The organism is Cognatundibacterium crateris (assembly GCF_010078235.1).
GTDB classification, from domain to species: Bacteria; Pseudomonadota; Gammaproteobacteria; order Burkholderiales; family Burkholderiaceae_D; genus Undibacterium; species Undibacterium crateris.
In genome coordinates, this window is record NZ_JAABOS010000015.1 from 1 (window position 1) to 49,046 (window position 49,046).

Genomic DNA, 49,046 nt, shown 5'->3' on the forward strand with positions numbered 1-49,046 from the left:
TTGCCTGGCTCTTGCTGGCGATCTGAAAAATCCATTAATACTCCTCCAAAACCACAAGGTCAACTATCTGACACAAGTCAAAACTTCTCACACAAAAAAAGATTATAAGTGCTGCAGTCAGCTTCCAAATCGAAAGCTACAAAAACCACTTAACAACTTACTGGCAACGAGGAATTCAAAATTAAACACAATGCCAAAAACTAATCAGCACATAAAATTTTGTTCACTGTGTCACTCTCTCACAAAACCTCGCAGAGTTCACCTATTTGCACAAAATATGCAGCACGGGGAAGTATCTGCCTTCTTCCGTGTCCCATAGGAAACCATGTGAATAAAATTGAGCAAACAACGTGCCAGGAAATGAAAATCAAACAGCAAAAAGACGTAAGCAAATGTAAATAAAGTTACATATTGCCTAGGATTTGTAAATTAATGCTCCAAAATTTTCAGACCGCGCATAGAAACATTTCTGCACTACACCTGTCAATAGACTAGTCGCTCAGTTTCCCGAAAAAACAACAGCGCGCATTTTGCCAAAAAAAAAAACTGGAAAAGGAAACGCATATTTTTGTGCTTTGCAGCAATTTTTTGGTGCAAAAATAATGCCCTCTGGCAGCCTAAGTGAGAAATTCGCTGAAACAGCACTCGCACTGAATAAAATTTCATTTCAGCTACATCTTAAGCCTTCAAAATCGAAAAAATTGTGTAAATCAAAAACAAGTGTTTTACGCATGACAGCAATTCTTTTTGTAAATCACGATACTTTCCGTATTTTCACCACAGTTACAACAAAAACCTTGCACTCAATTTGTGCAGATTTCTTTCTTTAGCCTGTTTTTTTTATTCTATCCATAGCAAGGAACTTGCTATAAGGTGACGACGCTTGGATTTCATCCCAGCCCTGATCAGTGTGATATCCCAAAAATAGTAAGCCGCGGCATCACCAGCCCGCATCACGCTGTATTTGTTTTGACGTAATTGCCGGAGACGAGTGCATGGAATTGACCTACTTTCGCCAGAAGATAATTCAAACACTACAACGCCGAGCTGGCACAGCCCTGCTCTGCAGTTTCATGCTGCCATCAGGCGCATGGGCTGACAATAGCAAGCCCAGCTTTGCCGATCCCGACAAAGTACTGAGGACTATCTTTCCCGTCGCTGAAACTGGCTTCGATCCGGCCGCAGCCAGAGACTTGTATTCCAACGCGATCGTCGAAGCCGTGTTCGAGCGTCTGTATAGCTATGACTACATGGCAAGCCCGGCCAAAATCATTCCGGAAGCCGCCGACGGCTTACCGCAGATTTCTGAGGATGGAAAAACCTACACCATACGTCTCAAGAAAGGCATCGTATTCACACCCGATCCTGCGTTCGGGGGCAAGAAGCGCGAATTAACGGTACAGGATTTTGTCTATTCCTGGATGCGATTGATGGACCCCAAAATCGCCTCTTCCCACCGCTGGCTGTTAGAAGGAAAGATTGTAGGACTGGATGAACTGCACACACAGGCCAGGAAAAGCGGCAACTTTAACTACGACGCACGGATAGCGGGCCTGGAGATGCCGGATCGCTATACTCTGCGCATCCACCTGACCCGGCCCGACTTTAATCTGCCCATGATTTTGACGTATGCAGCGACCTCTGCTGTCGCACGCGAAGTGGTGGAAAAATACCGCGACCTGCAAGGTCAGGTGATGGCCAATCCGGTCGGCAGCGGCCCGTTCAAACTGGTGGAATGGGTACGCGGCTCCAAGATGGTATTAGATGCCAATCCCGATTACCGCCCGGTGTACTGGAATTTCGCCGCCAATCAGTCTGCAGAAGATCAGCGCATCGCTACAGCCATGCAGGGTAAGCGCCTGCCACAAATAGGCCGCGTGATCGTCAATGTGATACTGGAAGATCAGTCACGCCTGCTGGCATTTCAAAAGGATGAAACCGATTTATTCCAACTGTATGGCGGCCTCGCTCCGCAGGTGTTGAAAGATGGCAAACTCAAACCGGAATTCCAGAAAAAAGGCGTGCAGTTATCGCGCATCGTAGATCCCGAACTCGCGATTTACTATTGGAATATGCAAGACCCTGTGTTTGGCGGACTCAGCAAAGAAAAAATCGCATTGCGCCGTGCAATTGCGATGGCACACAGAGTCGAAGATGAAATCCGTATCGTCGATAATGGCGAAGCCATTCCACTGCAATTTCCTATTCCGCCTGGCGTGGTCGGTCATGATCCGCAATACCGCAGCATGATTCAATACAACCCGGCTGCCGCTAATGCCTTACTGGATAAATTTGGCTACAAAAAAGGGAAAGACGGTTACCGTACCCTGCCCGATGGAAAACCATTGGAAATTGTACATACCGCACAAACTGAATCGCGCGGACATTTGCAAGCTGAAGTCTGGAAAAAAACCTACGACAGCATAGGCATACGGATGAAAGCAGAGTTCCGCCCATTTGCCGAAATCCTGAAAGCTGAAAAACAATGTCAGCTGACCCAGAGGATATCGCCCTGGATAGCAGATTATCCGGATGGCGATAATTTTATGCAGCTGTTTTACGGCAAAAACATCCATCTGAATAATAATGGCTGCGTCGCGATTCCTGAATATGATGCGCTGTATGAACAATCGCAAAAACTGCCCGCCGGTCCTGAGCGTGATCGTCTGTATCACAAGATGGCACGTATCATGGAAGTGTATTCTGCCCAGCGCTTAGGCTTTGCGCGTTACCGCAATATGCTGGCTCAGGAAAGAGTGATTGGCTATCGCAAACATCCGGTAATGCGCACCGAATGGCTGTATATCGATATCGACCAAAATAAAGCGCATGCTTCACCATGATGCAGCGCTGATCGGCCCCGTTTTTTTGTATAAGCCCAACCCACACTGGAACAGATATGATCGCTTATATTGTGCGCAGACTCTGGCAGATGCTACCTACTTTGCTGGGTGTCATCCTGCTGGTTTTTTTCCTCTTTAACTGGGTAGGCGGTGATCCGGCCTATATCCTGGCTGGCAAAATGTCGAGTCAGGAGCAGATCGCCAATATCCGCACCCAGTTGGGCATCGATCAGCCTTATTATGTGCAGCTCTGGATATTCATCAAGCAAATCCTGACTTTCAATTTCGGACATAGCTGGAGTACCGGCGAAGCGGTCTCTTCAATTATCGGCAGCCGCCTGGGGCCATCGCTGACGGTGCTGATCCCGCTGACTATCATAGAAACCCTGATCGCGATTGCACTGGCCCTGGTGATCGCATTCCGGCGCGGCTCGCTGACTGACCGCGCGGTGATGATCGCCTGTACCGTCGGCATGTCGGTCAGTATTCTGGTCTACATCATCGTCGGCCAATATGTGTTTGCCTACCAGCTCAGCCTGTTCCCGGTACAGGGCTGGGGCAATAGCTTCGCTGAAAACCTGTTCCGTTATTCCGCCCTGCCTATCCTGATTGCGCTGGCAGTCGGTGTCGCGCCGAATCTGCGTCTGTTCCGCACCTTTATTCTGGATGAAGTGAATCAGGATTATGTACGTACTGCACGCGCCAAAGGCCTGTCTGAAGCCAGAGTCAAATGGGTGCATGTCTTACGCAATGCCGCGATCCCTATCATCACCCATGTAATGTCGAATTTGCCTGCCCTGCTGATCGGTGCGTTTCTGATCGAAAGATTTTTTTCCATACCGGGCATAGGGCGCGAAGTCATCCTGGCGGTGGAACGCAGCGACTTTCCCGTGATTAAAGCAATCACGGTCTATGTCGCCGCTGCCACCATGGCTTTTAATCTCTTAGCTGACCTGATGTATCAGGCAGTCGATCCACGTGTTCAATTGAAATGAGTCAGGCCATGATGAATCAAGTCAACTCACCCGGACTGTGGGCGCTGGCATGGCGCCGTCTGAAGGCAGACACAGTCGCCATGATCTCGCTCGCCGTCGTCAGTCTGTTTATGCTGTTATTGCTGCTGTCTTACAGCGGCCTGATCGCGGCCGACTGGGATACTGAGGCCGGCGTCAGCTATGCGCCACCGGGCTTCCTGCATACAGCGAGTCAGCAGCTCACTCAGCAACTTAGCAAGCCAGAAGCAGCACCTGTCGTCACCGACAATCCGCTGGACCCGCTGCGCGATGTGATACGCGAATTGAACCAGGCGCAGGGCAATAAGGACGCGGCAGCAACGCCCAGCAGCCAGCCAGTGAATACAGATGGCAGCGAAGTGGACGATCCTATTGCTCAGGAGCTGGCTGAGATTCAGGCTGAACTGGCAAAAAAACAGCAGACACAAATACAGGAACGCGCTGACAGCCTGCCTTTCGGCGCCGATAAATGGGGCCACGACATCATCAAAAAAACTATAAAAGGCGCGGAAACTTCGATTTTAGTTGGCATTGTTGCCGCCTTGCTCGCAACGCTGCTCGGCACACTGTTTGGTGCCACCGCCGGTTATTTCGGCGGACGGGTCGATGATTTTTTTAACTGGTTCTACAGCATTTTCACATCTATCCCCTATTTGCTGTTGATACTCTCAGTCGCTGCCGTGTTACAGCAAAAAGGCGTAGGCACTATCATCCTGATTCTGGCGCTGACTGGCTGGACCGGCCCATTCCGCCTGATACGCGCCGAGTACATGAAGCACAAGGCCAGGGAATATGTGTGGGCCGCCGATGCGATCGGCGCCTCCCATCTGCGCAAAATGTTTATTCATATTTTTCCGAATATCAGCCATGTGGCGCTGGTTCAGGTCTCAATACTGGTGGTGGGTTTTATTAAGTCCGAAGTAATCCTGAGTTTCCTTGGCTTTGGGGTACCGGTAGGAACGGTGTCCTGGGGCAGTATGCTCAATGAAGCGCAAAATGAACTGATACTTGGCAAATGGTGGCAACTGACTGCAGCTACAGCGGCCATGGCGCTGCTGGTCACGGCATTCTCATTATTCACCGATGCGCTGCGCGATGCGCTCGATCCGAAACTGAAATAAGGACAGACCATGACGACAATTTCATCTTCGGCCACGGACACCAGCGCAGCGCCACTGCTGCAAGTCGAGAATCTGCGCGTGTCTTTCCGCGTCAATAAAAAGGACAGCGTAGAGACCGTCAAAGGAATCTCGTTTCAAATTCCTCACAATGCCACAGTCGCGCTGGTCGGTGAATCCGGCAGTGGCAAATCAGTCAGCTCACTCGCGATTATGGGTTTGCTGCCAGCGGATACCTCATCCATCGCCAGTGACAGCCGCATCCTGTTTGCGGGAAAAAATTTGCTGGAATTAGATCGCGAGCAGCGCCGCCAATTGTGCGGCAAAGAGATATCCATGATCTTCCAGGAGCCGATGACTTCGCTCAATCCGGTGTTCACCGTAGGCTTCCAGATTGCGGAAGTGCTGCGCCTGCATAAGGGCATGGACGCCGCACAGGCCAGACTGCGCACGCTGGCCTTGCTGGAAGAAGTTGGCATACCTGATCCGGCACGCAAAATCGATGCCTATCCCAGTCAGTTATCTGGCGGTCAGCAACAACGCGTAATGATCGCGATGGCGATTGCCTGCGAACCTCAATTACTGATTGCCGATGAACCGACCACCGCACTCGATGTCACCATACAAAAGCAGATTATCGACCTGATCAATGCGCTGCGTATCAAGCATCAGATGTCGGTGCTGTTCATCACGCATGACCTCGCGCTGGTGGGTGAAATTGCGGATCATGTGATCGTGATGCGGCATGGTGAAATCCGCGAAACCGGTACAGTGCGTCAGATTTTTGATGCGCCTCAGGATAGCTATACACAGGCGCTGCTGCATTGTCGCCCTAGCCTGGACACACGTCCGTGGCGGCTGCCTGTGATTGCCGATTTCATGCAGCATGGGGGCCATTTACCGGAACAAAAACAACGTAGCCGTGGTCTGGACGGGCAGGAAGACATCGTGCTGGATGTGCGTAATCTGAGCAAAAGTTTTTATACCCGGGAAGGCTTATTTGCTAAAAAAGAGTTCAAGGCGGTTGATCAGGTCAGCTTCCGTCTCGCACGTGGCAAAACGCTGGGCGTGGTCGGAGAATCCGGCTCAGGCAAAACCACAGTCGGTCTGACGCTGATGCGCATCCATCAGGCCAGCAGCGGTCAGGCCTTGTTTGATGGTGAAGATATTCTGGCGCTGTCCAATAAAGCCTTCCTGCCCTATAAACGACGCATACAAATCATTTTCCAGAATCCGTATGCCTCGCTCAATCCGCGCTTTACCATCGGCCAGATCCTGATGGAGCCTATGCATATCCATCAGATCGGAGCCAATGAACAGGAGCGCATACGACTGGCTTACCAGTTGCTGGATAAAGTTGGTTTGCCACAGACTGCGTTCTACCGCTATCCGCATGAATTTTCCGGCGGCCAGCGGCAAAGGATAGCGATTGCACGCTGTCTGAGTATGAAGCCGGAAGTGCTGATCTGTGATGAATCGGTATCTGCGCTGGATGTGTCAGTGCAGGCACAGGTGCTGAACCTGCTGCAGGATTTGCAGGATGAATTTGGCCTGTCCTACATCTTTATCTCGCATGACCTGGCAGTGGTGAAATACATCGCCGATCAGGTCATGGTGATGCATCACGGTAAAGTGGTGGAGCTGGCAAATTCGGATACCTTGTATCAGGCGCCGCAACAAGCCTATACCCGCAGCCTGCTGAACGCGATACCACGCGGCTTGCAGCCGCTGGCGCACCAGACCTAGCCTTAGCTTCAGCAAAGGCACGGTGCGGTATCTCAACAGATCATAAAACAGACGACCGTGCCTTTTTAAGCCGGGCTAAGCTGGATCACGCGCAGCACAAACAGAAAATTTGCCCGAATCCCGCTTAGCACTTACAATTCCGACCTGTTGCCGCGGCGCGGCCTTATCCGCCACCGCATTTCAGCCCCCTGAAAAGGGCGGCTGAGCAAATCATGAATAACACCATCCCAGTATTCATGCGGCTTTTCAGGCATTTTCGTGCGCTAAGCCGCATCAATACTGGGATACAATCTGGAGTCAACATGGCATTTCTGCAAGGCAAAAAAATTCTGATCACCGGTTTGCTGTCTAACCGTTCTATCGCTTACGGTATTGCACAAGCCTGCAAACGCGAAGGTGCGGAACTGGCTTTCACCTATGTCGGTGAGCGTTTCAAAGACAGAATTACAGACTTCGCTGCAGAATTTGACAGCAAGCTGGTATTCGATTGCGACGTCGCCAGCGATGAACAAATCGAAGCTGTATTCAAAGATCTGGGCCAGCACTGGGACCAACTCGATGGTCTGGTCCACGCGATTGGCTTTGCACCACGTGAAGCGATTGCGGGCGAATTCCTCGATGGTTTTTCGCGTGAAGCCTTCCGCATTGCACACGATATTTCCGCTTACAGCTTCCCGGCAATGGCAAAAGCTGCATTGCCTATGCTGCGTCAGGATTCGGCTTTGCTGACCCTGTCCTATCTGGGCGCTATCCGTGCCATCCCACACTACAACACCATGGGTATGGCGAAAGCCGCACTGGAAGCATCGGTTCGTTATCTGGCCGAAGATCTGGGCAAAAAAGGCATACGCGTCAACGGCATTTCCGCTGGTCCGATCAAAACTCTGGCGGCCTCCGGCATTAAAGATTTCGGCAAACTGCTGGGCTTCGTTGCGGATCATGCACCGTTGCGCCGTAACGTGACCATCGAAGACGTGGGCAATACCGCCGCCTTCCTGCTGTCCAATCTGGCGAATGGTATTACCGGCGAAATCACCTATGTTGATGGCGGTTTCTCGCACGTGATGGGTCTGAACGCTGACACTTACGATCGCTGATACAGCGTCATCGCATACAGTCCGTCTGTCTGGTAAAAAAGCTGCAGTGAAAACTGCAGCTTTTTTTATGTCTGGCACTGATACAGTGTAGATTAGCCTGCACTAACTAAGCAAAAATCAAAGGACTGAATGCCTTGGTTGAAATGGTGATGTGCGCGCCTGTTTGTAGCTGCGCCACTTCGCTCGCCGACGCCATGATTTCTATGATGTCTTGCCCGACCAGCAGTGAGACAATAAAAATCACTTCTTCCTGACGGATCGCCAGTACCTGCGCGCGCAACTGCAACTGACCCTGCATTTTTTGCTGCAAAAACACCTCAGCCGGGGTACCGCAACGCTGAATACGGCCACGCTCCAGCACGAATACCGTCTGCGCGAGTTTGAAAATTTCTCCCAGATCGTGACTGACCAGCAGCGTGGTCAGCCCCAGCTCGGCATGCAGGCTGGCCAGACTATCCTGCAACTGTGCGCGCAAACTGAGGTCAAGTGCAGACAGTGGCTCATCCAGTAATAACAAGCGCGCCGGACTGCCGATCACGCGCGCCAGGGCGCGTGCCAGCGCGACTCTCTGCTTTTGCCCACCCGATAAACTGCCGGGCAAACGCTGACTCAAGGCCGTCAAATCATTCAGCGCCAGCAAGCGCTGCAAACTGTCTTGCTGATCACGCGCCAAGGCATAGGCGACGTTCTGTGCTACGGTCAGATTCGGGAACAGCGCATAGTCCTGGAACACCATGCCCACCGCGCGTTGCTGCGGCTGACGACACACCGACCGCGCGGTATCGAGCCAGACTTCACCATTGACCACGATGCGGCCAGACTGCGGTATGGCCAAGCCTGCCAGCATACGCAGCAAGGTAGTTTTTCCTGCACCGGAACTGCCAGACAGCGCGCAGAAAGCCTGATTCGGAATAGACAAATCCAGCTCCAGCCATTCCGCTCCGCTGGCGGTTTGCATGGGATGACGCAGACTGATTTCTATCATCGCCCCCCCTGCCCGTGCGCGTGACGCCGGTTCACGATATACACCGTCAACAGGATAGAAAAACTCATCACCAGTAACACTGCCGCATAGGCATGGGCCGCGGCATAATTCAGGCTTTCGACTTCATCATAAATCGCTATCGAAGCGACTTTGGAGACACCGGGGATATTCCCGCCTATCATCAGCACCACACCGAATTCGCCGACGGTATGCGCGAAACTCAAGACGATGCCGCTTAATAAAGCGGGACGGATATTCGGTAATAAAATGCGCAGCAAGGTGTACCAGTCAGGCTTACCCAGCGTGCGCGACGCTTCCAGCAATGATGGCGGCAAATTTTGTAAAGCCGACTGCAAAGGCTGCACCATAAACGGCAGACTGAAAATCACAGAACCAATGAGTAAACCGGCAAAACTGAACACCAGTTTCAGATGCAGATACTGCTCCAGCCAGGCGCCGAATGCATGCTGAGGACTGAAGGCGAGCAGCAAATAAAAGCCAAGTACCGAAGGTGGTAAAACCAGCGGCATACTGACCAGAGTTTCCCACAGCGGCTTCAAACGGCTGCGGGAAAATGCGATGCGATAAGCGATGGGTATCCCGCACAGTATCAGCAGCAGCGTGGTGGCTGTTGCCAGCTTCAGGGTTAACCATAAGGGCTGCCAGTCGATGCCGCTCATGCTGGCTCCTGCGCTGCGCCGCCGTGCTGAATCTGCGGCATCATACTCATTTCATTCGACTTCACCAGCGCTTCCAGCTGATCGCCGATGGCCAGTTGCATCGCCTGTGCCGAGCGCGTGGTGATCACCGATTCTATGCAAACGCCAGGCACATCCTGCAGCGCCAGCCTGACCCGCGTCAGCAAACGGCCCTGCTCCAGCATGACCACCTGACCAGGCATACGGTTACGCAGGCTGATCTGGCCACTGAGTTGTCTGGCTAATGCGACTTCTGATTCTTTGAATTGCATTGTCACCGGCTGCCCGGCACGCCATGTGGTGGCAGGATGCGCAGCACCCAGCACCATCGCTGTCAGGATCAGTGTGTCATGCTCACCGACTGCGACATCAGCGATACTGACGCTGCCGTGGGTGTCTATCGCCAGCAAGCGGCCGCTGAGCTGATTCATGGCAGGATATAGCCGTAACGTTCAAAGATAGCGCGGGCTTTAGCTGAGTAGATAAAGTCATAGAATTGCTGCGACACCGCCGCATGCTGTTCTCTGCCATGCTTCAAAATGACGGCTCCCTGTGCAATCGGCTGATACACATCGCGTGGCAACTCCAGCCATTTTCCCTGCCCCTTCATTTCAGGTGACAGCACCACGGATTTAGCAGTAAATCCGAGGTCAGCGACGCCCGAATGGATGTACTGATTGGTCTGCGCTATGCTCTCGGCAAATACCAGCCTGGGCTGTAAAGTCTGCTCCAGTTTATGTGCGTTCAGCACGCGCATAGTTTCGCGGCCATACGGCGCCGTCTTAGGATTCGCGATGGCGATTTTACTTACCTTGGCCTGCTGCAAAGCAGCTTGCCACTGCTGTAAATCCAGGTCTTTCATGGTCCACAACACCAGTGCGCCATAGGCATACACTTTAGGTGCCTGCATCGCGTAACCATCTTTATGCAGCTTCTCAGGAAATTCCATATCCGCCGATAAGAACACATCGAATGGCGCACCATTGCTAATTTGCGCCACGAACTTGCCGGAAGAGTTGAAACTGGCCTGCAGCTCATGACCGGTTTCTTGTTTAAACGCAGCCTTCAAATCATCAAACACAAATTGCACATTGGCCGCGACCGCGACAGAGATGGTTTCAGCCTGCGCGGCTACCGAAAAAAACATAGCGCAGCACAAACTGCTACGCATCAGGCTGCGGAAAAATTTCATACTACCTATCCTAAATTCATTAATTTGTGGCTTAGAGTTCAGTACAATGCGGCATTCGTTTGAGTATCACAGCCAGGATCACAAGCGCTCAGCACAGGGTAGCTCAGCCTGACATGGCAGACATACTAACAGTCCAAATCACTTTGCTCAATTTGCCAGCTTCATCCTGCTTCATTTTCCTGAACTGACATGCGCCTATCCTTACGTTCGCTGCTAAAACCCAGCATCCGCATCTGCATCGCTACCGCAACACTCAGTCTGAGCGGACTCAGCTTCGCTGCCACGGCGGGCAGTTGTACATCATGGCCAGCCTGGGAGCATTTCCGTCAGCAATTCATCACTAAAGACGGACGCGTCGTAGACCATAGCGGCAGCATCAAACCGACGGTATCCGAAGGCCAGGCCTATGCCATGTTTTTTGCGATGGCAGCCAATGATCAGCCCAGTTTCAAACAACTGCTGCACTGGACCAGCAATAATCTGGCCGGTGGTGATCTGACGGTACGGCTACCCGCCTGGCAATGGGGGCAACGTGCCGATCAAAGCTGGGGCGTGATCGATAATAATTCAGCATCCGACGCGGATGTGTGGATGGCTTACTCTCTCCTGCTGGCTGGTGATATCTGGGGTAATGCATCTTACTCAGCACTGGGCAGTTTATTGGCACAACGCGTGCTCCGGGAAGAGAGTCTGGATTTACCCGGTTTGGGCTTCAGCTTGCTGCCGGCGCCGCATGGTTTTGATCTGGGCGAAAAACGCTGGAAACTCAATCCCAGTTATGTGCCTTTGCAATTGCTGCGCTGGCTGGCCGTCAAAGAACGCGACCAGCGCTGGCAGCACATGGCGCAAGCCTCATTCCGTTTGCTGATCCAATCAGCGCCTAAGGGTTTTAGTCCAGACTGGACCATTTACCAGACTACTCCCAGCGGCCGCGCCAGCTTTTCGCCGGATCTGAACGGCGCGGAAAAAGGCGATGGTGGCTACAATGCGATCCGGGTTTATTTGTGGGCCGGTATGCTGCATGCGCAGGACCCGGAACGCTCACGCCTGCTGCGGCACTTTGCCCCGATGGCAGCCTTGACTGAACAACTGGGCTATCCGCCTGAGTTCGTGAACATACAAACCGGTGAAGCGAAAAATTCTGGCACCACCGGATTTTCTGCCGCGCTGCTGCCCTTTCTGAGCAGCGGCCAACACAGCAAAGCCCTGCAACAGCAAACTTTGCGCATACAAGCCAATGGCATACGGCCAGATGCCTATTATGATCAGGTGCTGGCTCTGTTCGGACTCGGCTGGCAGGAAAAGCGTTTTGCCTTTTTGCCGGATGGCCGCGCCGAATTTGCATGGCAAGCTGCGGCCTGTCATTAAGACCAGCCGCATGACTTTAGCCGGGATAACATAACTGCATGCATCTCTCCTGCAAACTCGGGCTTTCTATGCGATTTACAAAAAAAACTGCGGAATCTCACAAAATCATGTATCATTCCGTTTTTGCACTGCAATATAACGATTCGTTCAGCGACTCCTTAAGCGCAGTGAGAAACTGAGTAGCATCGCAAGCCTGTGCCCATAAGCCTTATGGTGCACGTAAAAGCCCTCCCGCCCTGCATGTCTGGTAACTAGATAGACATCATCCCGGCGCAAAGCTTTTGTGCCGAAATTTCATTGTCGTCCGTTTTTGGATTTTCTGTGTTCATTTCGTTTGCTTGACGCTGCATTTTTGCGCGCATTGGTTTTGTGGCGCGCTCCATTTTTACGAAAGAATTTCATGAGTTTTGAAGCACTTGGCCTCCACGTTAACATCATCCGCGCCCTGACCGATTCTGGCTACACTAAGCCTACACCAGTTCAGGAACAGGCTATCCCTGCCGCGATTGAAGGACGTGATCTTATGGTCTCGTCCCAAACTGGCTCCGGTAAAACCGCAGCCTTTATGTTGCCAGCATTACACAAACTGGCTACTGCTGAAGTCGTCTCTTATACAAACGGTAAAACACCAAATCAGGAACGCCAGGCTGCGCGTTCACGTGGTGACCGTCCACGTTTCGTCGCTGCGAAACCAAAAATGCTGGTACTGACACCAACCCGCGAACTGGCATTGCAAGTTACTACCGCAACCGACAAATACAGCGCTTACACACGCCGCCTGAAAGCCGTATCTATTTTGGGTGGTATGCCTTACCCTAAACAGATGCAACTCTTGTCACGCAATCCGGAAATTCTGGTTGCGACTCCAGGTCGTCTGATCGACCACATGGAATCCGGCAAAATCGATTTCTCTGAATTGCAGATGCTGGTTCTGGACGAAGCTGACCGCATGCTGGACATGGGCTTTATCGACGACATCGAAAAAATCGTTGCTGCGACTCCACCTACCCGTCAAACCATGCTGTTCTCCGCAACCCTGGATGGCGTTGTCGGTAATATGGCAAAACGCATCACGACTGAACCTCTGGTGATTCAGATTGCAGGCTCAGCCAGCAAGCATGAAAACATCCAGCAAAAAGTCCATTTCGTTGATGATCTGTCTCACAAAAACCGTATGCTGGATCACCTGCTGCGCGACGTTTCCGTCGATCAGGCTGTGGTGTTTACCGCGACTAAACGTGATGCAGACAGCATCGCTGACCGTCTGAATATCGCTGGCTTTGCCGCAGCCGCACTGCATGGCGACATGCATCAGGGCGCACGTAACCGTACACTGGACGCGCTGCGCCGTGGTCAGGTGCGTGTTCTGGTAGCAACCGACGTTGCTGCGCGTGGTATCGACGTACCGGGCATCACGCACGTGTTCAACTATGACTTGCCAAAATTCCCGGAAGACTACGTACACCGTATCGGCCGTACCGGTCGTGCTGGCCGTAAAGGTATCGCAGTATCGCTGGTGAATCACGCTGAAGGCATGCACGTTAAACGTATCGAGCGCTTCACCAAGCAATTGATACCGGTCGATGTGATCGAAGGTTTTGAACCTAAGAAATCGGCTGCGCCAGCACGCTCTGCAGCCCGCAAACCTAGCGGCTGGAAACCAGGTGACACACGCAAGTCCGGCAACAACTTCGGCAACAGCCGTCCAGGTGGTCAGCGCTCTTTCAGCAAACCAGCTGGTCCACGTAAAGAAGGCAGCGGCAGCGGTAATGGCGGCGGCTATCGTGGCAACCGTTCCAGCGAAGGTGGCGCACGTCGTTCTTTCGGCGAATGAGTCAGTCTGATCTGATCATTTGATCTGATCATCATATGGCGCAGATCAAATAAGCAATATCAAAAAAAAGCGATCCCATCCGGGGTCGCTTTTTTTATACTCTGCAGCTCAGCGTATAATCAAAGCCTTGACTAACGCATACAGCACGCAAACATGAGCTCAACTTCCGATCAGCCCGTCCGCCTGACCTCGTTCTCCCACGGAGGTGGCTGCGGCTGCAAAATTGCCCCCGGCGTTCTGTCCGAAATTCTTAAAAAATCCACGGGCTTTCCGGTTCCGCCACAATTATTAGTCGGCATAGAAACCTCGGATGATGCGGCCGTCTATCAACTCAATGAACATCAGGCACTGATCGCGACCACAGATTTTTTCATGCCTATCGTGGATGATGCATTTGATTTTGGCCGCATTGCGGCGACCAATGCGATTTCCGATATTTATGCCATGGGTGGCACCCCCATCATGGCGCTGGCACTGGTCGGTATGCCGGTCAATCAGATTCCACTCGAAGTCATCGGCGAAGTGATACGCGGTGGCGAATCTATCTGTGCAGAAGCCGGCATCCCGATTGCAGGCGGCCACACCATTGATTCGGTCGAGCCGATTTATGGCCTTGTGGTGATGGGCCTGATCCATCCGTCCAAGGTCAAACGCAATGCCGGTGCGCGTGCAGGCGACCAGCTGATACTGGGCAAACCGCTGGGTGTAGGCATTCTGTCTGCTGCACTGAAAAAACAGGCGCTGGATCAGGATGGCTATGCCAGCATGATCGCCAGCACTACTCAACTCAATCGTCCCGGACAAGTACTGTCGGAACTGGACGGTGTGCATGCGATGACGGATGTGACTGGCTTTGGCTTGCTGGGGCACTTACTGGAAGTCTGTCGCGGCTCTGGTGCGGCTGCGCATCTGCGCATGAACGACATCCCGCTATTGAACGGCGTGGAAGCATTAGCTGAAGCCGGCATGATTACCGGCGCCTCGGGCCGTAACTGGGCGGCCTACGGACATGAAGTGCGCCTGTCAGCACAACTGAGCGCAGCACAACAAGCCCTGCTGACCGACCCACAGACTTCGGGCGGTTTGCTGATCGCCTGTGACCCCGCCGTCACAGAGCAGGTTTTATCTGTTTTCCGCAGCAGCGGATTTTTGCATGCTGCTGTGATTGGTGATATGGTGAGTGGCTCACCTATCGTTGAAGTTAACCCCTGATCTTTGAAACTGTACTAACCATGAATCAATTAGAACAACTGAAACAGTACACCACCGTGGTTGCCGATACCGGCGATTTCCAGGCGATCAAAGCCTACACGCCACGCGATGCGACCACCAATCCCTCACTGATACTGAAGGCAGTTCAAAAACCGGAATACCGCCATTTGCTGGAAAAAGCCGTGGCCGAAACAGCGGGTCAGTCGATTGATGCCACGATAGATCATTTGCTGATTTCCTTTGGCTTGCAAATCCTGAACGAAATCCCTGGCCGTGTTTCAACTGAAACCGATGCACGTCTGTCGTTTGACACTGCAGCGACTGTCGCCAAAGGACGCCAGCTGATCGCCCTATACGAAGCTGCCGGTGTGCCACGCGAACGCGTACTGATCAAGATTGCATCCACCTGGGAAGGCATACGTGCCGCTGAAATCCTGGAAAAAGAAGGCATACGCTGCAATATGACGCTGTTGTTCTGCCTGGCTCAGGCGGTTGCCTGCGCTGAAGCCGGTGCCCAGCTGATTTCGCCTTTCGTGGGTCGTATTTATGACTGGTTTAAAGCTAAAACCGGTCAGGAAATCTTTGGTGCTGATGATCCTGGTGTATTGTCAGTCAAATCCATCTACACCTATTACCGCAAGTTTGGCTACAAAACGGAAGTCATGGGTGCGAGCTTCCGCAATACCTCGCAGATTCTGGAGCTGGCTGGGTGTGATTTACTGACGATCAGCCCTGATCTGCTGCAAAAACTGGCGGATTCCAATAATGCAGTGACTGCGAAGCTGAGTACTGAGCTGGCGGCGCAAGCTGATATCAGCAAAATCGAAGTCAGCGAAAGCGCCTTCCGCTTCCAGCTCAATGAAGATGCAATGGCGACAGAAAAACTCGCCGAAGGTATACGCGCCTTCTGCGCAGATACAGTCAAGCTGGAGCAAATGATCGCAGCAATGCGCTGATGCCGGACGCACTGGAGCCTACCCAGGTTCGTGTGCAAGCAGACTGAACCGAACTCACAGGGCGCTGATGCGCCCTGTTTTTATACACCACTCCCTCAATCACCAAGCATACACAGCAAAGAAAAATGAAAACCCTGATCGATATCAGCAGCTGGAAACGGCGCGAACATTTTGCGTTTTTCTCGGGCCTGCATGAACCTTTTCATGGCATCGTGGCAGACATCCCCTGCACCCAGGCACGTCAATTCTGCCGGGACAATCAGATCTCATTTTTCCTGTTTTATCTGCATCGCTGCCTGGCAGCAATCAACCAGATACCTGAACTGCGCTATCGCGTGCAACAGGATCAGGTGGTGCTGTATCAGCAAATCCACGCCAATGCCACCATAGGCCGCGCAGATCACAGCTTTGGCTTCTGCCCTATCGACTATCAGCCTGCATTCAGTGCTTTTTGTGAACAGGCTGAGCTCAGCATGGCGCGCGTCAAAAACAGCGAGGGATTATGCTTTACGGAGGAATGCCAGCGCGATGATGTGATACATTTTTCTGCCATGCCCTGGATCGCCTTCAATGGCATCACGCATGCACGCCATCATGATGGCAAAGACAGCGCCCCTAAAGTCTCTATCGGCAAATGCGTGGAAAAAAATGGCGAGCTGGTGTTTCCGGTGGCGGTGTTCGCCCATCACGGACTGGCAGATGCCTACCACATACATCAGTTTTTCGACGCCTTCACGGAACAACTCAGGCAGCATCCTTGATACGAACTGACGACAAAAACACAACATACGTATTTCCCCTGATCGGCAAACGGATTTTTTTATCCGACACTGTGCAGCAGGGAAGCGCAGTCTTCCCACCCCGATAACAACAAGAAAGGATACGCCTCCATGTTAGAAAATCTGAAGTCCAGCCTCAGTCACTACCGCGCGCAACGCATCATGAAGCGCTCAGCACTCAGGGATATCCTGACTGATATTCCTCCCGGTCTTTTCCTTTACTGGCAACAGACCGCGCAACAAGAATTCCCCGGCATCCCTCAGGATGCCGTTTTTTTTGCCTCAGCGGCAGAGGGCCTGTGTATGTTTTTCGAATGCGTCAGACGCAGTGATTACCCTTGCGCCCTGCCTTCGAAAGCTGCCGACTCGGTCTGGCATGCCTGGCTGCGCTACTCCAGCATAAGCCTGGAGCAGTTCTGCGATAAACACTATGAGCGTCAGATTCCCCACCTGAGTGCCAGCGAAATGTCTGCAGATCTTGAGCTCGCACTGGCCGCCACCCTGATCCAGGCCAGACGGTTTGAACGTCAGTGTGAAACTGATCCCACCCTGCCCGCACTGTTCACACTGGATAAGCGTCTGCGCATGCCGGAAGGCTATGCTTACCACATCAGTGCAGATAAGCCAGGCTACCGCGCCATGAACCGTGATGGCCAGGCTTACGGCGCCAGCTATTATCCCGAGCTTTTACAAGCCTACGGCATGCTGACAGCTGGCATGATCAGCACCACCATGTATGAGAACTACAAACGCAGGGAAGCAGAGCGACAACAGAGCAGCTACATAGATGCCGGCAGCTCTGGTAGCTACGCATCAGATAGCGGCAGCAGTAGCGGCGATTGCAGTGACGGTGGCAACAGTAGCGCGGGAAGTAGTTGCGGCAGCAGTTGTGGCAGTAGCTGCGGCGGTGGTGGCGGGGATTGAAGCAAGGCCGACGCAGGAGACGATCAACAGCCTTAGTGGAGAGGCCGCATTAAGAATATGCGGGAAAATCGAAAAAAAATCCGACGAAAATCCGAAAGAAGAGTCTGCTGTAAAACAGACGAAAAAAAACCCGCTGATTTTCATCAGCAGGTTTTTTAACCTGGCGTCCCCAAGGGGATTCGAACCCCTGTACTCACCGTGAAAGGGTGATGTCCTAGGCCTCTAGACGATGGGGACATATACTGTCCACTTACTGACCTACGCTGCGCTGATTTACTCAGCTCAACGGCTTACAACCTGGCGTCCCCAAGGGGATTCGAACCCCTGTACTCACCGTGAAAGGGTGATGTCCTAGGCCTCTAGACGATGGGGACAGATTCTGTCCAAACTACTGACCTTAATTTTAATTTGCTGTCCGCAATCAAATATTTGATTGGCGTCCCCAAGGGGATTCGAACCCCTGTACTCACCGTGAAAGGGTGATGTCCTAGGCCTCTAGACGATGGGGACAGATACTGTCCAAACTACTGACCTTAATTTTAATTTGCTGTCCGCAATCAAATATTTGATTGGCGTCCCCAAGGGGATTCGAACCCCTGTACTCACCGTGAAAGGGTGATGTCCTAGGCCTCTAGACGATGGGGACAGATACTGTCCAAACTACTGACCTTAATTTTAATTTGCTGTCCGCAATCAAATATTTGATTGGCGTCCCCAAGGGGATTCGAACCCCTGTACTCACCGTGAAAGGGTGATGTCCTAGGCCTCTAGACGATGGGGACAGATAATTAATCTATTCTGATTGTCACGCATTTTTGGTGGAGGTAAGCGGGATCGAACCGCTGACCTCTTGCATGCCATGCAAGCGCTCTCCCAGCTGAGCTATACCCCCTTAGGTGCAATGCAGAACAGAAGAAAGATTATAGGGGATGAAGTAACTCTTGTAAAGCCCTCACCCCCAATATCTGGCGTATCAGGCAAACGCAACGGCCAGACGTGCAGCGACCGTTTCACGGCCAAATAAGTCAATCACTGCATCGATCGATGGCGTTTGCAATTGGCCCGTCAACAGCAGGCGCAAAGGCATCGCGAGCTGCGGCATTTTCAAGCCATGTTCGGCCAACACGGTTTTTAAGGCAGCCGAGATCGCCGCTTTGTCCCACGCCACGGTTTTCAGCAATTCTGCATATTGCTGCAAGGCCGGACGCACTGCATCTGTCAGATGTTGCTGCAGCAGAGCCGCCTCAGGCGCTGGCTGGCGATAGAACAGCATGGCAGACTCCGCCAGCATCACCGTGGTATTTGCACGCTCCTTAAACAAAGCGATCACGGCAGCCAGATCCGGCGCGCCAGCAAATTCTGCGCCGGCAGCCAGCATGGATGGGCGTATCAGCTCAGCCAGACGTGCGTTATCGGCTGCCTTGATGTAGTGATTATTAATCCAGTCCAGCTTTTCAGGATTGAATTGCGCCGCCGATCCCGATAAGTGCGTGAGATCAAACCAGCTGCACATCTGCTCCATAGAGAAAATCTCGTCATCGCCATGACTCCAGCCCAGACGTGCCAGATAGTTCAGCATAGACTCAGGCAGATAACCTTTGTCTGCATAATCAGTCACGCTGACCGCATTGCGACGCTTGGACAGTTTTTGCCCGTCCGGCCCCAAAATCATAGGCACGTGACCATACTGTGGCAGGCTGGCACCCACAGCATTGAGAATATTGATCTGACGCGGCGTGTTATTCACATGGTCATCGCCACGGATCACATGGGTAATCTGCATATCCCAGTCATCAATGGCCACGCAGAAGTTGTATGTAGGCGTGCCATCCGGACGCGCAATCACCAGATCGTCCAGCTCTTTATTACTGATCGTAATGCTGCCTTTGACCACGTCGTTCCAGCTAACGTCGCCATCGAGCGGATTTTTAAAACGGATCACTGGCTTACGGTCTGCCGGCACTGCAGGCAAAGTCTTGCCTGCTTCCGGACGCCAGGTGCCGTCATAACGTGGCTTGTCGCCCGCAGCACGCTGACGCTCACGCATCGCTTCCACTTCTTCCGGCGAGGAATAACAGTAGTACGCCGTCCCTTGCGCCAGCATATCTGCCAGCACTGCACGATAGCGCTCCATTCTTTGCATTTGATAAAACGGACCTTCATCATGCGCCAGGCCCAGCCAGCTCATGCCATCTAAAATCGCCTGCACCGCTTCAGGTGTAGAGCGCTCCAGATCCGTGTCTTCTATTCGCAATACAAAAGTGCCGCCATGGTGGCGGGCAAATGCCCAGCTGAATAAAGCGGTACGGGCACCGCCTATGTGTAAATAACCAGTAGGGCTGGGAGCAAATCGGGTACGGACTGTCATGGAGAGGATTGCACCGCATGCCATCAGAAAATCTGAGGGCATCAGGTCGCGGAAAAGTTAAAAACAGCATTTTACCGCGTTCGCCCTTAGCCGCCTACCCGCGACCAGGCGGGCGAACCGGCTGTGCGCCGTGTTAGTATGCAGCACCTGTTTCCGTCATGATGAATGAGTATGCAAGCCCCCCTCCCCGTGCGCGATGGCATCGCAGCGAGTTATTGCTGGATACCGGAAGGCATAGCGCCGACCCCGCTGCTTAGTTTTTTGAGCCTGCAGTTTCCTGACATTCCAGAAGCGATATGGCTGCAGCGCATCAGCCAGTCTGAAGTGCGCGATCAATATGGCGGCGTATTACAGGCTGACAGCACAGTGCGACGCGGCATGTGCCTATACTATTACCGTGAAATCGAGCACGAGACACGCATACCTTTCGACGAAAAAATCCTATATCAGGATGCACATTTGCTGGTCGCCGATAAACCGCATTTTTTACCCGTCACACCAGGCGGCCGCTTTTTACGTGAAACCCTGCTGACCCGGCTGCGTCAAACCACAGGACTGGAACATCTGACCCCCATACACAGACTGGACCGGGAAACCGCGGGCGTCATTCTGTTCTCACACAACCCTGAAACACGCGGCGCCTATCAGTCCATGTTTCAGAAAAAAACCATCAGCAAAATCTATCACGCGCTGGCGCCTGCGATGCCCGAGCGCAGTTACCCATTTGTATATCAAAGCAGAATGGAAGAAGGCGAACAATTCTTTACTATGCGCGAAACGCCAGGCGCCCCCAATACGGAAACCCTGATCGAGCTCGAACAGCAGCGCGGCGCGCATAACCTGTACCGCTTATCACCCGTCACAGGACGCAAACACCAGTTACGCGTGCACATGGCCAGCCTGGGCGCCCCCATCGTCAATGACAGTTTTTACCCGGTCGCGCTGCCCTGCAAAGGAGATGATTTCAGCCAGCCACTGCAACTGCTGGCAAAACAAATCAGTTTTCACGATCCGCTCAGCGGGGAATGGAGAGAATTTCAAAGTATGCAAGCGCTATAAAATCTCAACAATTCAGCCTCGACTGTTATGCCTCAGTTATCGCCTTAAGCACAGACACAAACCAGCTGCTTCCGCCATCAAAAAGAGCCTCAGCGCGCGCGTGATAAGGCGATGCAAACCGCCCTGCTATTGACACATACGATACATAGGGATATTATCTCGGTCTTCGGAGTGTAGCGCAGCCCGGTAGCGCATCTGCTTTGGGAGCAGAGGGTCCAAGGTTCGAATCCTTGTACTCCGACCAGTTTCAAGGGATAAATAAATAATTAATTTAGCCCATTTATTTCAGAATAGCGAAATAAAAAAGCCGTTTTTTCGGAGTGTAGCGCAGCCCGGTAGCGCATCTGCTTTGGGAGCAGAGGGTCCAAGGTTCGAATCCTTGTACTCCGACCAGTTAAAAAAGCATCGTTGATTTTCAACGATGCTTTTTTCATTTTCGGCTCCGGATTTTCTGCGCCACATTGTCCAGTGCAGGATTGCAGATTCGACTGAATTCGCTNAAAAAAGCATCGTTGATTTTCAACGATGCTTTTTTCATTTTCGGCTCCGGATTTTCTGCGCCACATTGTCCAGTGCAGGATTGCAGATTCGACTGAATTCGCTGACTTGTCCGCAGCCACGCTGGCACACCAGTATGGCTGACACAGACAAGCAGACACCATCTATCCTGCGTTACGTCTGGCCAAAATACGCAAATCCGGCACCAGCATCTGCACCTCGTGGAATTGCCAGCTTTCTGCCTGATCGACATGCGTGAGCTCGGGAATACGCAGCAAACCCGCACCTGATCCCAGCAATTTCGGTGCGAGGTAAACCAGCAATTCATCGACCAGCTTAGCCTCCAGCAGTGCACCATTCAGCACCGCACCCGCTTCCACATGCAATTCATTGATCTGACGTCGCCCCAACTCCAGCAACAGCGCAGACAAATCAACCCGCCCATGCGCTGCGGGCAGCAATAAGACTTCAACGCCCTGCGCCTCAAGCGACGCACGCTTTTCTGCATCGTCACGCGCTGCCACCACCAGACGCACGCCCTGCTGCAGACAACGCGCGTGTGGCGCTATCTGTAAATGAGAGTCGACAATGATTTTGATGGGCTGACGTGGCGTGCTGATCTCGCGCACGTTGAGTTGCGGATCATCGGCCAGCACGGTACCAATGCCGGTCAGTATCGCATCGGCACGTGCACGCCACTGATGACCATCCAGCCGCGCAGCTGGCGAGGTGATCCACTGACTCTGACCATTCGGCAATGCAGTGCGGCCATCCAGACTGGCCGCCATCTTCATGCGCACCCAGGGCTTGCCACTTTCCATGCGCCGGAAAAATCCCAGATTCATTTCGCGCGCGGCCAGCACAATATCTGGCTCCTGACCGCACTCCACCTGCAAACCAGCCTGCCGCAAGATCGCCAGCCCGCGCCCCGCCACCTGAGGATTGGCATCACCAACCGCCGCCACGACACGCGCAATACCTGCATCAACCAAGGCATTAGCGCATGGCGGGGTGCGGCCAAAATGACTGCATGGCTCCAGTGTGACGTAGGCCGTGGCGCCAGCAACTGCATGGCCCTGCGCATGCGCATCACGCAAGGCCATGACTTCCGCATGCGCCTGCCCCACCGGCTGGGTCCAGCCCTGCCCCAGTATCTGACCATCCCTCACGATCACACAGCCAACCTTAGGATTTGGCGAGGTTTCTATGGTGGCACGCGCAGCCAGCACCAGCGCCAGCTGCAGATAATGTCTGTCGGTTTGCTGCTGATTCATACTCAGGTATGTTGTATAGAAATACTAGGGAATTTGCTACTCATATCTTTCGCTTTATCAGCCACTTTCACGGCGACGCGGCGTGCGATATCTTTGTAAATCGCAGCGATAGGACCATCAGGATCAGCGACCACGGTAGGCTGACCAGAATCCGCTTGCTGACGGATAGACATCGTCAACGGTAATCCACCCAGAAAATCGAGACCGAAGTCAGCACACATTTTTTGCCCGCCACCTTCACCGAAGATAGACTCTGCATGACCGCAGTTCGAGCAGATATGGGTGCTCATATTTTCGACGATACCGATGATAGGAATATCGACCTTTTCAAACATCTTCAAACCCTTGCGCGCATCCAGCAAGGCGATATCCTGCGGCGTGGTCACGATCACCGCGCCTGTCACCGGCACCTTCTGCGACAGCGTCAGTTGTACGTCACCGGTACCCGGTGGCATATCCACGATCAGATAATCCAGATCGCGCCAGTTCGTTTGCTGCAGTAATTGCTGCAAAGCCTGAGTCACAATCGGTCCACGCCAAACCATAGGCTCATCCGGATCGATCATGAATCCTATCGAGGATACCTGCAGGCCGTGATTTTCCAGCGGCTCCATGGTTTTGCCGTCCAGGGTTTCAGGACGACCCTGTATGCCCATCATCATCGGTTGCGAAGGGCCATAAATATCCGCATCCAGAATACCAACTGCCGCACCTTCTGCAGCCAGCGCCAGCGCCAGATTTACTGCGGTGGTGGACTTACCGACCCCACCCTTGCCAGACGCAACAGCGATAATATTTTTCACATTCGGCATCAGCTTAATGCCGCGCTGCACCGCATGCGCAACAATCTTGACGCTGACCGCGACATGCACCTGCGCCACGCCAGGCAAGGCTTGCAGCGCGCTGCTGACCAGCTCGCGTATCAGGGTCAGCTGGCTTTTTGCCGGGTAAGCGAGCTCGATATCCAGACTGATATCGGCGCCTTGTATCTGTATATTTTTGACGGACTTCGTCGTGATGAAATCTTTTTGTGTATTTGGATCGATGACCTGGGATAAGGTTTGTTTAATCAGTTCTGCTGTGAGTGTCATTTGCTTCTCCATTCAATGCCGCAAGTCTAGCGCAAATTGCCGCCAGCCACCCGAAAGCCCTGAGCGGCTAAGGACTTTTAGCCCCTGCAGCGGATATAACGCGGCAGTTTTTCAGACATTTTCCTTCCTGCCACAATAATCCCCGCCTTTTTTTGCTGACATTCGTGTATGGTGCGCCCACCTTTTTATTTTTTTGGGGCAGATATGCACACCGAGAGCTTTATACCTGGCAAAGATGCCTCCCTTGAATCAACCATCGCCACCATGCAGGCCAAACTGGCAGCGCGTGGCTTTGTACTGAATGAATCGTCCTGGATCAATGAAATCGAAGGCATCTGGTCGGTCCATGTGAAAGACCAGGAATGCCCGATGTTATTCGCCAATGGCAAGGGCGGCACCGAGCTGGCCGCACGCGCCAGCGCATTAGGTGAATTTTTTGAGCGTCTGGGTACCCACTATTTCTGGACCCACTTTTATCTGGGCGAAACCAGAGCCAACCGCCCTTTTGTACACTACCCGCAAGAACGCTGGTTCCAGCCAGAAGAAGATGGCAGCTGGCCGACTGACATGCTCAACCCTGAGCTGCATGACTTTTATAACCCGGATGGTGAAATCGATGTCAGCGTGCTGGTCGACCTCAATTCCGGCAACGTAGCACGCGGCATTTGCACCCTGCCTTACACCCGCCTGCGCGACGATGCGATAGCCTATGTACCGGTCAATATTATCGGCAATCTGTATGTCAGCAATGGTATGGCGGCCGGTAATACCATGATGGAGGCGCGCAGTCAGGCGCTGTCTGAAATTTTCGAACGTCATGTCAAATACCGCATCATCAGCGAAGGCATTTGCCTGCCTGAAGTACCGGATGAGGTCATCGCCCGATTCCCAAGAATCGCGGCAGGTATTGCTGGCCTCAGAAAAGCCGGCTTCGGCATCCTGGTACGCGACGCCTCTTTAGGTGGTCAGTATCCGGTCATGAATGTCACCTTGCTGCACCCGGGTGATCAGGGCATATTCGCGAGCTTTGGTGCGCATCCGCGTTTTGAAATTGCATTGGAACGTGCATTGACCGAATTGCTGCAAGGCCGTGCGCTCGAAACCCTGACCGGCTTCCCGGAACCAGGCTTTGATATGGATGAAATCAATGCTGTCGCCAATCTGGAAATCCACTTCGTTGATTCCAGCGGCGTGATCAGCTGGGACTTCCTGAGCGATGAACCTGACTATGCGTTTGCCGACTGGAATTTCAGTACCACCACGGCAGAAGATTATGCCTGGCTGGTGAATGCAATTCATGCTGAAGGTAAGGACATCTATGTCTCAGACTTCTCAGAACAAGGGGCCTACAGTTGCCGCATACTGGTGCCTGGCATGTCAGAAATTTATCCGGTCGAAGACCTGGAGTGGGAAAACAATAGCATAGGCAATCACATCCGCCCGGCCCTGCTGCGCCTGCACAGTCTGAGCGAAGCTGAGTGTGCAGCGCTGCTGGCTGACTTGCAAACCATGAATCTGAACGACGAGCGTCCGCTGTGGGAAATCCTGGGGCTGGCTATTCCTGTTGGCACCGCATGGAAGCAGTTACGCATAGGTGAACTCAAAACCTTGCTGGCATTAGCGACTGGCGATACTGAAGCGATTCTGGAAGGCTGTGACTGGATCCATCACTTCAATGACCTGAGCAAGGAGCGCAGACTGGTTTATCGCTGCGTAGAAAGCATACTCAAGCTGGAAGATAGTGAGAACTATCTGCGTGCACTGATCTTGTTGTACGGCGCGGAGATCTTCCGTCAGGCAGAGGCCTTACTGGATCGTAGCGAACGCTTCTTTGGACTCGACGAATTGGGAAGCGATATGCAGGGCAGCGCCATGCATCAGGGTTTGTTGAAGGCCTATGATAAGCTGTTTGCCTAATACCTGATGAAGCAGGGGATAGGAACCAGCAACAATCTTATCCCCTCTTCTGTGCCTGCCCAGAACGAAGAGATGCAGGCAGGCTGAACTCATAAATGACGGGGTCAAACATATACAAATTTCTGTCTTGACAGAAATAACCGAAATATCTAAACTCAGCGCATGGAACTGACACCTGTAAAACAAAAATTTATTCTGCACTGGGGCGAAATGGGCACCTTATGGGGCGTTAATCGCACAGTAAGCCAGATTCATGCCCTGCTCTATATCGCAGGTTGCCCGCTGCATGCGGAAGAAATTGCTGATACCTTGGGTGTAGCACGATCGAATGTATCGAACTCACTGAAAGAGCTGCAGAACTGGAAACTGGTGAAACTGGCTCATGTGATGGGCGACCGGCGTGCGCATTTCGAAACTTCGCTGGATGTTTGGGAATTATTCCGCACTGTCGTCAGAGAGCGCAAAGAGCGCGAGCTGAGCCCAACCATAGGTATTTTGCAGCAATGCCTGGATAGTCCGGATATAGATCAGGAAGACAAGGCAACCCAGCTTAGGATTAGCGAGACGCTGGCACTGATGCAAACGCTGACCAGTTGGACCGATGAGATGTTAAGACTGGAACCCGCCACCTTGATGAAACTGCTCAAAATGGGCGCTGCGGTACAAAAACTGGTCCGAGGTGAAGATAAGACGTCTTGATACGGGCATTCACGCCGCAGTCAGATTGACGCTGAGGAAGAACAATCTCAGCGTTTTTTAAAAAACATGCATTTCTGTTTTGACAGAAATTACAGAAACAATATCTATAAGCACACTTAATCAGAGGGAGATCACGATGGCAATTTATCCACTGACCATTTTGTACGACGAATCCTGCCCGCTTTGCAAACTGGAGATCGATAACCTGAGAGCACGTAATCAGGGCGGACAATTGCGCTTTATCGACGTTTCCGCCCCTGATTATGACGCGTCCTTATGTCAGGTCGCCAAAGCAGATTTGATGCGGATTATTCACGCCCTGCGCGCCGATGGGCAACTGGTGCATGGCATGGAAGTATTCAGGCTGGCCTATGATGCAGTCGGTCTGGGCTGGATGACCGCCGCGACCGGATGGCCGCTATTGAAACCGGTGTTCGACTGGCTCTATCCGCATATTGCCAACAATCGAAATCGCTTAAGCTGGGTGTTTTCAGGCTCGGTATTTCGTCTGGCGGCACGGCGTGCGCTGCGTCGCAGTCAAGCCTGCAAAGACGACGCATGTGAACGCAAGGATCACAAGGATGCATCATGAAGATCCTGGTCTGCGGAGCAAACGGCTTTATTGGCAGGCATTTATGTCTGCAATTACAAGCTGCCGGACATCAGATCCTGCGTGGCATCAGACCAGGCGATCCTGCGGCATGTCCTGGGCCGGATGAAGTATGGATGGACTTTTCCAGCGAGACCCAGGCCAGCATTTGGACATCCCGCCTGCAACAGGCGGGGCCGATTGATGTCATCATCAACGCCATCGGTATTTTGCATGAGTCTGGCAAACAAACCTTTGAGACGATACACCGTGATGCCCCCATCGCCATGTACCAGGCGGCTCAACGGCTAGGCATAACACACATAGTGCAGATTTCTGCGCTGGGCGGCAACCAGGACGTGCAAATACATGAGGGTATGAGTCCTTACTTACGCACTAAGCGTGAAACCGATCGCTTTTTACTGCAATCGGGCTTGTGCGCCTTGATACTCCGTCCCTCGCTGATCGTAGGCGTGGACGGCATCAGTAGCCGCTTTTTCAGAATGTTGGCCAGCCTGCCGGTTTTGCCGGTTCCTGGCGATGGTCAGCAGCGCCTGCAACCAGTTCACGTTGATGATCTTTGTGAGGCCGTTGTGCGCTGGTTATCGACACCAACATGCAAGACACTGGAATTGAACGTGGTGGGTCCCAGCGCGATGACTTACACGGAAATGCTGATCAATTACCGCGAGTTGATGGGACTGCGACCTGGCCGCGTGCTGTGCATCCCCTTATGGCTCATGCATACCGTGGCTGGCTTGGCCCGTTTTTTTCCTCAACAGGTGCTGAGTCGCGACAGTTTGCGCATGCTGGAAAATCACAATGTGGCCGAGCCGGCGCCACTGCAACAACTACTGGCACGCCCAAGCCGAAATAAGGAAAGCTGGTTCCCTCAAATCCCGTGCACCATGCTCGCCAGCGAAGCACTGTTGAGTTGGCATCTGATTTGTTATCGCTATATTCTGGCCTTGATATGGATAATCACAGCCGTCTTATCGTTTGGATTGTACCCGTTGCAGGATAGCCTGCAGCTCTTGCAAGCCCTGCCTGTACCAGTAAGCTTACATTTACCGCTGCTGTATGGTGCAGCCTCTCTGGATGGGATGCTGGGAATAGCCTGCGTATTTGCCCCCTCGCGCAAATTATGGACATTCCAGCTTGCGCTGATTGCGACATACAGCATACTCATCGCCCTCTATCTGCCGCAATTCTGGTTACATCCGTTTGGGCCGGTGTTGAAAAATATCGCCATCGTCGCCCTGCTGCTCAGCTTACTATCCACCGACAGGAAAACATCATGAATAGCTATCTGCTGTTGAAAACCTTACATATCATTTCATCTGTCGTTTTGGTAGGCACCGGTTTCGGTTCGGCTTTTTATCTCTTTTTGACGAACCGTAGCGGTAACACGGAAGCCCAAATGGTAGTCACGCGGCTGGTAGTGATTGCGGACTGGTGCTTCACCACGCCAGCTGTGCTGATCCAACCCATTAGCGGCGTCAGCATGGCGTATTTGGCTGGCTGGCCTTTGAGCACGCCCTGGCTCATGGCCTCCATCCTTTTATACTGCCTCGCCGGACTCTGCTGGCTTCCTGTCGTCTGGCTGCAAATTCAGTTGAAACACATGGCAGTACATGCAGTAACGACCAAGGCAGCGCTACCAGCACGATATTGGCGCTACGCCAAATACTGGGAGCGACTCGGCTACCCTGCGTTTATCGCGATGATAGGAGTGTTTTATCTGATGGTGAATAAGCCATTGTTTTAAAAAATCCTTAAATACAAACTCACCCTACGTCTTTTCGATCAGAATATTTGAATACGTTTGTTCCGGATGACGCAATACATCGCGAAAGTAACCATAATCTCAGTGAGATATACACTGCTCAACAATCCTATCCATCCCCAATAATAAGTTGCCGCAATGGCATAGACAATATGTAAAGGCCCTGCGATCACATATATGCGGCTAAGCACAAGTCCTTCTCCTAAGGCCAGCAGCCGCCATTGTGAAAATATCGTTGCCACCGCAATGATAACTGGCAAAACGGCAAATGCTTTGAGATAAATCGCCACCCCGGCAAAAGCCGCTCCAAAGTAATTGATGGCGATGAAATCTGCACCGAAAAAAATGAAAGCCGCGCCTATAATTTGCGTACCGACAAGTGAACACCAACCCAATCGATTTAAGCGTCTAAACTCTTCAGGTTTCGGGCTTGCACCAGATGCAACAAAGCGCGGAAATAATGCACTTGCAATGGGGGAAATAAATCCCTGTATCCCTGAACGAATTTTATCGCTTGCCGCGAAAAATGCCACCTGTTCAGAAGTACCCAAAAATTTCAACACGGTGAGATTTACCATCGTATATAGACTAATCGAAATATTTGAGGCAAAAACAGGCCACCCCTCCCGCAATAATTCAAACATACGTCTTGTGCTGACGGGTGCCCAGATTAAAGTTTTGAGTTTTCGAAAATAGAAATAAGACATCAGAGACGCAATCAGACCTGGCGTGCTCATCAAAGCTGCTGCCAGAACTACGTCACCGGGTGATTTCACAAACAAAAAAATTAATGGCAATACTGCCAGCCGTGAAATTCCCGTAATAAACGCCAGCTGCTTCATCCGCTCCAAGCCTTGAAACAACCAGGTCGGAAACAGCGCATTTGAAAAAACGCCAATGAATGCTGCTGCAGTTAGCCATTCGCTACCTCGCAGAGAAGGTATCAAAAACAGCATACTCAGACAAATTCCAGCCATCAAAATAGCCAAAATCAATTTGACTGCTAAAGTATTTATGACGATATCTGAAATTCTCTCCCAGTCGTGCCGCCACAACGTGATGAGTCTCGTGACAGTAATACCAAAGCCATAATCGGTCACAAAAATAAAATATTGAATAAATATCTGCACAAAACTAAGTGCAGCGAACTGCTCAACTTGCAAAACCCTGGTCAGATATGGCAATGTTATCAAAGGCGACAGATAAATCATTGCTTGCACAAATACAAGGTAAATTATGTTGATTGTTGCTGTTGACATGGGAAACTGAAAATTATTTTAGCGACTGGGGAAAATTGAAAAATTCTTTAATCAACGGTATTAACAAAAAGAGAAAGCATCAACTTAGTCTCATTAGGTATTTACAGAATCATATCGGAAATTTCTTTCAATATCGCTTTTAATAATTTTTAAATCTATCCGCTCAAACGCAAACCAGAACGGAAAGCGCTCTCTTTTTTGAGGTTAAGGCTATTAATGCATCAATTACGATTCGCATTTAGAGAAGTACGACTTAGATATAAATGCGCAGGGATTTTCCCGCAAGCCTCAGATCAAGTTAGGTGACATAAGGCTTCCATTGAAGAACGTAATGTACGCTCATAGAACTTAGCCTTACAACTCGCGCTGATTCGCTTAAGTGATGGCGATTAGCTACACAGATAGCAGTGTGTTGCAAGGTTAAATGGCAATACCTATTTCCAACATTATCTCTTAAGCTAATTTGGTAAGCGACTTTTCCAATTTCTTTACCAAAGATGCCAAAGCCAACTGACTCCATCGCACTAATCCGCAAGTAGAGCCAAATTGAAATCTACAAATATTGTTTTATCAGCTTGATTTGAGTGCATCTATGATGCGTTTGCAAGCCATACCATCGCCATAAGGATTATGAGAGCGAGCCATTTCGTTATAAGCATCCTCAGAATCAATCAATGCTGAAGTAGCAGATACGATGCAATCTACATCGGTTCCGACTAATTTAACAGTTCCTGCGGCAACAGCCTCAGGGCGCTCTGTAGTATCTCTCATGACAAGAACAGGCTTACCAAGAGACGGCGCCTCTTCCTGTACACCACCAGAATCTGTCAATATCAGATGACATCTGTCCATCAAATACACAAACGGTTCGTAATCGAGAGGATCAATTAAATGAACGTTTTTAAGATCTGAGAGAAGTCGGTTTACTGGGGCCTGTACGTTTGGATTTAAATGAACTGGATAAACGATCTCCACATCAGGATAGGCCATTGCCAATTGGCTCAAGGCACTGCAAATTCGCTCAAAACCGCCGCCGAAATTTTCTCTCCGGTGACCAGTTACAAGAATAACTTTGCTGTCATCTCTTAAGAAAGAAAAGTTTTCTTTGTATTGGCTGACCTGAGTAGTATCCAGTTTAATTTTGTCACGAATTTGCAAAAGCGCATCAATTACTGTATTCCCAGTAACCACTATATTGCAATCTGCGACCCCTTCTTTGAGCAGATTCTCGCGTGAAGTATCAGTCGGCGCAAAATGCCATTTAGCTAATGCTCCAGTTAATTTTCGGTTAGCCTCCTCCGGCCACGGCGAATACAAATTACCAGTTCTCAAGCCAGCCTCAACATGACCGACATCAATTCTTTCATAATACGCAGCCAATGCTGTAGCAAAGGTAGTGCTAGTATCTCCATGCACCAAAACAATGTCAGGCTTAAACTCTCTAAGTACATCACGAATTCCCGCCAATATACGACTAGTAATGTCATACAGATCCTGCCCCGGCTTCATTATATCCAAGTCAAAATCTGGCACTATTTCAAATAGCGACAAAACCTGATCGAGCATTTGACGATGCTGTGCGGTGACACACACCTTAGATTCAAACTCATCGTGAGCAGATAATTGCTTGACCAAGGGTGCCATTTTGATTGCTTCTGGGCGGGTACCAAAAACAGTAAGAATTTTCTTTTTCATCGTATACAGACCACTTTTACTACAAATTAGGCAATGAAACACAGTTCATTGTAGGGGCTATTAATTATCAATATTGGACATGAATCTCACAGTCCATATTTAATCCACAATGTTAAAGCCATAACAAGGTGAACATAGGGATGCCAAATTTAACTTAAACTCCATGTGATTATCTCATACTAGATTTAAGGGATCTCGAATATTCATCGATCGGACAAATCCCAAGTAAACCCTTAAAGAATCTGCAAACGAAAAAAAACTGAGTGTATGTCTTACACTCAGTTTTGTGAAATCGCCAATACCAGATCAGGAAAATTTCAGATAAGCTTTCAATTGACGCAATTTTTCTTCCTGCTCGGGTGTTTTCGGCTTACTCGCAGCTTCACTCAAGAATGCAAGTACCAGCGCCAATAACAATCCCAAAAAAGCAAACGCGAGGGTAATGATTGAACGTTTAGGCTTATCTTTCAACTCTGGCTCAACCGCCTTATCCAGCACCTGGATCAGAGGAATATCTTTTGCCTCATCGAGACGCGCCACCTCATATTGCTTAGAAAGCAACTCATACAGCATTTGATAGTATTTGGCATCACGGAGTAATTGCACACTGCTACTACCCGAAGCTTCTTTGACTTTCGCTGCACCTGCATCGGCTGTAGCAGGCGTTCCATTTTCCAACTTAGCTAATTCTTGCTGCATGCCCAGCAATTCCTGGCTGACGCGTTTATATTCCTGATTATTTGGCGTCACAAAAGCCTGCATCGCTTTCAGTTGAATTTCCTTAGCTGAAATACTTGCACGCAGTTTGGCCACCGTCTCCAACACGGCTTTACTCTGAGCATCGACACTTAATATCCCCTTGCTGTCGATACCACTAGATAAGGCGGTCTCCGCAGCAATCATTTTATCTTTTGCCTGCAATAACTGCTTTTCGTAGAAAACACGACGTTGAGAAGCTTCAGTTAAGGCAAAAGTACTTGTCAAGGTAATTAACTCTTCAACATAGGCATTGGCAATCGCGGCAGCTACTTTAGGATCCTTGTCTTCAACATCTATCGAAATAATATTGTCCTTACCCGAAGAGATTACAGAGTTTGCTTCCAAAACTTTACGTGTTGTCTCTGTAAATTTTTGCTCATACCGTGACTGCAAATCAAAACGCTTAATCAGCTTATCTGTCAATAGACGGCTTTTAAGCATAGAAACGTACAAATCATTGGGATTTTTCAAGCCTAAGGCAGCACCTGCCCCACCCGCCAAGCCACCTAACTGGCTCAACATCGCTGAAGCCGTAGACTGGCTCTGCTGAGGTGGCAACACTTTGGTATTCGCCTTATATACTTTAGGCATGGCAAAACTGATCAATAACCCGGCAAGTCCAAACAGGACAGGGTACAAAATGATCTTACTTTTATGTTTCGCCAGCACCAGCATCAAATCCATCAAACTGATGCCGCCCTCATCCTCTTCATGCATAGCAAATTTATTTTCTTGATTTATGACTGTCATGCTTATTGCCTCAAACTCTTAATTGCCGCTGCACTGATGCCAAATCCAGACAAGATTTGCGCCCAGTCTTTAAGTCCGTTAATCACAGATTTATAGGCAGTCTCTTTATTCAAACGCTCAGGCACCACAATGCTGTCGCCGGGCATGACCTCGGCAGAAATAACACTGGAGAACCAACCACGGCCAGAGGAGGACAGGACAGTGCCATTTGCGCGGATAACAAAGACGCTATCCAGATCGGCCTCAGAGGTAACACCTGCGTTTGCCAGGTATTTGTCGACTGTAGTCCCTTTTCGCCAAATGATAGACGAGTCCTGATTGACAGCTCCAAATACATGCACAAAATCAGGGCGACTCGGAATAACCAGCTGATCGCCATTTTCCAATTTTAATTGTGGCAGCTTATCGACATTTTCATCATTCGTAGCCAAATCAAGTGAAACACGTCCCGTTGCCTTCAACTCGCGCATACGTGCCAACGCCTGCATGCCAGACTCTTGTTCAACTTTAACTTTTAAAGCAGCCACTTGCGCATCTGCACTCGATTGATTAGCAGCAGCCTTTGCTGACTCTGTACGTAGCTGAGTTTCAAGACGTTTTACAGCTTTCTCGAGATTAAGCTGTTGCTCCTGCTTCACCTTTTCGCGATAAAACTCAGAACCGAATAAGAAAGCATTCGCTGTAGGGCCGCCAGCTTTTGCAACTAAAGAATGAATCGTCTCACCAGGCGACATCTGATAAACCCCTGGCGCATTTACTTCACCTTCAATACGTGCAAATACTTTACGCTTTGAAATAGGAACGCGAATATCATTCTGGGAAAACACCGTTACCGCATCCCCAGCCTGCAATTGCAAATTATCTTCACTATTTGCATCAGCCATAGCACGGCCAAGATTAAATGGGACCAAACTGACATTGAGAGTAGCACGATCAATACGCTCGACAACTGCATAGTCCCAGTTCACATCATCAAACAGGTTACCAATACGTGCTGACAGAGTGGCTGCATTTTCTTTTCTATCGTCCTGCGCATCCACCTCTTGCTGAAGCAAAATATCATTCTGACGCTGAACAGAAGCTCTTGTGATCAGACTTTCCCGATTTGGAATCAAATCGCGAACACGCATTCCAGACTTAAACGGGACACGCATTGCTTGATTCACATTACCACGTAAAGTCACAGCATTCGAAAAGTCAGGAGTGATTGCTGTTACTGTCAGCAAATCACCATTCTTCAACGTTTTGTTTAAGCCAATACTGTTTAACGCAAACTCCTCTACAGTACGTGGCTGCGACTTAACTGGATCGATACGTTCCAGGAAGGCTCTGCGGGGATCGGCAACGACAGGCATGCCGCCTGCCAGTTCAAGCACGCTGGAAATAGACTCATTACTTGTTTTCAATTCATAGATAGCTGGCGTATTAACTTTACCAGTCAGAGCGATATGACCAACTGCCGCGGGAATAAAGATGGTGTCACCATCCTGAAGTTTGATATCGCTGCTTTTATCGCCTTTTGCTATAAACGCGTACAGATCCAAAGCACCCACCACTTTGCCACTACGCTTCACTTGTACATTGCGCATGGAACCCGCTGAATTAGGACCACCACTGACCAGAAGCGCTGTCACCAAAGTAGAAAAACCTGAAACTGTATAGGAACCCGGCTTTCTGGCCTGACCAACCACATACACGGTAATAGCCCGTAAACGGCCAAAACTTACATTCACGGTCACATCACGGTACAGCCTCGCGATCGATGAACGGATCAGCGCATCTGCATCCGCTGCTTTCACCCCCGCCAGATTAATAGTACCAATCGTAGGAATATTGATCGCACCATTTCGGTCTACCACCGCACGATAATCAACTTCAAGACTACCCCAGGCACGAATCAATAATTCATCACCGGCTCCCAACACATACTCAGAGGGAACTGGGGTGTTTTGTAATGGAGCAAAGCTCGACGGCGTGTTCAAGAAAAAATCTGCTCCAAATACTGGCAAATTTTTTCCTATCGCATATCGGACAAAATTCTGAAACTCGCTGCTTTCTATTTTTTCCTGATTCCTCATCTCAAAGCGCTGCTGAGGTGAAAGTTCCTCCCCACCAATTCGCACAGACGAAGGCATACCAGACTGACTGGTTGCCGATTGCCCTTTGAACTGATTTACAGATGACATCCCCGAAGCTTGATTTGTCGACAACTGACCATTGGGCTGATTTGTCGATAACTGACCATTAGGCTGATTTGTAATTCGACTCTGCGTTTTTGAAATGCTGGATTGCGCTTCGTTGTTGTTGGCATTGTTTGCTAACTCTGCTTGCTGCGCAAAAACACTGGAAACCGCAAGAAATGTGACTATCGGCAAGGTACTCTTCATTATTTGGTGCATAGTGTACGTACATTAAAATTGTGTATGGACTTGCGAATTGATTTTCGAAAGAAATGAATACTAGCTATTCGTCAGGCTACATCTCGCGAAAACTTCTGATTTTCGTCTGTTTCCGAAGCGCGTTCACCTACGGTCATCCAGCGTTTGATTTTAAATCGAACGATCATTGCATAGAAAGTGCAATAGCACAGGATAAATATCCCCGTAAACAAGAGGATTAATGGCGTATTGGACCAACATAAAACGGCTGGGATGATAGAAAATGCCGTCAAACCCCACAAATAGGGTGCAGTCATCGAGTTACGTTTGACAATATGCGCAGCTTCTTTCGAACCTGTCATATGCCTGACCAAACGCTTGTATACGAGTGAGTGCAGGTGTATCGCATCGGGCAAACCTGCCGGCAAACCACGAATGATCTTGCGGCGATAGATAGAGAATACAGTTTCCCAAACCGGATAAATCACCAACAAAAGCGGAAACCATGGTGAAACTGAAGGGTTGCGGTACACTAACATGACGCAAATTTCTGCGATCATAAAGCCCCAAAGATAGGCGCCACCATCTCCCGCAAAGATGGTGCCTCGAGGGTAATTCCAGAACAAAAATCCTAGTGTTGCTCCAATTAAAGCAATGCATTGCCCAAGCAAAAACACATCGTTAACCTGATAGCTGACGTAGGCAAGCGCAGATAAAATCATCAACACTACTGCTCCGGCCAGACCATTAAAACCGTCAATAATATTCATCGCATGGGTAATGCCGCCAACCGCAATCATGACCAGCAAGGCGTTCAAAACAATGTAGCTGGTCACCAAATGATCCAGCATCGGAATACCCAGACGCACAAGCTTTGCATCCAGCAGCCACATTCCTAACAGTGCAGCGAAAAAAGCGGCCAATAAACGCTTTAATGGGCTGACTTTCTTTGTTATATCTTCCACCATCCCGGCAAGCCAGACTGGCAAAATAGCTAGTACGAAAAACAAACTATTAACGTGCCACTCCCCCAGATACAAGGCTGTAAGAGCAGACAGCAAGCCTGCAAATATGGGCAACCCGCCAATCCGTGGTGTCGCACCATGATGCATTTTTTGAGGACCAGATCCACTTTGGTCTGCGGAAAACTTATGGTGTGTATGCTTGTAAAAAATCAAAAGAAAACAAACACTCCAAGATACAACTGCCGAGATGAATAGAATAACCGCCATGCTCTCACTTATAGGAATATATATACAAAGGCAATATTACCAGACTGAAGCAGAAATACTGAATTCTGATATCACAACAGCTGGCAAACCTCAAAAAAAATCGAAATATCAGCTTAAGGGCGAAAGCGTCTTGATACTACGCTATTTAAATTTCCTATTGATTACTAATCAACTCAAATTCATGTTTAAAAAACGCAAAAATAATCAGCGCAGCATCTCTTCTATACAATTTTAGCTGCGGCCAAAAGCATCTTCTAATCGAACAATATCGTCTTCTCCCAGGTAGCTTCCTGACTGCACTTCAATGATTTCTAAAGGAATGACACCAGGATTACTTAAGCGGTGCACCTCGCCCAGTGGAATATAGGTTGATTGATTCTCCGTGATCAACTTAATTTCATCACCACAAGTAACCTCAGCCGTCCCCTTTACTACGATCCAATGTTCGGCCCGATGATGGTGCTTTTGCAAGCTAAGACTGGCGCCAGGCTTGACCTGAATACGTTTAACTTTGAAACGATCTGACTCGTCTATGCTGTCGTACCAGCCCCAAGGTCGAAACACTTTCCGGTGCAAGGTATGTTCGGCACGACCTTGCTTTTCCAACATAGCCACGACTTTCTTGACTTGCTGGCTCTGCTTACGATCGACAACCAGCACTGCATCCGCTGTCTCAACGATGACAAGATCGTCAACACCCACGGCAGTGACTAAACGATTTGATGCATAAATCAAGGTGTTGCTGGAATCCGCCAAAAAAGCATCACCGACCAGCATATTGCCATCATTATCATGTTCACCAGTCTGCCAAACTGCGTCCCAAGCACCAAGGTCACTCCAACCTGCCGCAAGCGGTATCATGCTAATGTTAATTTCTGAGCCTGGACACTGCTCAATCACCGCATAATCAACTGACTCGCCGACCACCTTATCAAACAAAGCTTTATCTGGACGAATAAACAGCTCATCGTCAGAGCGACCATTCCATGCAGCGCTGACAGTCTGCAGCATATCTGGACGAAACTTTTTCAAAGCCTTAAGCCATGTGCTCGCCCTTAAAACAAACATACCGCTATTCCAGGCGTAGTTGCCACTACTCAAATACTTGACTGCCGTCTCTAAATCGGGTTTCTCGGCAAATTGCAGTACGTTGTGCTTTCCAGACTGCCCAAGATTTCCATCATAGTGTATGTACCCATAGCCAGTTTCTGGCCGGTCAGGCGCAATTCCAAGAATAACTACGTCACCATTAACTGCGGCTTTTACACTTTGGTTCAATGCAGCGGTCATGGCGGATTCGTCACCAACGGTCTGATCAGCTGGTGTGACCACCAGAATTGGATCATCTCCAAGCAAATTTGCCTGCAATGCAGCTAGAGTAAGAGCGGGAGCTGTGTTACGTGCCACAGGCTCAAGCAGAAGCCTGGCATCGACCTCTTTCAACTCACGCAACTGATCCAGCGCTAAAAACCTATGCTCTTCATTAGTGACGATTAAGGTTTCATTAAGCTGAAATTCATTCCCGGATATGGAATTAACGCGAGAAACAGCTTGCTGAAAAAGACTGTTTTGGCCAGAAAGCACCAAAAATTGCTTTGGAAATCCAGTGCGTGAAAGTGGCCACAAACGTGTACCAGAACCACCGCACATTATCACAGGAACAAGCTTAATCATCAGTTACTCTCTTAGGTCGCAGTCCTGCGAAACTCAGGAAATCATCTCTTTTAGCAGGATTTCAAGCTATCTCTCAAATGCATGCACATGCTAAAAGAAATCACACAAAAAGTATTGCCATATCAACTGATGTTCTGCACCTGTTCACTGGTTTTACCAAAGCGTCGCTCACGTTTATGGAAAGAAGCGATAGCCTCATCGAGCGCTTCCACTCCAAAATCCGGCCAAAATGTTTCCGTAAAATAAAATTCAGAGTACGCTAATTGCCACAAGAGGAAATTAGAAACTCGCGACTCACCACCTGTGCGTATCAGCATGTCAGGCTCAGGTGCAAATGCCATAGAAAGTTTAGTAGAAAGCAACTCCTCTGTCACATCCCCAGCCTTCACACCTTCAGCGATCAACTGGTTACACGCATTTACAATATCCCAACGCCCACCATAATTTGCACAGATAGTCAAAGTCAACCCAGTATTGGCAGCAGTCTCAGACTCAGCCAAGCGTACCAAATCCTGCAAATCTTTATCAAAGCGACTGAGATCACCGATCACTTTGAGGCGAATGTTATTCTCACCCATCTTGCGTATTTCGCCGACCAGCACCTTCCGGAAAAGCTGCATCAGCAAAGACACTTCTTCTTGAGGGCGACGCCAATTCTCAGAGCTAAAAGCAAACAAAGTCAAAAACTCAACGCCACGATTTACACAGGCTTCAACTACCTTGTTTACCGTCTTTACACCTTTTGCATGTCCGGCAAACCGTGGTAAAAAGCGTTTTGTCGCCCATCGCCCATTGCCGTCCATAATAATAGCTATGTGCCTAGGCATATTTCCGCGCTCTACCACACCCGCATTTTTACTATTCATACAATTCTCAAATTATTTACTCGGGACACCAAATGGAATACATATTGTCGCATCAACAACAGTTGAATTCAACTGGCCCTTGAATGATTTTACGCGTCCCAATCCAAACTTCAGTTGCGTATATCGACTTAAGTTATAACTCAAGTAAGCAACTCCTTGCACAATTGCACCACCTTGGCTGTTCACTCCTCCGCCGCCCGCTGCACCAGCAAGAATTTCACCTGAAACGCCCAGCCCACGCGCACTTGTCATTGATCTGATACCAAGACCAGCCAAGCCTACTGAGTAACCGCCCGCATTTCCACTAAATGCACTATGGGCCTGAGCGGACATAAACAGATTGCGATTTATATCGCGATTGATTTTCAAACCCATGGTGTTAAGTGCCTGATCACCACCGGTATAACGGCTAGCTTTGACGTAATGTTGAATACTCGCTGCCCAGTCCATACCGCGAATGCTACGGTCAGCTGTCGAGATACCAGCGTCATCCAGAATGACACCCAGATTCAGGGTTCCATATTTCGCTTTAAATTTGCCATCAGGTGCATTAACTAAACCACCTTCCAGCGCAACAAAAACATCAGGAGTAATGTCTACTCTCGAGTAAAGTCCTGCTTTTGCAATCAGACCGCCGCCTGTCGGCACTTTACCGCCGCCGCCCATACCAACTGAAAAACGACTACCAAGACGTAAAGAGTCTGACAACACGGGAACTTCATAAGCAACCCCACCTAAAATTTCGGCATAACCATCTGCCCCCCCCTTAACTGCCGCACCAGCTTCAATTCCCCACAAAACATTTTTAGAAAGAAATTGCTCGGATCTGAAGCCAGCATAACCTAAGGAGCCCTCATAGGGCTTTGCAGCAAGATCTGCGATGCCGTGACGAGGCTGATACACCCCACCCGTGAGTTGTATCCTATCGAACCCCATCCCACCACGCCCCACTCCGGCAAAAGAGCGCCCCGCAGCAGACGAATCCGTATAATTGAAATCAGTATCAAACCCGACAACCAGACCAGCCTGGTTCGAGCGTATATGCCCATTGGGAAAGCGCACCTGGGACAAAGAAAGCCCGACTTCAGTGCGTCCTGACTTCCAGATTAAATCAATATGGGGCCGCAACATAAGCCCGCCCCCGACTGCAGCAGCACCACCGCCACCACCGCCCGCATACAAGCCAGCTTTTCCGTATACATTTGCAAACAAATTTTGCCTTAAAGCCAATTCGGCACCACCGGTAAAAAAACCACCGCGCTGTCCTGTAATTGCACCATAAGCAGCAGGACCAACTTCAACAGTTTCATTTACTTTGAACATATAACTACCACCTACCATACCCATGGTTTCATTTTGGGGTAGCCTGAGCTTTTCAATACCGAACTGCACATGTGCAGCTTTACTGAAAAGCTCTACATCAGGCGATGGATTCGACTGCTGCGCTTGCACATGCGAAAAGGCTAGCGAAAATACAGTCACAAGCGGAAATGAGACGCTTTTATTAATTTTCATTTTTGAATGAGGCTTGAAATCAGACTGCTTAACGCAATCACCAATTTAATTGACTATTTTTCCTGAATCTACTTTGCGGGAATCAACACAATTTAGACATTTTTAACTAGCAATGCATCAAATTGGTAAGTCATCTATAGAAAATCACACGCCAGTGGTGTGGAAGATGCATTGTATCAATGCTTTGGTTACGAAAGAAGCATTAATTTTGTACATAGATATTTGAGGTGGTTTTCACATCTGTGATAACGAGGATAACGAGTAAAAAAAAGCGGCTTTACATCAGCCGCTTGTTGCAGATGCATCGCAAGTTGCATCTTTATCGGGATTACATGCTCTGGCCCGACCAAGAAAATTGACCTTCACTCTGCGCGTGACCGAATTATAAGTAAATGAAACGGTGCCCGCCTGTGGTTGCTGCACACTTGTTTTGGTCCGGCTTCTGCCATTGCCAGTGTAAGAGATATAGGCTGAAGAGGTATCGGTGAATACACTGCTTACATTGAATTTAGTTGATAGTGCATCATGAGTAAAAATAATCTGCTCGGTGGCATCAGCTTTTAAATTGCCATTATCGTCTACAAAAATAGTCCAACCCGACTTCCAGTTGTTTCCATCGACAGCAACCATTGTGACTTGCGCCCCACGCTTAATAGCTTCCGCACGTGCAAGATTGACACCCGCATAAAACTCTAAGGTCGCTGTCTGCAATTTTTGACTATCGATAAAAGAGTTAAATGAAGGCGCGGCGAGCGCCATCAGGATCGCAGCTATGCCAAATGCCACCAGCAATTCGACCAACGAAAAGCCTTGATGTAAACGGCTAAAATATAATTTTCGCATGAATCACCAGCACAATTCTTTGGTGCCCGAACTTCCGGTGAAACCCTTAACGCCAGTACTTGTCAAGGTAAAGCTTCCACATACAGGATCGCTATAAAACTGATTTACATTTTTTGTCCCAGGCTCAGCAGTCAGCAACACACAGCTTTGAATAACATCTCCAGTGCAAGCGGTTCCTTTAATTTCATAATTACTTGATTGCGCAGTTTCCCCGGAAAACCAGGTAAATTTCTTTTCAGCCTCATCTGTGGATGACTTAGAAAAAACGATATAAGTATTATTCTGCGTATAAAACTGCTCTTCTCGCAGCATGAGTTTTACCAATGCCGTCTTTGCTTCAGCCCGTTTGGTTTTTAAGGCATGCGATTGGTAAGCCGGGACACCGAACGCTGTAATGATGCCAATAATGGCCACTACTATGATTAACTCTATTAAACTAAAACCTGTATTTTTTTTCATAACCACCCCGATATATACAATTTACGAACCACCTGCGGTAGCAGTTTTTTTCAATTCCTGCCAGTTTCTGATTTCCTGCCAGCTGATACGTCCGGCCCGGGTAACTGCATCCGCTGCAGCTGAATTCTCGGTGGTAATACCAGAAGAGTTGCCCGTTCCAGCTGTTCTGACAGAAATCTTCGTTGTTATCCTGCGTGCACCAGTTCCCGTCCTATCTCCAGATGAAGTAGAAATATTGATGACTATCGGTGATGTCAATAAACCTATGGTCGACATGGTACCAGTCACTTCGGAATTCGTGCCGGTAAGCACATCAACCGCATACTTACGACCACTACCACCGGAACAAGGATCCGAACTGAGAATAAGAGTATTAAAAAACAAATAATTTCCTGCAAGTGTGCCTGTCAGTGTGTGATGAATGCGTTCACCAGTATTTTGTGAATTAGAAAAATCCAAATACCAACCTTTTTTAGTTCCACTGACTACGCCATACACGAATTTATTACCACCAATTCTGAAACCACTACCATCCGGCGTCAGCGTACGCGGTTCTAGTTCGCTACGGCTAGTCACCACATCACTATCGTAAGTGGTATCTAAAATTGCATAATACGAATTAGTGATGTAATTGGACGGAGTTACATCATAGGTCTCCATATACTTTCCAGTTCCAAAAGTCAGTATATAGCCACCTCCAGGAGCAAAAACAATTTGTGGTTGGACAGTGATAGGTTGTGCTACGCCACTTGAGTTTTTTGCTGTAAATACGGGCTTGCTAGCAACTTTGGCTTTATCCAGACTACCTGCACTGAAGTCGAAACGCCATAAATTCCCCTGTAAATCTCCCGCATAGGCATAACTGACTGAGCCATCTGCACCATATGCTACATTGGGAGCACCAAGGCCATTTTTTGCCGCAACATCTTTAATCGGCGTCATTAATTTAAAATAATTGCTGCCTTTTACCCACGGATCTGACGGTTTCTTGTCTAGCGAAAGAATGAACAGCGCTCCCTGTCCCGTCGCATTCGTATCATAGTCATAATTATTATACCCACTCGAGATAACGACAAAGTTCCCAAACGTTGGACTTGTCGTCGTACCACCAGTGCGGAATTTTGCAATCAAGGGTGGGGAAAGCACATATCCCATGTCTTTGTCAATTTTATCGGTGAACTCCCACAAGGCACCTATGCCACCAGAGAAATTCGCAGGATTGGTTACATCGAGTGCAAATACACCTTTATTACCAGCTCCCATGCCCGCCACTAGCAAAGTTTTCCAAACACCACTGACTTGTGCCTCTTTGACTGTGATACGGCCATCAACAAAAGAGTCGTGACTATAGTAGGGGTCGGTCAGGTCATTCAACTTGGATAGCAAAGCATTGGGGATGTATGAAAATATCTCACTCCCATTTATTGCATCAAAAGCATGCAACATCCCGTCGTTAGAACCAACATACACTGCTGCCTGACGCCCTTTATTGGCAGCATAAAATGCACTATAGCCAACGCCCGTCACATTTTTTGCTGGTGCACCGTAATAGACAGGTGCACTATTGACAATATCACCCAGTACACTGTCACGGGATCGAAATTTACCTGTGGTATTTCCACTTGCATCCTTACCTTGCTCCAAAGTACGTACTCCGCGCAAGTAATCAATGCGGTCGCGAGCCAGGTTATCGGTGACACCTGTGTGAGGATCCGTATTTAATGCAGCCAGATCGCTTGTACTAAAATTACCGGTACCGCTTGCAGTGAAGCCGACCAATGCCAAGGAGCCATCAGCAGAAATTTTAGATGTATAAATTTTTCTATCTGCGGGCAAAGGACTCGGTGGCAACTTATTCACCGGATCACCGGTGAGAAGAATGCCAGCATCCCAGATTGCGATTGGGTTTGCAGCGGTTGCAGAAAGTTTTTTCAAACTACCTGACCACTTCTCTGCTTTAAAACCAGGTTCATAGACAAAGGGATTTTCACTTGAACTGGTAGAGCTAATTCCGACACCCGCGAGCGTTCCACCGCTGGATGCAACAGTTTGAAAAATAGAATTGATCGCAGCCATCATCCGTCTTGGATTGCTGGCCAGGAAGAAATTATCCGGATCTGTACCATTCCCTTCCGCCCACTCCTTATTATTCGAAACAACGGTCTTACCATCTGAATCAAAAGTTTTAAACGGATTTTTATCCAGGTTCAGATCACTAAAACCACCATACTTTGCGGTCAGATACAGCTGAGATAGTCGTGGTGCAGTGTTACCGCGTCCAGTATTATCGATAGAGCCGTTACCATTTTCATCAACGTCGATCGTAAAAGTTTTTACCCGTACAGGCTTGTCCAGACGAATATCATTATTGCGCGCCCAATACGCTGTACCAACCATATAGAAAGTAGCTCCGCTTGAGCCAGTGTAAGAGTTCGCCATATTAGCGAGTGAAGCGGCTGGCGCAGCATTCCCCGAATTGGAGTTGGACTCCATTGCGGCCACGAGCGCAGTTTGCGCTTTAGCATCAAATGCTGGCCACTGCGATGTTGCAGAATCAGCAGGCCTTAAGCTACGCCCGGCGCCACCTAATGTACCTCCTGGGATGAAGGTGTCCTGATGCGTATTTGCATCGCCAATCGCAATAATATAATTTTTCTGACAAGATGCTTCTATGGGATCAGTCCAGTTGGTTAACACCTGAAAGTTGTCCTGCATTGCTGCTGTAATCCCAGAAATAGCGCTCGACGTAGGTGATTTTCCCTGAAGATAGCGAATACTCTCGTAATACAATTCCCCCAAGGGATCGTAGCCTTTATAACTACCTGTGCGTCCAAATTTGTTAAGATAATTGATAACACCACTGTTCCCAGTGCCATCATTTTCAGGATTGTCGTAAAAAATCCCTGTCAATGGATTCCATTCGGGACGTGTATTCACCTCTTCAGCAAAACCATTCGTTGCACGATACTGCTTACTACCTACGTATTTCAAAGGAGCACGTAAAACACCACCATATCGCGTGTTAACATTGTCCATCAAATAACCAAAAGCGCCATAACGTACACTATTCTGATTGCGCTGCATCTGCCCTACGGGTTTATAGGTTCCATTCGGATATTGCAAACACAAATCTGTTCTGGAAGTATTTTCCTTTGCATCGCAGACTTGAACACGGACAAGAAACTCTCCCAAGACACGATCTGAACCAACATCAAGTCGCGTATCCGAATTACTGTCATTACTCGGGTAAGTGCGCTGAGTACCACAACTGCCAGTCACATTTACATCAGTAAACATAATTTTATTGTTGCAATTAAGCACATACATGGTCGCAACATTGTATGGCGTTACTCCTTTTGGAGCGCTCATCGTTGCAGATACTGCGACAATCTTCCTGCGGAAATAGCTACTATTATAAAAATCAGGTAAATAAGCGCGTTGCAATACTGTTTGAGAAGACGAATCGACTATCCGGTCACCACCAGTCAATGAGAGTCGCAACATATCAATAGACGAGGAAGAGGCCCAATTCATGAAATTTCCACTGAACGAGTCACCACCGCATTCATAACTCGCATCCGCATCTTTTGAAATGGCGAAATATCCATTCGCCATATCGGAAGTACTTACTGTCCTACTAGTAATTAAGTTCCCATTTTTATCTCTGGAAAACGTCTTAAATCCACCATTCACATAGCATTTTTTAGGGTTGAAATAACCTATGTATTCCACCGTTTTATTGTAATCGCTGGCATTGGTGTAAGCCGCTTTAACTGTTGGGAACTCAACAGACAAATCCAGCAACAAGTTCGGGCGAACGTTACCACCGCCTGAATACAGCGGTTCGCTAGCCAGACTGACTGTGGGTGGTGCGGCAAACGAATTACACACGGCTGAACTCGCGGCCACGAGTAAAACAAAGCGAGCAGGCAGGCTCAAAAAGGTCAACTGCCGAGTGAATAAGTGTCGCATCATGACTTCTCTGCTTTCCGATAAAACGATTGCAAAACAACCTGAGTATTTTCATTCGCCCCAAAACCAACGGCAGTAATTCTGAACAAATATTTAGTTTGCTCATCGGCTTTACGACCAGCTTCCAAATCCTGCACCGCTTCGATTATGTAACGTGGTAACTTGGCAGGAAATGAACCTTTTCCTATGACCATAGACTGTCCGGTGAATCGACCAAATTTAACGGACGCAGAGCCAGACGCATCTGATGCCAAATCATTCACAAACCAAACCGGCGTCTGCCCCTGCAATGCAGGCAAACACATGCCTTGATATAAATTTGCGTCACCTTTTGCGCACCCAGCTTCAAAAAACAAATTCGACTTAGGATCAAATGTATCTGCGCGGCTTCCTGCAATGGCCGATTGTGGGTCAATATCCATTTCAGCATCTTTCAGTGCAGCTTCAGCTGCCATCAATGCAATCTGCCTATCCCTGTCGTTACGGGAGGCTTTCTCCCCCTGCAAGGAAATAGTCGACATGGAAATACTCAATATCAACACGACTATCAGCATCATCAGCGATACAAACAAAGCAGCACCCTGCTCACGTTTTGCCAAGTGCAAATACAGCCGGTTTGAACGATGACGTTTAGCAATATCCTTGAAATACATGATCTGACTCAATTCGTTTATGGAGGAGGAAGGCAAGTGCCGCGATCGGTATCGACATAGCACAAATTACGTACCTGAACCGTAGTCGTGTAAATTCTGCGGCTGCGATTTTTCGTGTCAGCAGCTAACTGTGACTCCATAATGGTCGTCCCTTTATCGTTGGACCCATTAGCCGCAGCATAAGCGGATCCAAATACATCGTATTGGGTAGTCTGTTTATCGATACGTGAATTTTGGGTACCCCTTACCAACATTGCAACTTTTACCACGGATATTTTCTTCCAATATGTTTTGCGATTCAAATCCTGCTTTTGCTCGGCTGGCGTAGCACCTGACAAGACTAAAGTTGAATCCAAAGCATTAACGGCAGTAGCAGTCAAATACTGATTAGCAGTACCATCTGGCGGGTTACTTCTGTCAATTCCATACAAAACCTGAAAAGACTCCACACCTTTCACTATCGATTGTGCAGACCATTTTCCAGACGTGGCGTTGTAATACTTGCAGAGCAACTCTGGCTCTTTGTTCGCATCATTTGCCACATAATAAATACTCCAGCCCCTGTCCTGATCGGCAGTGCTCGGAGATACGGGCGCGGGCACAAAAAAACCAGCGCAGTTTGTTACGATACCGTCACCTGCTCCAGTACCTGAGCCAAAGTAACGAACCGCAAGTACATCACTAAAATTCACCGCACTGCCTGTAGGCGTATCAATTCCGGTTGAAGTTGCGCCAACGCTATTTGCATCTAATCCAGAAATATCTGAGCTTGCGGTTTCAGGAGTAATTTGAGGAGAATTATTAAAATCATAATTCACATAGCCAGCCTGCCTTAAAGAGGCCGCAATGTTATCAAGCGCAAAACGCGCAGTATCCTGCGTATCCTTACCTTCAGTTTGCGCAGTAAATAAAGTTTTTGTTGATACGACCAGACTGGTTGCAGCCAATACAACGATAAGACCCAGCATCAAGGAAACTAACAATTCAATTAACGTCAGACCCAACTGAAATCTGACACGCATCACATTGCGCGAGTTTGAGGAGAATTTTAATGTATTCATCATTTCACGTACGACTCAACGGTGATTGCAACGCTAGGAGGTATTACTCCATTGCTATCAATAAAACTTCCATCCGGATTTTTGCTTTTCCATCCGATTTTAATCGTCATTCCGGAACTGCTATCCGCCGTACAAGTCCAGGTCAAAGCTTTCTTTGCTGAGTCATAAGGCACTGAATCTCTGCATACCAAAACTCGCCCACCTGGCAATAATTCTTTAACACGGATAAGCCACTCATAGATTTCCGCTTTCGCCAAACCATTTGCATCGCAACTTGCAGCAGAGGTAAAACACATGCCTGGTGCAGTCGGCAGAGGATCAGTCAGCGAATTATAATTAACTGCTAAAAATGGGTTAGTTGCATCCCCCCCCTTCATAACAGCATCGCTAGAGCGCATTTTGTCGGCCAATTCGCTTGCCAATGCGACGGCAACGGATTGAAAGCCACTTTGCTGGGTCGTTCTTACAGCTGCCAACTGTAAACCAGCAGCACCTATAACTCCTAAGGCGAGTACAAATACCGCAATCAATACTTCGATAAGGGAGAACCCTTGAGTGTGTTTCAATTTCATAGCTGCCTACCATGGAATACGCGTACAGACATTTTAGCTGTTGAAATAAAAATTCAGGCAACCGTTTATCAACCGTAATACGCCAGTTATCGGAATTTGTGTTACATACGGCTTTTTCGGTGCGGTGAAAAAAGAGATCTATGCAAAATTGAGCCTATAGAAAAGCACATGAGATCAAGTTTAAGAAGAGTCCGCAGTATCATTTCATTAATGGCACATACGTTTAGATGAGATAGCCAGATCAGGCTAGCGATATAAAAAAATAAAGCGCAGAGCACATGAAGCAAATCACAAAGCCCAAAGCCCATAAAG

The 49,046-nt window shown here is 49.3% G+C and carries 39 protein-coding genes and 8 tRNA genes; 20 read left to right on the forward strand and 27 right to left on the reverse strand.

Annotated elements, in window-relative coordinates:
- Positions 1 to 530: 530 nt before the first annotated feature.
- The 6 genes from EYB48_RS19280 to fabI all read left to right on the forward strand — a co-directional run bounded on the left by EYB48_RS19280 (position 531) and on the right by fabI (position 7,817).
- Complete coding sequence (locus EYB48_RS19280) at positions 531 to 830, forward strand: hypothetical protein (protein ID WP_235935269.1); 300 nt, start codon at positions 531 to 533, stop codon at positions 828 to 830.
- 243 nt (positions 831 to 1,073) lie between these two features.
- Positions 1,074 to 2,843, forward strand: a complete 1,770-nt coding sequence (locus EYB48_RS18345) for an ABC transporter substrate-binding protein (RefSeq protein WP_162021840.1) — start codon at positions 1,074 to 1,076, stop codon at positions 2,841 to 2,843.
- Between the two features lie 56 nt (positions 2,844 to 2,899).
- Positions 2,900 to 3,838, forward strand: coding sequence for an ABC transporter permease (locus EYB48_RS18350; RefSeq protein WP_162021841.1), 939 nt, complete (start codon positions 2,900 to 2,902; stop codon positions 3,836 to 3,838).
- An 8-nt stretch (positions 3,839 to 3,846) separates the two neighbouring features.
- Positions 3,847 to 4,977 carry an ABC transporter permease gene (locus EYB48_RS18355; protein WP_162021842.1) on the forward strand — a complete coding sequence of 377 codons (1,131 nt, stop codon included), beginning with the start codon at positions 3,847 to 3,849 and terminating at the stop codon, positions 4,975 to 4,977.
- A 9-nt stretch (positions 4,978 to 4,986) separates the two neighbouring features.
- On the forward strand, positions 4,987 to 6,720 hold the full coding sequence (locus EYB48_RS18360; RefSeq protein WP_162021843.1) for an ABC transporter ATP-binding protein: 1,734 nt from the start codon (positions 4,987 to 4,989) through the stop codon (positions 6,718 to 6,720).
- A 302-nt stretch (positions 6,721 to 7,022) separates the two neighbouring features.
- Positions 7,023 to 7,817, forward strand: coding sequence for an enoyl-ACP reductase FabI (fabI, locus tag EYB48_RS18365; RefSeq protein WP_162021844.1), 795 nt, complete (start codon positions 7,023 to 7,025; stop codon positions 7,815 to 7,817).
- Between the two features lie 106 nt (positions 7,818 to 7,923).
- On the opposite strand, the gene EYB48_RS18370 is transcribed toward fabI, so the two are convergent.
- Genes EYB48_RS18370 through modA form a run of 4 tightly spaced genes read right to left on the reverse strand, consistent with a single transcriptional unit; the run spans position 7,924 to position 10,692 of the window.
- On the reverse strand, positions 7,924 to 8,802 hold the full coding sequence (locus EYB48_RS18370; protein ID WP_162021845.1) for an ABC transporter ATP-binding protein: 879 nt from the start codon (positions 8,800 to 8,802) through the stop codon (positions 7,924 to 7,926).
- Positions 8,799 to 9,482: a molybdate ABC transporter permease subunit gene (gene modB / locus EYB48_RS18375; protein WP_162021846.1), complete on the reverse strand. Its 684-nt coding sequence runs from the start codon at positions 9,480 to 9,482 to the stop codon at positions 8,799 to 8,801. Before modB ends, EYB48_RS18370 begins: the two co-directional genes overlap by 4 nt.
- On the reverse strand, positions 9,479 to 9,931 hold the full coding sequence (locus EYB48_RS18380) for a TOBE domain-containing protein (protein ID WP_162021847.1): 453 nt from the start codon (positions 9,929 to 9,931) through the stop codon (positions 9,479 to 9,481). Before EYB48_RS18380 ends, modB begins: the two co-directional genes overlap by 4 nt.
- Positions 9,928 to 10,692, reverse strand: coding sequence for a molybdate ABC transporter substrate-binding protein (gene modA / locus EYB48_RS18385; RefSeq protein WP_235935270.1), 765 nt, complete (start codon positions 10,690 to 10,692; stop codon positions 9,928 to 9,930). The genes EYB48_RS18380 and modA overlap by 4 nt, the downstream gene beginning before the upstream one ends.
- Positions 10,693 to 10,881: 189 nt before the next feature.
- Here modA and bcsZ point away from each other — a divergent pair, with 189 nt between their 5' ends.
- The 6 genes from bcsZ (at position 10,882) to EYB48_RS18415 (ending at position 17,765) form a co-directional block, all read left to right on the forward strand.
- On the forward strand, positions 10,882 to 12,060 hold the full coding sequence (gene bcsZ / locus EYB48_RS18390; RefSeq protein WP_162021848.1) for a cellulose synthase complex periplasmic endoglucanase BcsZ: 1,179 nt from the start codon (positions 10,882 to 10,884) through the stop codon (positions 12,058 to 12,060).
- Positions 12,061 to 12,460: 400 nt separating this feature from the next.
- Complete coding sequence (locus EYB48_RS18395; RefSeq protein WP_162021849.1) at positions 12,461 to 13,894, forward strand: DEAD/DEAH box helicase; 1,434 nt, start codon at positions 12,461 to 12,463, stop codon at positions 13,892 to 13,894.
- Positions 13,895 to 14,047: 153 nt separating this feature from the next.
- Positions 14,048 to 15,106, forward strand: coding sequence for a selenide, water dikinase SelD (selD, locus tag EYB48_RS18400; RefSeq protein WP_162021850.1), 1,059 nt, complete (start codon positions 14,048 to 14,050; stop codon positions 15,104 to 15,106).
- A gap of 20 nt (positions 15,107 to 15,126) precedes the next feature.
- Positions 15,127 to 16,062 (forward strand): transaldolase, encoded by a 936-nt coding sequence (tal, locus tag EYB48_RS18405; RefSeq protein WP_162021851.1) that lies wholly within the window; start codon positions 15,127 to 15,129, stop codon positions 16,060 to 16,062.
- Between the two features lie 125 nt (positions 16,063 to 16,187).
- The gene (locus EYB48_RS18410) at positions 16,188 to 16,823 is read left to right on the forward strand and encodes a CatA-like O-acetyltransferase (RefSeq protein ID WP_162021852.1); all 636 of its coding nucleotides are present in this window, start codon (positions 16,188 to 16,190) and stop codon (positions 16,821 to 16,823) included.
- 129 nt (positions 16,824 to 16,952) lie between these two features.
- Entirely contained in the window at positions 16,953 to 17,765 is an 813-nt protein-coding gene (locus EYB48_RS18415; protein WP_162021853.1) for a hypothetical protein, read from the forward strand.
- A 161-nt stretch (positions 17,766 to 17,926) separates the two neighbouring features.
- Here EYB48_RS18415 and EYB48_RS18420 read toward each other — a convergent pair.
- From EYB48_RS18420 to gltX, 7 genes are all read right to left on the reverse strand, one after another.
- A tRNA-Glu gene (locus EYB48_RS18420) sits at positions 17,927 to 18,002 on the reverse strand.
- A gap of 61 nt (positions 18,003 to 18,063) precedes the next feature.
- Positions 18,064 to 18,139: transfer RNA gene (locus EYB48_RS18425), tRNA-Glu, on the reverse strand.
- Positions 18,140 to 18,199: 60 nt separating this feature from the next.
- A tRNA-Glu gene (locus EYB48_RS18430) sits at positions 18,200 to 18,275 on the reverse strand.
- 60 nt (positions 18,276 to 18,335) lie between these two features.
- Positions 18,336 to 18,411 (reverse strand) — tRNA-Glu (locus EYB48_RS18435).
- Between the two features lie 60 nt (positions 18,412 to 18,471).
- Positions 18,472 to 18,547, reverse strand: a tRNA-Glu gene (locus EYB48_RS18440).
- A gap of 34 nt (positions 18,548 to 18,581) precedes the next feature.
- Positions 18,582 to 18,657 (reverse strand) — tRNA-Ala (locus EYB48_RS18445).
- A gap of 81 nt (positions 18,658 to 18,738) precedes the next feature.
- Positions 18,739 to 20,133, reverse strand: coding sequence for a glutamate--tRNA ligase (gene gltX / locus EYB48_RS18450; RefSeq protein WP_202927836.1), 1,395 nt, complete (start codon positions 20,131 to 20,133; stop codon positions 18,739 to 18,741).
- Positions 20,134 to 20,298: 165 nt separating this feature from the next.
- Between gltX and EYB48_RS18455 the strand changes: the two genes are divergently transcribed.
- The 3 genes from EYB48_RS18455 (at position 20,299) to EYB48_RS18465 (ending at position 21,585) form a co-directional block, all read left to right on the forward strand.
- Positions 20,299 to 21,192, forward strand: a complete 894-nt coding sequence (locus tag EYB48_RS18455) for a pseudouridine synthase (RefSeq protein ID WP_162021854.1) — start codon at positions 20,299 to 20,301, stop codon at positions 21,190 to 21,192.
- Positions 21,193 to 21,359: 167 nt separating this feature from the next.
- A tRNA-Pro gene (locus tag EYB48_RS18460) sits at positions 21,360 to 21,436 on the forward strand.
- A gap of 72 nt (positions 21,437 to 21,508) precedes the next feature.
- A tRNA-Pro gene (locus EYB48_RS18465) sits at positions 21,509 to 21,585 on the forward strand.
- 269 nt (positions 21,586 to 21,854) lie between these two features.
- Here the strand turns inward: EYB48_RS18465 and ribD are convergent.
- Both ribD and apbC read right to left on the reverse strand, forming a co-directional pair.
- The gene (ribD, locus tag EYB48_RS18470; RefSeq protein ID WP_162021855.1) at positions 21,855 to 22,964 is read right to left on the reverse strand and encodes a bifunctional diaminohydroxyphosphoribosylaminopyrimidine deaminase/5-amino-6-(5-phosphoribosylamino)uracil reductase RibD; all 1,110 of its coding nucleotides are present in this window, start codon (positions 22,962 to 22,964) and stop codon (positions 21,855 to 21,857) included.
- A gap of 2 nt (positions 22,965 to 22,966) precedes the next feature.
- On the reverse strand, positions 22,967 to 24,055 hold the full coding sequence (gene apbC / locus EYB48_RS18475; protein ID WP_162021856.1) for an iron-sulfur cluster carrier protein ApbC: 1,089 nt from the start codon (positions 24,053 to 24,055) through the stop codon (positions 22,967 to 22,969).
- Between the two features lie 204 nt (positions 24,056 to 24,259).
- Here apbC and ycaO point away from each other — a divergent pair, with 204 nt between their 5' ends.
- The 5 genes from ycaO to EYB48_RS18500 all read left to right on the forward strand — a co-directional run bounded on the left by ycaO (position 24,260) and on the right by EYB48_RS18500 (position 29,028).
- Complete coding sequence (ycaO, locus tag EYB48_RS18480) at positions 24,260 to 25,972, forward strand: 30S ribosomal protein S12 methylthiotransferase accessory factor YcaO (RefSeq protein WP_162021857.1); 1,713 nt, start codon at positions 24,260 to 24,262, stop codon at positions 25,970 to 25,972.
- Between the two features lie 162 nt (positions 25,973 to 26,134).
- A complete protein-coding gene (locus EYB48_RS18485; protein WP_162021858.1) occupies positions 26,135 to 26,671 on the forward strand; it encodes a GbsR/MarR family transcriptional regulator in 537 nt (178 codons plus the stop codon).
- 136 nt (positions 26,672 to 26,807) lie between these two features.
- On the forward strand, positions 26,808 to 27,263 hold the full coding sequence (locus EYB48_RS18490) for a thiol-disulfide oxidoreductase DCC family protein (protein ID WP_162021859.1): 456 nt from the start codon (positions 26,808 to 26,810) through the stop codon (positions 27,261 to 27,263).
- Entirely contained in the window at positions 27,260 to 28,561 is a 1,302-nt protein-coding gene (locus tag EYB48_RS18495; protein ID WP_162021860.1) for an SDR family oxidoreductase, read from the forward strand. The genes EYB48_RS18490 and EYB48_RS18495 overlap by 4 nt, the downstream gene beginning before the upstream one ends.
- Positions 28,558 to 29,028: a DUF2269 family protein gene (locus EYB48_RS18500; protein WP_162021861.1), complete on the forward strand. Its 471-nt coding sequence runs from the start codon at positions 28,558 to 28,560 to the stop codon at positions 29,026 to 29,028. The genes EYB48_RS18495 and EYB48_RS18500 overlap by 4 nt, the downstream gene beginning before the upstream one ends.
- Before the next feature lie 38 nt (positions 29,029 to 29,066).
- Here EYB48_RS18500 and EYB48_RS18505 read toward each other — a convergent pair whose 3' ends face one another.
- The 14 genes from EYB48_RS18505 to pilV all read right to left on the reverse strand — a co-directional run bounded on the left by EYB48_RS18505 (position 29,067) and on the right by pilV (position 48,734).
- Positions 29,067 to 30,305, reverse strand: coding sequence for an oligosaccharide flippase family protein (locus EYB48_RS18505; protein WP_162021862.1), 1,239 nt, complete (start codon positions 30,303 to 30,305; stop codon positions 29,067 to 29,069).
- Between the two features lie 570 nt (positions 30,306 to 30,875).
- A complete protein-coding gene (gene wecB, locus EYB48_RS18510) occupies positions 30,876 to 32,000 on the reverse strand; it encodes a non-hydrolyzing UDP-N-acetylglucosamine 2-epimerase (RefSeq protein ID WP_162021863.1) in 1,125 nt (374 codons plus the stop codon).
- A gap of 306 nt (positions 32,001 to 32,306) precedes the next feature.
- Positions 32,307 to 33,509, reverse strand: a complete 1,203-nt coding sequence (locus EYB48_RS18515; RefSeq protein WP_235935273.1) for a GumC family protein — start codon at positions 33,507 to 33,509, stop codon at positions 32,307 to 32,309.
- Positions 33,510 to 33,511: 2 nt separating this feature from the next.
- Positions 33,512 to 35,896: a polysaccharide biosynthesis/export family protein gene (locus EYB48_RS18520; protein ID WP_235935275.1), complete on the reverse strand. Its 2,385-nt coding sequence runs from the start codon at positions 35,894 to 35,896 to the stop codon at positions 33,512 to 33,514.
- 83 nt (positions 35,897 to 35,979) lie between these two features.
- Positions 35,980 to 37,119, reverse strand: coding sequence for an MraY family glycosyltransferase (locus EYB48_RS18525; protein WP_162021864.1), 1,140 nt, complete (start codon positions 37,117 to 37,119; stop codon positions 35,980 to 35,982).
- A 231-nt stretch (positions 37,120 to 37,350) separates the two neighbouring features.
- Positions 37,351 to 38,793: a mannose-1-phosphate guanylyltransferase/mannose-6-phosphate isomerase gene (locus tag EYB48_RS18530; RefSeq protein ID WP_162021865.1), complete on the reverse strand. Its 1,443-nt coding sequence runs from the start codon at positions 38,791 to 38,793 to the stop codon at positions 37,351 to 37,353.
- Positions 38,794 to 38,915: 122 nt separating this feature from the next.
- On the reverse strand, positions 38,916 to 39,659 hold the full coding sequence (gene uppS / locus EYB48_RS18535; protein ID WP_235935277.1) for a polyprenyl diphosphate synthase: 744 nt from the start codon (positions 39,657 to 39,659) through the stop codon (positions 38,916 to 38,918).
- A 12-nt stretch (positions 39,660 to 39,671) separates the two neighbouring features.
- Positions 39,672 to 41,174 (reverse strand): hypothetical protein, encoded by a 1,503-nt coding sequence (locus EYB48_RS18540; RefSeq protein WP_162021866.1) that lies wholly within the window; start codon positions 41,172 to 41,174, stop codon positions 39,672 to 39,674.
- A gap of 282 nt (positions 41,175 to 41,456) precedes the next feature.
- Entirely contained in the window at positions 41,457 to 42,017 is a 561-nt protein-coding gene (locus EYB48_RS18545; RefSeq protein WP_162021876.1) for a GspH/FimT family pseudopilin, read from the reverse strand.
- A gap of 3 nt (positions 42,018 to 42,020) precedes the next feature.
- The gene (locus tag EYB48_RS18550) at positions 42,021 to 42,476 is read right to left on the reverse strand and encodes a type IV pilin protein (protein ID WP_162021877.1); all 456 of its coding nucleotides are present in this window, start codon (positions 42,474 to 42,476) and stop codon (positions 42,021 to 42,023) included.
- A 21-nt stretch (positions 42,477 to 42,497) separates the two neighbouring features.
- Positions 42,498 to 46,451: a pilus assembly protein gene (locus EYB48_RS18555; protein WP_162021867.1), complete on the reverse strand. Its 3,954-nt coding sequence runs from the start codon at positions 46,449 to 46,451 to the stop codon at positions 42,498 to 42,500.
- Positions 46,448 to 47,101 carry a pilus assembly PilX family protein gene (locus EYB48_RS18560; protein ID WP_162021868.1) on the reverse strand — a complete coding sequence of 218 codons (654 nt, stop codon included), beginning with the start codon at positions 47,099 to 47,101 and terminating at the stop codon, positions 46,448 to 46,450. Before EYB48_RS18560 ends, EYB48_RS18555 begins: the two co-directional genes overlap by 4 nt.
- 17 nt (positions 47,102 to 47,118) lie before the next feature.
- A complete protein-coding gene (locus EYB48_RS18565; RefSeq protein ID WP_162021869.1) occupies positions 47,119 to 48,165 on the reverse strand; it encodes a PilW family protein in 1,047 nt (348 codons plus the stop codon).
- Positions 48,162 to 48,734 (reverse strand): type IV pilus modification protein PilV, encoded by a 573-nt coding sequence (gene pilV / locus EYB48_RS18570; RefSeq protein WP_162021870.1) that lies wholly within the window; start codon positions 48,732 to 48,734, stop codon positions 48,162 to 48,164. The genes EYB48_RS18565 and pilV overlap by 4 nt, the downstream gene beginning before the upstream one ends.
- Between the last annotated feature and the right edge of the window lie 312 nt (positions 48,735 to 49,046).

Coding starts and splice junctions, on each gene's coding strand:
- EYB48_RS18345 (WP_162021840.1), top strand. CDS start 1,074: ATGCTGCCATCAGGCGCATGGGCTGACAATAGCAAGCCCAGCTTTGCC.
- ribD (WP_162021855.1), bottom strand. CDS start 22,964: ATGAATCAGCAGCAAACCGACAGACATTATCTGCAGCTGGCGCTGGTG.
- EYB48_RS18550 (WP_162021877.1), bottom strand. CDS start 42,476: ATGAAAAAAAATACAGGTTTTAGTTTAATAGAGTTAATCATAGTAGTG.
- gltX (WP_202927836.1), bottom strand. CDS start 20,133: ATGACAGTCCGTACCCGATTTGCTCCCAGCCCTACTGGTTATTTACAC.
- selD (WP_162021850.1), top strand. CDS start 14,048: ATGAGCTCAACTTCCGATCAGCCCGTCCGCCTGACCTCGTTCTCCCAC.
- EYB48_RS18500 (WP_162021861.1), top strand. CDS start 28,558: ATGAATAGCTATCTGCTGTTGAAAACCTTACATATCATTTCATCTGTC.
- EYB48_RS18505 (WP_162021862.1), bottom strand. CDS start 30,305: ATGTCAACAGCAACAATCAACATAATTTACCTTGTATTTGTGCAAGCA.
- EYB48_RS18395 (WP_162021849.1), top strand. CDS start 12,461: ATGAGTTTTGAAGCACTTGGCCTCCACGTTAACATCATCCGCGCCCTG.
- fabI (WP_162021844.1), top strand. CDS start 7,023: ATGGCATTTCTGCAAGGCAAAAAAATTCTGATCACCGGTTTGCTGTCT.
- modB (WP_162021846.1), bottom strand. CDS start 9,482: ATGAGCGGCATCGACTGGCAGCCCTTATGGTTAACCCTGAAGCTGGCA.
- EYB48_RS18530 (WP_162021865.1), bottom strand. CDS start 38,793: ATGATTAAGCTTGTTCCTGTGATAATGTGCGGTGGTTCTGGTACACGT.
- wecB (WP_162021863.1), bottom strand. CDS start 32,000: ATGAAAAAGAAAATTCTTACTGTTTTTGGTACCCGCCCAGAAGCAATC.
- EYB48_RS18555 (WP_162021867.1), bottom strand. CDS start 46,451: ATGATGCGACACTTATTCACTCGGCAGTTGACCTTTTTGAGCCTGCCT.
- EYB48_RS18560 (WP_162021868.1), bottom strand. CDS start 47,101: ATGTATTTCAAGGATATTGCTAAACGTCATCGTTCAAACCGGCTGTAT.
- EYB48_RS18545 (WP_162021876.1), bottom strand. CDS start 42,017: ATGCGAAAATTATATTTTAGCCGTTTACATCAAGGCTTTTCGTTGGTC.
- ycaO (WP_162021857.1), top strand. CDS start 24,260: ATGCACACCGAGAGCTTTATACCTGGCAAAGATGCCTCCCTTGAATCA.
- EYB48_RS18495 (WP_162021860.1), top strand. CDS start 27,260: ATGAAGATCCTGGTCTGCGGAGCAAACGGCTTTATTGGCAGGCATTTA.
- EYB48_RS18455 (WP_162021854.1), top strand. CDS start 20,299: ATGAGTATGCAAGCCCCCCTCCCCGTGCGCGATGGCATCGCAGCGAGT.
- EYB48_RS18410 (WP_162021852.1), top strand. CDS start 16,188: ATGAAAACCCTGATCGATATCAGCAGCTGGAAACGGCGCGAACATTTT.
- apbC (WP_162021856.1), bottom strand. CDS start 24,055: ATGACACTCACAGCAGAACTGATTAAACAAACCTTATCCCAGGTCATC.
- EYB48_RS18525 (WP_162021864.1), bottom strand. CDS start 37,119: ATGGCGGTTATTCTATTCATCTCGGCAGTTGTATCTTGGAGTGTTTGT.
- EYB48_RS18515 (WP_235935273.1), bottom strand. CDS start 33,509: ATGACAGTCATAAATCAAGAAAATAAATTTGCTATGCATGAAGAGGAT.
- EYB48_RS18540 (WP_162021866.1), bottom strand. CDS start 41,174: ATGAAAATTAATAAAAGCGTCTCATTTCCGCTTGTGACTGTATTTTCG.
- EYB48_RS18490 (WP_162021859.1), top strand. CDS start 26,808: ATGGCAATTTATCCACTGACCATTTTGTACGACGAATCCTGCCCGCTT.
- modA (WP_235935270.1), bottom strand. CDS start 10,692: ATGAAATTTTTCCGCAGCCTGATGCGTAGCAGTTTGTGCTGCGCTATG.
- EYB48_RS18485 (WP_162021858.1), top strand. CDS start 26,135: ATGGAACTGACACCTGTAAAACAAAAATTTATTCTGCACTGGGGCGAA.
- EYB48_RS18380 (WP_162021847.1), bottom strand. CDS start 9,931: ATGAATCAGCTCAGCGGCCGCTTGCTGGCGATAGACACCCACGGCAGC.
- EYB48_RS18350 (WP_162021841.1), top strand. CDS start 2,900: ATGATCGCTTATATTGTGCGCAGACTCTGGCAGATGCTACCTACTTTG.
- uppS (WP_235935277.1), bottom strand. CDS start 39,659: ATGAATAGTAAAAATGCGGGTGTGGTAGAGCGCGGAAATATGCCTAGG.
- bcsZ (WP_162021848.1), top strand. CDS start 10,882: ATGCGCCTATCCTTACGTTCGCTGCTAAAACCCAGCATCCGCATCTGC.
- EYB48_RS18565 (WP_162021869.1), bottom strand. CDS start 48,165: ATGATGAATACATTAAAATTCTCCTCAAACTCGCGCAATGTGATGCGT.
- EYB48_RS18360 (WP_162021843.1), top strand. CDS start 4,987: ATGACGACAATTTCATCTTCGGCCACGGACACCAGCGCAGCGCCACTG.
- tal (WP_162021851.1), top strand. CDS start 15,127: ATGAATCAATTAGAACAACTGAAACAGTACACCACCGTGGTTGCCGAT.
- EYB48_RS18355 (WP_162021842.1), top strand. CDS start 3,847: ATGATGAATCAAGTCAACTCACCCGGACTGTGGGCGCTGGCATGGCGC.
- EYB48_RS18520 (WP_235935275.1), bottom strand. CDS start 35,896: ATGAAGAGTACCTTGCCGATAGTCACATTTCTTGCGGTTTCCAGTGTT.
- EYB48_RS18415 (WP_162021853.1), top strand. CDS start 16,953: ATGTTAGAAAATCTGAAGTCCAGCCTCAGTCACTACCGCGCGCAACGC.
- pilV (WP_162021870.1), bottom strand. CDS start 48,734: ATGAAATTGAAACACACTCAAGGGTTCTCCCTTATCGAAGTATTGATT.
- EYB48_RS18370 (WP_162021845.1), bottom strand. CDS start 8,802: ATGATAGAAATCAGTCTGCGTCATCCCATGCAAACCGCCAGCGGAGCG.